51 protein-coding genes and 1 tRNA gene (1 of these 52 running past the window's edge) are annotated in these 57,671 nt (G+C 36.3%); 16 read left to right on the top strand and 36 right to left on the bottom strand.

The genetic code is table 11. From position 1 onward, the window contains the following. The 4 genes from JZO76_RS11360 to JZO76_RS11345 all read right to left on the bottom strand — a co-directional run. A protein-coding gene (locus JZO76_RS11360) for a CPBP family glutamic-type intramembrane protease (protein WP_206904488.1) crosses the window boundary here: on the bottom strand, positions 1–62 show its 5' end (the start). It extends 655 nt beyond the left edge of the window; 62 of the gene's 717 nt are visible here — the first part of the coding sequence; it begins with the start codon at positions 60–62; its stop codon lies off the left edge, out of view. A gap of 114 nt (positions 63–176) precedes the next feature. Further along, positions 177–1,811, bottom strand: a complete 1,635-nt coding sequence (locus tag JZO76_RS11355) for a glycoside hydrolase family 13 protein (RefSeq protein ID WP_206904487.1) — start codon at positions 1,809–1,811, stop codon at positions 177–179. After that, positions 1,808–3,433: a glycoside hydrolase family 13 protein gene (locus JZO76_RS11350; RefSeq protein ID WP_206904486.1), complete on the bottom strand. Its 1,626-nt coding sequence runs from the start codon at positions 3,431–3,433 to the stop codon at positions 1,808–1,810. The genes JZO76_RS11355 and JZO76_RS11350 overlap by 4 nt, the downstream gene beginning before the upstream one ends. Before the next feature lie 14 nt (positions 3,434–3,447). Then, a complete protein-coding gene (locus JZO76_RS11345; protein WP_206904485.1) occupies positions 3,448–5,205 on the bottom strand; it encodes a glycoside hydrolase family 13 protein in 1,758 nt (585 codons plus the stop codon). Between the two features lie 368 nt (positions 5,206–5,573). Here JZO76_RS11345 and JZO76_RS11340 point away from each other — a divergent pair, with 368 nt between their 5' ends. The 4 genes from JZO76_RS11340 to JZO76_RS11325 all read left to right on the top strand — a co-directional run bounded on the left by JZO76_RS11340 (position 5,574) and on the right by JZO76_RS11325 (position 10,162). Next, the gene (locus JZO76_RS11340; RefSeq protein WP_206904483.1) at positions 5,574–6,830 is read left to right on the top strand and encodes an extracellular solute-binding protein; all 1,257 of its coding nucleotides are present in this window, start codon (positions 5,574–5,576) and stop codon (positions 6,828–6,830) included. A 201-nt stretch (positions 6,831–7,031) separates the two neighbouring features. Beyond that, complete coding sequence (locus tag JZO76_RS11335; protein WP_206904482.1) at positions 7,032–8,381, top strand: carbohydrate ABC transporter permease; 1,350 nt, start codon at positions 7,032–7,034, stop codon at positions 8,379–8,381. Between the two features lie 3 nt (positions 8,382–8,384). Continuing rightward, positions 8,385–9,257 (top strand): sugar ABC transporter permease, encoded by an 873-nt coding sequence (locus JZO76_RS11330; RefSeq protein WP_206904480.1) that lies wholly within the window; start codon positions 8,385–8,387, stop codon positions 9,255–9,257. A 545-nt stretch (positions 9,258–9,802) separates the two neighbouring features. Next, positions 9,803–10,162, top strand: coding sequence for a YxeA family protein (locus JZO76_RS11325; protein WP_206904478.1), 360 nt, complete (start codon positions 9,803–9,805; stop codon positions 10,160–10,162). A gap of 269 nt (positions 10,163–10,431) precedes the next feature. Here JZO76_RS11325 and JZO76_RS11320 read toward each other — a convergent pair whose 3' ends face one another. After that, entirely contained in the window at positions 10,432–11,832 is a 1,401-nt protein-coding gene (locus tag JZO76_RS11320; RefSeq protein WP_206904475.1) for a C69 family dipeptidase, read from the bottom strand. A gap of 163 nt (positions 11,833–11,995) precedes the next feature. On the opposite strand from JZO76_RS11320, the gene JZO76_RS11315 reads away from it, so the two are divergent. After that, positions 11,996–12,328 carry a hypothetical protein gene (locus tag JZO76_RS11315; RefSeq protein ID WP_206904466.1) on the top strand — a complete coding sequence of 111 codons (333 nt, stop codon included), beginning with the start codon at positions 11,996–11,998 and terminating at the stop codon, positions 12,326–12,328. A gap of 82 nt (positions 12,329–12,410) precedes the next feature. On the opposite strand, the gene JZO76_RS11310 is transcribed toward JZO76_RS11315, so the two are convergent. The 5 genes from JZO76_RS11310 to fdrA all read right to left on the bottom strand — a co-directional run bounded on the left by JZO76_RS11310 (position 12,411) and on the right by fdrA (position 19,963). After that, positions 12,411–13,250, bottom strand: a complete 840-nt coding sequence (locus JZO76_RS11310) for a hypothetical protein (RefSeq protein ID WP_242595871.1) — start codon at positions 13,248–13,250, stop codon at positions 12,411–12,413. Between the two features lie 252 nt (positions 13,251–13,502). Next, positions 13,503–14,726, bottom strand: a complete 1,224-nt coding sequence (locus JZO76_RS11305) for a dicarboxylate/amino acid:cation symporter (RefSeq protein ID WP_206904464.1) — start codon at positions 14,724–14,726, stop codon at positions 13,503–13,505. 160 nt (positions 14,727–14,886) lie between these two features. Next, positions 14,887–16,125, bottom strand: a complete 1,239-nt coding sequence (locus tag JZO76_RS11300; RefSeq protein WP_206904462.1) for an MFS transporter — start codon at positions 16,123–16,125, stop codon at positions 14,887–14,889. A gap of 24 nt (positions 16,126–16,149) precedes the next feature. Further along, positions 16,150–16,965, bottom strand: a complete 816-nt coding sequence (locus tag JZO76_RS11295) for a DUF2877 domain-containing protein (protein ID WP_206904460.1) — start codon at positions 16,963–16,965, stop codon at positions 16,150–16,152. Beyond that, positions 16,955–19,963 carry a DUF1116 domain-containing protein gene (fdrA, locus tag JZO76_RS11290; RefSeq protein ID WP_206904458.1) on the bottom strand — a complete coding sequence of 1,003 codons (3,009 nt, stop codon included), beginning with the start codon at positions 19,961–19,963 and terminating at the stop codon, positions 16,955–16,957. The genes JZO76_RS11295 and fdrA overlap by 11 nt, the downstream gene beginning before the upstream one ends. Positions 19,964–20,173: 210 nt before the next feature. Between fdrA and JZO76_RS11285 the strand changes: the two genes are divergently transcribed. The 3 genes from JZO76_RS11285 to JZO76_RS11275 all read left to right on the top strand — a co-directional run bounded on the left by JZO76_RS11285 (position 20,174) and on the right by JZO76_RS11275 (position 23,312). After that, on the top strand, positions 20,174–21,769 hold the full coding sequence (locus tag JZO76_RS11285; protein WP_206904456.1) for a PucR family transcriptional regulator: 1,596 nt from the start codon (positions 20,174–20,176) through the stop codon (positions 21,767–21,769). Continuing rightward, positions 21,744–22,550: an alpha/beta hydrolase gene (locus JZO76_RS11280; RefSeq protein WP_206904454.1), complete on the top strand. Its 807-nt coding sequence runs from the start codon at positions 21,744–21,746 to the stop codon at positions 22,548–22,550. Before JZO76_RS11285 ends, JZO76_RS11280 begins: the two co-directional genes overlap by 26 nt. Before the next feature lie 102 nt (positions 22,551–22,652). Then, positions 22,653–23,312 carry a hypothetical protein gene (locus tag JZO76_RS11275; protein WP_206904451.1) on the top strand — a complete coding sequence of 220 codons (660 nt, stop codon included), beginning with the start codon at positions 22,653–22,655 and terminating at the stop codon, positions 23,310–23,312. A gap of 254 nt (positions 23,313–23,566) precedes the next feature. Here JZO76_RS11275 and JZO76_RS11270 read toward each other — a convergent pair whose 3' ends face one another. After that, entirely contained in the window at positions 23,567–23,746 is a 180-nt protein-coding gene (locus JZO76_RS11270; RefSeq protein WP_206904449.1) for a hypothetical protein, read from the bottom strand. Between the two features lie 251 nt (positions 23,747–23,997). After that, positions 23,998–24,792 carry an HAD family hydrolase gene (locus JZO76_RS11265; protein ID WP_206904435.1) on the bottom strand — a complete coding sequence of 265 codons (795 nt, stop codon included), beginning with the start codon at positions 24,790–24,792 and terminating at the stop codon, positions 23,998–24,000. Positions 24,793–25,055: 263 nt separating this feature from the next. Here JZO76_RS11265 and JZO76_RS11260 point away from each other — a divergent pair, with 263 nt between their 5' ends. From JZO76_RS11260 to JZO76_RS11245, 4 genes are all read left to right on the top strand, one after another. After that, positions 25,056–25,709 (top strand): ABC transporter ATP-binding protein, encoded by a 654-nt coding sequence (locus tag JZO76_RS11260; RefSeq protein ID WP_206904432.1) that lies wholly within the window; start codon positions 25,056–25,058, stop codon positions 25,707–25,709. Beyond that, positions 25,690–26,448: an ABC transporter permease gene (locus JZO76_RS11255; RefSeq protein ID WP_206904427.1), complete on the top strand. Its 759-nt coding sequence runs from the start codon at positions 25,690–25,692 to the stop codon at positions 26,446–26,448. The genes JZO76_RS11260 and JZO76_RS11255 overlap by 20 nt, the downstream gene beginning before the upstream one ends. Positions 26,449–26,479: 31 nt before the next feature. After that, positions 26,480–27,262, top strand: coding sequence for a pyrroline-5-carboxylate reductase (proC, locus tag JZO76_RS11250; protein ID WP_206904424.1), 783 nt, complete (start codon positions 26,480–26,482; stop codon positions 27,260–27,262). 314 nt (positions 27,263–27,576) lie between these two features. Beyond that, positions 27,577–27,897, top strand: a complete 321-nt coding sequence (locus tag JZO76_RS11245; RefSeq protein WP_206904422.1) for a DMT family transporter — start codon at positions 27,577–27,579, stop codon at positions 27,895–27,897. Between the two features lie 168 nt (positions 27,898–28,065). Here the strand turns inward: JZO76_RS11245 and JZO76_RS11240 are convergent, their stop codons facing one another. The 5 genes from JZO76_RS11240 to JZO76_RS11220 form a co-directional block, all read right to left on the bottom strand. Further along, positions 28,066–28,443, bottom strand: coding sequence for a DUF1634 domain-containing protein (locus JZO76_RS11240; protein WP_206904419.1), 378 nt, complete (start codon positions 28,441–28,443; stop codon positions 28,066–28,068). Continuing rightward, positions 28,440–29,288, bottom strand: a complete 849-nt coding sequence (locus JZO76_RS11235) for a sulfite exporter TauE/SafE family protein (protein WP_206904416.1) — start codon at positions 29,286–29,288, stop codon at positions 28,440–28,442. Before JZO76_RS11235 ends, JZO76_RS11240 begins: the two co-directional genes overlap by 4 nt. Before the next feature lie 308 nt (positions 29,289–29,596). Further along, positions 29,597–29,971, bottom strand: coding sequence for a pyridoxamine 5'-phosphate oxidase family protein (locus tag JZO76_RS11230; RefSeq protein WP_206904414.1), 375 nt, complete (start codon positions 29,969–29,971; stop codon positions 29,597–29,599). Between the two features lie 209 nt (positions 29,972–30,180). Then, the gene (locus JZO76_RS11225) at positions 30,181–30,354 is read right to left on the bottom strand and encodes a hypothetical protein (protein WP_206904404.1); all 174 of its coding nucleotides are present in this window, start codon (positions 30,352–30,354) and stop codon (positions 30,181–30,183) included. A gap of 272 nt (positions 30,355–30,626) precedes the next feature. Beyond that, on the bottom strand, positions 30,627–34,058 hold the full coding sequence (locus JZO76_RS11220) for an MSCRAMM family protein (protein WP_206904401.1): 3,432 nt from the start codon (positions 34,056–34,058) through the stop codon (positions 30,627–30,629). 656 nt (positions 34,059–34,714) lie between these two features. Here JZO76_RS11220 and JZO76_RS11215 point away from each other — a divergent pair. After that, positions 34,715–36,250: a helix-turn-helix domain-containing protein gene (locus JZO76_RS11215; RefSeq protein WP_206904398.1), complete on the top strand. Its 1,536-nt coding sequence runs from the start codon at positions 34,715–34,717 to the stop codon at positions 36,248–36,250. Between the two features lie 89 nt (positions 36,251–36,339). Here JZO76_RS11215 and JZO76_RS11210 read toward each other — a convergent pair. From JZO76_RS11210 to JZO76_RS11200, 3 genes are all read right to left on the bottom strand, one after another. After that, positions 36,340–36,412, bottom strand: a tRNA-Gln gene (locus tag JZO76_RS11210). Positions 36,413–36,480: 68 nt separating this feature from the next. After that, positions 36,481–37,437, bottom strand: coding sequence for a TMEM175 family protein (locus JZO76_RS11205; RefSeq protein WP_206904391.1), 957 nt, complete (start codon positions 37,435–37,437; stop codon positions 36,481–36,483). After that, the gene (locus JZO76_RS11200) at positions 37,438–37,860 is read right to left on the bottom strand and encodes a MarR family winged helix-turn-helix transcriptional regulator (RefSeq protein ID WP_206904388.1); all 423 of its coding nucleotides are present in this window, start codon (positions 37,858–37,860) and stop codon (positions 37,438–37,440) included. Positions 37,861–37,996: 136 nt separating this feature from the next. Between JZO76_RS11200 and JZO76_RS11195 the strand changes: the two genes are divergently transcribed. Beyond that, on the top strand, positions 37,997–39,787 hold the full coding sequence (locus JZO76_RS11195) for an ABC transporter ATP-binding protein (RefSeq protein ID WP_206904387.1): 1,791 nt from the start codon (positions 37,997–37,999) through the stop codon (positions 39,785–39,787). Positions 39,788–39,914: 127 nt separating this feature from the next. Here the strand turns inward: JZO76_RS11195 and JZO76_RS11190 are convergent, their stop codons facing one another. Next, complete coding sequence (locus JZO76_RS11190) at positions 39,915–40,346, bottom strand: MarR family winged helix-turn-helix transcriptional regulator (RefSeq protein ID WP_206904385.1); 432 nt, start codon at positions 40,344–40,346, stop codon at positions 39,915–39,917. Positions 40,347–40,508: 162 nt separating this feature from the next. On the opposite strand from JZO76_RS11190, the gene JZO76_RS11185 reads away from it, so the two are divergent. Next, positions 40,509–40,820: a DUF2316 family protein gene (locus JZO76_RS11185; RefSeq protein WP_206904383.1), complete on the top strand. Its 312-nt coding sequence runs from the start codon at positions 40,509–40,511 to the stop codon at positions 40,818–40,820. A gap of 139 nt (positions 40,821–40,959) precedes the next feature. On the opposite strand, the gene JZO76_RS11180 is transcribed toward JZO76_RS11185, so the two are convergent. From JZO76_RS11180 to JZO76_RS11135, 10 genes are all read right to left on the bottom strand, one after another. Next, positions 40,960–42,063 carry a hypothetical protein gene (locus JZO76_RS11180; protein ID WP_206904382.1) on the bottom strand — a complete coding sequence of 368 codons (1,104 nt, stop codon included), beginning with the start codon at positions 42,061–42,063 and terminating at the stop codon, positions 40,960–40,962. Between the two features lie 208 nt (positions 42,064–42,271). After that, positions 42,272–43,531 carry an NAD(P)H-dependent oxidoreductase gene (locus JZO76_RS11175; RefSeq protein WP_206904380.1) on the bottom strand — a complete coding sequence of 420 codons (1,260 nt, stop codon included), beginning with the start codon at positions 43,529–43,531 and terminating at the stop codon, positions 42,272–42,274. A 50-nt stretch (positions 43,532–43,581) separates the two neighbouring features. Then, on the bottom strand, positions 43,582–44,190 hold the full coding sequence (locus JZO76_RS11170) for an NADPH-dependent FMN reductase (protein WP_206904378.1): 609 nt from the start codon (positions 44,188–44,190) through the stop codon (positions 43,582–43,584). Positions 44,191–44,206: 16 nt separating this feature from the next. Continuing rightward, a complete protein-coding gene (locus tag JZO76_RS11165) occupies positions 44,207–45,100 on the bottom strand; it encodes an FAD:protein FMN transferase (protein WP_347401465.1) in 894 nt (297 codons plus the stop codon). Positions 45,101–45,150: 50 nt separating this feature from the next. Further along, a complete protein-coding gene (locus JZO76_RS11160; RefSeq protein ID WP_206904376.1) occupies positions 45,151–46,002 on the bottom strand; it encodes a helix-turn-helix domain-containing protein in 852 nt (283 codons plus the stop codon). Between the two features lie 326 nt (positions 46,003–46,328). After that, positions 46,329–47,984, bottom strand: coding sequence for a glycoside hydrolase family 13 protein (locus JZO76_RS11155; RefSeq protein ID WP_206904375.1), 1,656 nt, complete (start codon positions 47,982–47,984; stop codon positions 46,329–46,331). Positions 47,985–48,001: 17 nt separating this feature from the next. Next, positions 48,002–48,829 carry a PTS system mannose/fructose/sorbose family transporter subunit IID gene (locus tag JZO76_RS11150; protein ID WP_206904373.1) on the bottom strand — a complete coding sequence of 276 codons (828 nt, stop codon included), beginning with the start codon at positions 48,827–48,829 and terminating at the stop codon, positions 48,002–48,004. A 39-nt stretch (positions 48,830–48,868) separates the two neighbouring features. Then, positions 48,869–49,690, bottom strand: coding sequence for a PTS mannose/fructose/sorbose/N-acetylgalactosamine transporter subunit IIC (locus tag JZO76_RS11145; RefSeq protein ID WP_206904372.1), 822 nt, complete (start codon positions 49,688–49,690; stop codon positions 48,869–48,871). A 36-nt stretch (positions 49,691–49,726) separates the two neighbouring features. After that, positions 49,727–50,206: a PTS sugar transporter subunit IIB gene (locus JZO76_RS11140; RefSeq protein WP_206904370.1), complete on the bottom strand. Its 480-nt coding sequence runs from the start codon at positions 50,204–50,206 to the stop codon at positions 49,727–49,729. Positions 50,207–50,236: 30 nt separating this feature from the next. Further along, a complete protein-coding gene (locus tag JZO76_RS11135; protein WP_206904368.1) occupies positions 50,237–50,650 on the bottom strand; it encodes a PTS sugar transporter subunit IIA in 414 nt (137 codons plus the stop codon). Between the two features lie 359 nt (positions 50,651–51,009). On the opposite strand from JZO76_RS11135, the gene JZO76_RS11130 reads away from it, so the two are divergent. Next, positions 51,010–51,795: a PHP domain-containing protein gene (locus tag JZO76_RS11130; RefSeq protein ID WP_206904366.1), complete on the top strand. Its 786-nt coding sequence runs from the start codon at positions 51,010–51,012 to the stop codon at positions 51,793–51,795. A 93-nt stretch (positions 51,796–51,888) separates the two neighbouring features. Here the strand turns inward: JZO76_RS11130 and JZO76_RS11125 are convergent, their stop codons facing one another. The 5 genes from JZO76_RS11125 to JZO76_RS11105 form a co-directional block, all read right to left on the bottom strand. Continuing rightward, positions 51,889–54,432 (bottom strand): sigma 54-interacting transcriptional regulator, encoded by a 2,544-nt coding sequence (locus tag JZO76_RS11125; RefSeq protein WP_206904365.1) that lies wholly within the window; start codon positions 54,430–54,432, stop codon positions 51,889–51,891. A gap of 250 nt (positions 54,433–54,682) precedes the next feature. Next, positions 54,683–55,318: a nitroreductase family protein gene (locus JZO76_RS11120; RefSeq protein WP_206904361.1), complete on the bottom strand. Its 636-nt coding sequence runs from the start codon at positions 55,316–55,318 to the stop codon at positions 54,683–54,685. A 185-nt stretch (positions 55,319–55,503) separates the two neighbouring features. After that, positions 55,504–56,151 (bottom strand): HI_0552 family protein, encoded by a 648-nt coding sequence (locus JZO76_RS11115; RefSeq protein ID WP_206904358.1) that lies wholly within the window; start codon positions 56,149–56,151, stop codon positions 55,504–55,506. A 15-nt stretch (positions 56,152–56,166) separates the two neighbouring features. Next, entirely contained in the window at positions 56,167–56,907 is a 741-nt protein-coding gene (gene truA, locus JZO76_RS11110) for a tRNA pseudouridine(38-40) synthase TruA (RefSeq protein ID WP_206904355.1), read from the bottom strand. Between the two features lie 113 nt (positions 56,908–57,020). Beyond that, positions 57,021–57,530: a DinB family protein gene (locus JZO76_RS11105; RefSeq protein ID WP_206904352.1), complete on the bottom strand. Its 510-nt coding sequence runs from the start codon at positions 57,528–57,530 to the stop codon at positions 57,021–57,023. Between the last annotated feature and the right edge of the window lie 141 nt (positions 57,531–57,671).

Here is a 57,671-nt window from a genome sequence, read left to right as displayed (position 1 = left end):
AATAACTCCAAAGGCAAAACAATTAAACCAAATAAATCTTTTCTTCCCCATTTTTCTTTCACTCTCTTTTCCCTCTTCCACTGAATTTGGTAAGTTAAGTGTAGCAAATGTTCTAGTATTCGCAAAAAAGCGAGCCCCACTAAGGTCGGCTCGCTTTTTTGCTAGATTATAAATTATCAGCTATTTGATTGCTCTACGAATAACAAAGCATCGTAAGGAGCAAATGTCATTTCTTTTGTTAATTTTTTAGGGGCGGTTTTGTCGTTTGTAATATAGGACTGCCAATTTTTCTGCCAGATTTTTTTGGGCAACGTTAGTTTTCTAGTTTTTTGGCTGATATTGGTAATAATTAAAAACTGCTTTTCCCCTTTTCTTAAATATGCAAAAATATCAGGGTCATTTTGAGCCAATAATTCAAAGGTCCCAGTTGCAAAAGTCTCCTCTTGTCTACGTATTTGAATCAATTGCCGATAAAAATTCAAGACCGAGTCAGGATCTTCTTTTTCAGCTGCAACATTGATTTTGACATAATTGGGATTGACTTTCAGCCAAGGTGTACCTGTAGTAAAGCCAGCGTTTTTGCTATCATCCCATTGCATTGGGGTACGAGCATGATCACGACTCCAAGAAGTGGCAAGCTGTAATGCTTCTGCTTCACTTTTATTTTCAGCTAGCAGCCGATGATAAAAAGAAAGGGTATCTTTGGCATCCACTTCTGAAATTGTTTGAAATGGATAGTTTGTTGCGCCTAATTCTTGCCCTTGATAAATAAAAGGCGTTCCACGTAATAATAAATACATCATGGCTAAAGCTTTCGCTGATTTCTTGGTTTCGTTGCCTAAAATTGTGTTAAAGCGTGGATTGTCATGATTTTCAAGATATAGGGCATTCCAACCTTTTTTACCTAAATCTTTTTGCCAACGGGCGATAACTTTTTTAAAGCCTAATAAATCAATCCGTTCGCTTCCAGCAACGCCTTTTCGAACATTATGTTCCAATTCAAAAATCATATCCAAATAACCTTCTGAATCTGTCCAATTAACCGCTTTTTTACTGGAAACGCCACTGGCTTCTCCTACTGTCATCACATTGTATTCATTAAAAATTTGTTGTAAATCCTTCATATAATTGTCAATACCAGCTACATTCATGAAAGGTGCCCAGGGATTATCTTTAATTTTAAAATTCCAAGGTTCCTTTTGGATATGGCTGATGGCATCTAATCGAAATCCATCAATTCCCAGTTCTAACCACCAGCGAATCATTTGGTAAATTTCAGTACGCACAGCTTCATTTTTCCAATTTAAATCCGGTTGTTCTGGCGCAAATACGTGAAAATAAGCCTGACCACTTGGTTCATCGACCGTCCAAGTTGAACCGCCAAAAAAACTCTGCCAATTATTCGGCAAGTTAGCGGGCGTAGCATTCTGCCAGTGATAATAATTACGGTACGGATTTTCTTTACCTTTTTTTGCTTCCACAAACCACGGGTGCTGATCGCTGGTGTGATTGACTACTAAATCCAAAATAATTTTCAGATTTTCTTTGTGGCACGCCTCTAAAAGTTCCTTAAACTGTGCCATATCGCCATATTCGGCCGCGATGTCTTTATAATCAGAAATATCATAGCCATTATCTACATTGGGAGATTTGTACATGGGATTTAACCAAATAAAATCAACTCCCAGTTCCTTGAGATAGGGAATTTTGGCAATAATTCCTTTAATATCCCCAATGCCATCCCCATTACTATCATAAAAACTACGGGGATAAATTTGATACCCCACTGCATTTTGCCACCAATTGGTCATGATTTCACCACTTCCACGACAAAAGCATCCCAAGGCATAAGTACAACTTTTTCTAATTGACTTGGCGTAGGACCGTTGGATAAAATCAGTTCCTTAATTGCACCGTCGTAATGAAATTCATTTGCTTCACTAGCAAAGTTTGTCACAACAAGCCACGTTTTTTCTTTGAAGCTTCGTGTATAGGCAAAAACTTCAGGAGCTGTTTTTAATAGATGAAAATCCCCCCATACCACTAACGGGTTGTCTTTTCGTAATTGAATCAATTTTTGATACGTATAAAAAAGTGAATCTTTATCCGCTAATGCTTGGGTGACGTTTATTTTAGGATAATTCTCATTTACCCTAAGCCACGGTGTACCGGTCGTAAAACCAGCGTGTTGACTATCGTCCCATTGCATGGGTGTTCTGGCATTATCTCTTCCTTTAACATTGATGGCATTTATAATTTCAGCTGGTTTATATCCTTGCGCGAGTCGTTCATGATACATGTTAATACTTTCAATATCGTCAACTTCTTCAATGGCACTAACCAAATGATTGGTCATGCCAATTTCTTCTCCTTGATAAATATATGGCGTCCCTTTTAATAAGTGTAATAAAATCGCTAACAATTTACCGCTTTTAACACGATAATTTTTTTCGTCTCCCCAACGGGAAATAATGCGGGGTAAATCATGGTTGTTCCAAAATAGTGAGTTCCATCCTTCATCACCTAGTTCTGTTTGCCATTTGGCAAAAACTTCCTTCAATTGTGCCACTGCAAGGGGACGTAAATCCCATTTGCTTTTTTGGGGCTGTTCATCTAATGCGACATGTTCAAATTGAAAGACCATGCTTAACTCTTGGCGTTTAGGATTTGAGTATAATTTGGCAATTTCAGGTGTTGCTCCCCACGTTTCGCCGACGGTTAACAAATCGTGTTTACCAAAAGTTGCTTTGTTCATCTCTTGTAAATAGTCATGGAGTTTGGCACCATTGCCGGTAATCATCTTTTCTGGCACTTTGCCGATCAAATCAATGACATCCATACGAAAACCGCCAATTCCTTTTTCAATCCAAAAATTCATCATATCATAAACTGCCTGCCGCACTTTTTCATTGGCCCAATTTAAATCAGGTTGCTTTTTGGAGAATAAATGCAAGTAATACTGCCCACTTGCTTCATCAAATTCCCAAGCGCTGCCAGAAAATGTCGATCCCAATTCATTGGGCGCGCTGCCATCTGCTTTAGGATCGGCCCAAATATAATAATCGCGGTAGGTATTTTCCTTGCCTTTTTTGGCTTCAAGAAACCATTGATGCTCATCAGAAGTATGATTGACTACTAAGTCCATCACAATTTTGATGGAACGCTTTTTAGCTTCAGTAATTAGCCGCTCCATATCTTCCATTGTGCCAAATTCGGCCATAATCGCTTCATAATCTGAAATATCGTAGCCATTATCATCATTAGGAGATGCATAGACTGGGGATAACCAAATCGCACCAATTCCCAGTTTTTTTAAATAATCTAATTTTTCAATAATACCGCCAATATCGCCAATTCCATCACCATTGCTGTCTTTAAAACTGCGGGGATAAATTTGGTATACAACAACTTCTTGCCACCAGTGTTTTTCCATTTTTTTCACTCTTTCTAATCCTCTTTTGTAATGACAAAACCTTTAGGAGCTAATTTCAGATCGGCAGTAAAGCCATTAGCCAAAATAATTTCCCCTTTAATAGTTAGAGAGTTCGCATTTTCACCCAAATTGAAATAGCCGATAATTTTTTTATCAGCTAATTTGCGTTGAAGTACAATTTGCTGTTTAGCTAGATCAACATTTTCCCAAATCATTTGACCTTCTGATAGTATTTTTGCAAAGTCACGGCGAAATTTGACCAGTTTTTTGAAAAAGGCAAACATATCCAAGTCCTGATCTTCTTCTTGCCAAACCATACATTTACGACAATCTGGATCCATTTCTCCTGTCATGGCAAATTCATCGCCGTAATAAATACACGGTACTCCGGGTTGTAAATAAGTAAAAGCCTCTACTTGTTTCATTAAGTCTTTATCGTTTTTTGCCTCCGTTAAAATTCGCGGTGTATCGTGGGAATCTAAGACATTAAATTGCACTTGGTTGGTTTGTTGGCGATAAAGCATTAATTGCCGATTAATTTCCGATACCATTTTTTCTAACGTGATGTCTTTTTTAACAAAAGCACCGGAAATAGCATCTGTATATGCGTAGTTCATTACAGCGGTAAATTCATCACCATTAAGCCAACTTTGAGAAGAGTGCCAAATTTCACCTAAAATATAGAAATCATCTTTGGCTGCATCACACACTTGCCGAAATTCCCGCCAAAAAGTGTGATCGACTTCATTGGCGACATCCAAACGCCAAGCATCAATATCAAATTCTTTAATCCAATACGCTGCAATCTCCAAAAGATATTTTTTTACTTCTGGATTTGCTGTATTTAATTTTGGCATATGAGGAGTAAAAGCAAAAACATCATAGGTAATATCATAGGCATCTTCAAAATCTTTTCCTTCTTTATAGCTAGCTGGAAATTCATTAATGTGAAACCAATCAGCATATTTTGAAGCGGCACCATTTTGCAAAACATCTTGCCATTGTGGTGAAGTATCCCCCATATGATTAAAGACTGCATCTAACATTATTTTGATGCCCCGTTTATGACATTCCGCTACTAATTTTTTAAATAATTTTTTATCGCCAAAGTCTGGATCAATTTCAAAGTAATCGATCGTATCGTATTTGTGATTGGAATGGGCTTTAAAAATCGGACAAAAATAGAGACCGTTAATCCCAAGTTCGGTGAAATGGTCTAAGTGATCTAAAACGCCTTGTAAGTCGCCACCAAAGAAATCTTGACGATCAGGATCTTTTGAGCCCCACGGCAGCGTCCCTTTGGGATCATTACTTTTATCCCCGTTGGCAAATCGCTCTGGAAAAATTTGATACCATACTGTATTTTTTACCCACGCTGGTGCTTTAAAGCGATCAACTTCATGAAAATACGGCATTCTAAAATAGTTATTCGGCATCTTTAGGTATTCTTTTTCAGCTGGAAAACAGCCATGATCGCCATAAAAAATTTCACTATCATCTAAACCGACAACTTTAAAGCCATAAGCCATGCGCTTATATGGTTCACTCGTTGCTACCACCCAATAATCATGCAATTCAGTCGTTAAATATTTTTCCATTACTAATGGTTTTTGATACCACTTTTCTGCTTCTAAAGTATAGGTATCCCCATGAAGAAGTTCTACTTTTTTCACATCATTTTTGGCTGTTTTTAAGCGAATGTGCATGAGATCTTTTTGATATAAATAGGCAAACTCGCTATCTGGACGGTGATTAATTGCTGCTGTATTCATCAAATCGCACCCTTCTTTTTTGATTACTCACGATATTTTTCATGAGAAAAAGTTCATTTCGGCTTCATTATGACATATTAAAATTTGAATTTCAATGAAATTACCGCAAACGATTGCATTTATATTTTTTTGCTTCTTTGCAAGTGTTACTAAAATGACCGATTCTTATTTTCGTTCGCAAAATTAGTCTATATCGTTAATTGTTTTCGTTATATACGTAAAACTTTTATGGAACTTTCAATTTGTATCACGTGTTTTAAAAAAGTGAAAAAAATATTTCAAATAAATTGCTTGACTATTTCCGCAATCGGTTGCATAATACATTTTGTAAGCGAAATCATTTAAATAATTTTTGGGAGGAACAAGAAATGAAATCAAATTGGAAAAAGTTATTGATGGGTGGCGTAGTTTTAAGTTTATCTGCTATGACATTAGCAGCTTGTGGTTCAAGTGATTCAAAAGATGACAGCGCAGATAACTCATCCGCAAAATCTGAAGAAGTAAAAGGTGATTTAAAAGTATGGATTGATACTGAACATATTCCAGCTATTAAAGAAGCTGTTGCTGATTTCCAAAAAGAATATCCCGATGTAAAAGTAACCATTAAAGCCGGTCAATCTGCTGACGCTAAAGCAGATGTTTCAAAAGACCCAGAAAAAGCTGCTGATGTTTTCATGATGCCCCACGATCAAATTGGTCAAATGGCAGAAGCTGGTCTTTTGTATCCCGTTGGTAAAAAACAAGCAGAAGAAATTAAAGAAAATAATACCGAAGCAGCTGTTAACGGTGTTACTTGGAAAGATAAAATTTACGGCTACCCTTATGGTGTTGAATCACAAGTTCTTTACTATAACAAAGCAAAATTATCTGCAGATGATGTAAAAACTTGGGCAACGTTAACCCAAAAAGGTAAAATCGGGACAAACTTTGCTGAAGCAGGTGCTAACTACATCTTTGGTCCATTATTCATGAGTAACGGCAATGTTTTATATGGTGAAAATGGTGAAGACTTAAAAGGAACAAACTTCAATGATGAACAAGGTGTACAAGTTCTTGACTGGATCGCCAAACAAAAAGATAATGCCGGTGTCGTTCAAGCCAACGCATCTGCCTTATCAAACTTACAATCTGGTAAAACAGATGCTTTCCTTTCTGGTCCATGGTCTAAAAATGATGTGAAAAAAGCATTGGGTGATAACATGGCTGTTGCAGCTTACCCTACCATTGATTTTGGCAATGGTCCAAAACAAATGAAAGCTTTTTTAGGTGTTAAAGTTTACGGTGTTAACCAACAAACAAAAGCACCACTAGCAGCCATGGCATTAGCAAACTACCTAAGTGGTAAAGAAACACAACAAAAAGAATTCGAAGTAAACGGTGTAATTCCTGCTAACAAAGAATTACAAGAAGATAGCAAAGTTAAAGAAGATGCTGTCGCAAAAGCAGTTATGGAAATGGCTGACCCAGAACATTCTGTTGTAATGCCCAAATTACCAGAAATGGTTTCATTCTGGCCACCAATGGACGCTTTGATTAACGACACTTACAAAGGCAAAATCGCCGCTAGTGACTACCAAGCAAAATTGGATAAATTTGTTGCTGATACATCTAAGTCAGCAGAATAAATCGTTATTAGTTTGACGCAAGTGTAAAATTTAAGGCCGATCAAAAAATCCCTGCAGATTTTTTCGCTCGGCCTTTTTAGTTAAGAAAGCTTGGCAATGCAGCTAGCTTTCAAACACAACTGGGAGTTTTGTTCAATTCTCCTTGTTCAAAATTCCTCTTTTAAATACAAGCAGGAAAAACGAAAGTTAGGTGAAGACCACATGTTCAAAAAGAAAAACTATGAAACCCACATCACCTTTAGAGAGCTTTTTAAAAAAGGTGATTTGCCCACTAAATTATCTTTTTTCATTATGGGTGCTGCTAACCTGGCAAACAAACAAATTCCAAAAGGTCTTTTGTTTTTAGCCAGTGAAATTGGCTTTATTTATTGGCTTGTAACCAATGGTGCTCACGCCTTAGCGATGCTTCAAACCTTAGGCACAAAAAAACAAGGTTTGGTTTATAACGAAGATTTAGGAATTGAACTTTTACAAAAAGGCGATAATTCCATGTTGATTTTACTATTTGGGATTGCGGCTATTTTAGTCTGTGTTTTATTAATTATTTTATATGTTATCAACTTAAAAAGTGCACGTCACCTTTTTGAATTAAAACTATCTGGCGATAAAATTCCTTCAACTACTCAAGACTTACGCAGCTTATTAAACGAACGTTTCCATGTTACGTTAATGTCTGTCCCATTAATCGGTGTCTTGTTCTTTACCGTTTTACCGCTTTTATACATGATTTCCATCGCCTTTACGAACTACGATCATAATCACTTACCACCAAAAAGCTTATTTACTTGGGTTGGATTACAAAATTTTGGTAATGTCATTAGCGGTGATATGGCCGGAACCTTCTTCCCCGTCTTAGGCTGGACCTTAATTTGGGCCATCTTTGCAACTGTAACCAATTTCTTTTTTGGTATTATCTTAGCCTTATTAATTAACGCAAAAGGCATTAAATACAAAAAAATGTGGCGAACACTTTTTGTTATTACAATGGCTGTGCCGCAATTTGTCTCTTTACTTGTCATGCGTAATTTACTAAATGATGCGGGACCAATTAATGCCATCTTACAAAATTTAGGTTGGATTTCTAGCTCGATTCCTTTTTTAACAGATCCAATTTTAGCAAAAATTACCGTTATTGTTGTCAATATGTGGATCGGGATTCCAGTCACGATGTTAATTTCAACTGGGATTATCCAAAACTTGCCAACTGATCAAATTGAAGCTGCTGAAATTGATGGGGCGAATAAATTCCAAATTTTCCGTAACATCACTTTCCCACAAATCCTATTTGTCATGACACCAGCTTTAATCCAACAATTTATCGGCAATATCAATAACTTCAACGTTATCTATCTATTAACGCAAGGTGGTCCAACCAACTCTGACTTTTACGGCGCTGGTTCCACTGACCTTTTAGTTACTTGGCTTTATAACTTGACTGTCAATACGATGGACTATAATTTAGCCTCTGTTATCGGTATTTTGATCTTCATCTTATCAGCAGTCTTTAGTTTAATGGCCTACACGCGTACAAATTCATTTAAGGAGGCGTAAAAAATGGCGGTACAATCAAAAAGCAAAAGTTATCATAAAAAACAAAGAGCAACCCGCACGTTAATCTACGCCATTTTAACGATTATGGCAGTCTTTTGGCTCTTTCCTATTTTCTGGATTGTTCTTACGAGCTTTCGTTCAGAAGGGGGCGCATTTGTTCCTTATATCATCCCCAAAGAATTTACAATGGGAAATTATGCTACCCTTTTAAGTGATGCTTCAGGCAACTATCCTTTTGTCCGTTGGTTTTTAAACACACTTTTTGTTGCAGTTATTAGCTGTCTGCTTTCAACCTTCATTACAATTGCCATGGCTTATGCCTTATCGCGATTGCGTTTTAAACTACGGAAACCATTTTTAAAAGTGGCCTTAGTTTTAAATATGTTTCCTGGCTTTATGAGTATGATTGCGGTCTACTATATTTTAAAAGCAATGGATTTAACTCAAAGTTTGCTCGCTTTAATTTTGATCTACTCTTCAGGTGCTGCCTTAGGTTTTTATATTGCGAAGGGATTCTTTGATACCATTCCAATGGCCTTGGATGAATCTGCCATGATTGATGGTGCCAACAAATGGCAAATTTTTACTAAAATTACGCTTCCCCTTTCCAAGCCAATTATTGTCTACACTGCTTTAATGGCCTTTATGGCTCCGTGGATGGACTTTATCTTTGCCAAGATCATCATGGGCGACGATGTTAAAAACTACACCGTTGCGATCGGCTTATTCTCAATGATGAACAAAACAACTGCAAACTCTTTATTTATGTCTTTTACAGCCGGTTGTGTACTGATTGCAATTCCAATTACGATTTTATTTATCTTCATGCAAAAATATTATGTAGAAGGGATTACTTCTGGTTCTGTAAAAGGTTAATCAAAAAAATCCAAGCAAAATGCCTGCTGTACAATTATTTTCAAAACAATTGTACAGCAGGCGTTTTTATCTATTTTTTCAAATTTTTTCTTATCAAAAAATTCTCTAATTCAAAAAAAAATGAAGTAAAACGAAAATTACCTAAAAAAGAGGATATTGTCGCCTTTTATAATGAAGAAAATAACATTGTAGAACCTCTTGATTTTCCTATTTAGAATAATTATAATGCAATTTAGTCAAAACAGTTTAAAATGAGTAGTAGAAACAAGGATATTCCCCAATAACCTTAATTTCCCAATAGGCGGAAAACTATTCCCCATAGTTTCCGCCAAGCTATTTTTTTAGCTCCTTTAGCCGTATTACATAAGAAAATGGCATGACGCATTTTCTTGTAACAGATCACCTTAGCCTTTTAGAAGGCTATTTTTTTACTTATGAAAATCGGCTTATTGCAAAAATGTAAGTCTTTCGCAATAAAAAGCTATGGTACCTTTTTTAAAATCCGTTTAAGATAGTGTTATAAAGTAAACAGGATGGTGGAATACATGAAAAAACTATTAATCGGCTTAGTGGTTGTTATCGTCGCGGCCTTTGGATTATTTAAATTTATTGAAACAACAGAGATGGGTGGCGATACCTATTATGTTCAAGTGACAACAGATGGTAAACAAGTGACCTTAAAAGATGACAGCGGCCAAGAATATTTAGACTACGAATATCAATTAACCGGTTACGATGAAAATGGCAAAAGTAAAGAATTAACCTTTCGTGCCAACAAAGAACGCCCTTTGCGGAAAAATGCATACTTAAAAGTTACGTACAATACCAAAAAAGAAGGCGTGACTCAGTGGGAAGAAGTCGCTGAAAAAGCGGTACCCAAAAAAGCATTAACGCATTTAAATTAAATCGCTATAACCTCCTATGATTCCCAAATTTAGCATAACGCCACAAGTTCTATTCATAAAAAAATTTAGGAACCCTTGCACAAATTGCGTAAGGAAATAAAATAGTGACATGACTTTCAAATTTTATAGCCTTTAACAAAGTGATTAATCTCAAAGCAACTTCTTTTGCGATAAGCTGCTTTGAGATCAATTTTTATTGTAAAAAGGAGCTGGGACTATAAGTGGTCCCAGCTCCTTTTTGCTTAATTGGCTTTTACAACGTATTCCCATTAATCCCCTAAGTTAAAACGCAACTTCATTTGTGGTGCACCAAGCATTACCATTTGCCCAAGCAGTTTTGTTGTCAACTCTTTGGCTACTTTGGCATACTCTTCATTCACTGAAGCTAAATAATTTGAGCTATCTGCTTTGTTGACTGCATTTTGATCTGCCTTGTGTTGGATATGACGAAAAGCGGCAACACTATCTTGTACATAATCATCTCGTACATCTGAATATAAATTATAATTTGTATCCCCTAAAACGGCGATCACGCCACTTAACCAATACATATTATCCAAACTAAAATCTTCTTTTACTTCTTTATAAAAAGCTGGTGTATCTTCTACATTTGCATAAAATGGCACAACAGTGTTAAAGGTATTCGGACCAAAAGCCAACCAATGAATACCTGCAATTTCTTTTGGTACGTCATTACGCAATTGCAAAATGTGTACTTCTTGATTGCGGTTAATGCCGATGGGACGCAACTGGCTTTTTTGTGCTTTCGTACCGTCGCCATAACAATCATAGACTGTTTCTTCATAATGAGAACTTAACGCCCATTTGATATCTTCCACACTTATTAAACGATTGGCTTTACAAATAAATGGCAGATTTTGATCAAAGGGTGATTGTTCTATCTCTGGCGTGAAGAAGCGTTGCACATACCAAGCCCGCGGATTGTTGTATTGGTTATCTTTTACCGTTGCACTACCAAAGATGTGCCGTAAATTATAGCCAGTATAATCAGGATTTAAATGATAGTTGTGAATCAATTCTTTTAAATCTTTCGAACACAATGTATCGGGTGAATCAAAATCAAAGTCAGTAATATTCATCCGATTAGGTGCCACCACATAAGCATCATCTGGAATTTTAACAGCAGCCCAGTGATGTCCACCGATTGTTTCAAACCACCAAATTTCATCCTGATCAGAAAAGGCAATACCATTTGGTTCATACGTGCCGAATTCTTCTAACAATGCGCCTAAGCGTTTAACGCCTGCTTGGGCACTTTTAATATATGGCAAGACGATAGTCAGCATATCTTCTTCCCCAATACCGCCTGTCACATAAGGATCAACTCCTAAAATCCGAGAGTTGCTTGTAATTGTTTCAGTTGCTGACATGGCAACATTCGCGCTATTAATACCAGATTCTCCCCAAATACCGATTTTAGGTGAAACATCCGGCGTAGCAGTATAACGCAAGGGATTGTCAGGTAATTTTATTTCAACACCACTAATAACAGCTTTGTAATTTTGCACTTGTTCTTCTGGTTTTACTACAATAAAATTCTTAGGATTTAATGGCGCTTCTCCATCTTCGTTGCGGGCAATCATAGTAGAACCATCAATTGAAGCCTTTTTTCCTACCAAAATCGTCGTACATGCACTGTGATTGTTCATTTTTTTCATCCTTTCACTAATTAATTGACTTTTACTTATTCACTAATTAAAGTGTAGACCTTCTCTTCATTTTTGTGAAACAAAAACCTTGAAAATGATGAAAAGGTAATCTTTACCCCCATTTTCAAATAAAAGTTATAATAGAAAAAAAGGAGGAATTACCATGTCACTACTTGTTCCCACTAACATGATTGAAGTAACTGAAAAATTAGCCGACGACAAAAATCGAGGTATCGCAACGACTGAAGAAAAAATTATTTTGCAAGCCGTTTTAGACAATGCACAAGATATTTTAAACGGTGCACTTGAAGGACCTTATTGGAAAGTGAACTGGCAAAAAGAAGATGAAAGTCTGGTTATCTACGATATTATGAACAAAGAAGTCGGTACTGTCACGCCAGCAGGTAACAGCTTTAGTGAAGACTTTAAAAACAATGCTGCCCATGTTATTCGCAGCTTAGACGATCAAATTCAAAAGATTGTCAACAATGCCTAGTGAAAATCCAAGCAAATAATCTCATGAAAATAAAAAGATAGACCACGTTTACAGCCATGAAGCTGAGATGTGGTCCATCTTTTTATTTTTGCCAAACAAGAACACTGGCATCGTCACTTTGTTTAAAACGCGGATAGGTTAGCAATTTTGCATCTTCACCTTCTAACTTACGAAGGTGATCACATGCGGCTACCAAAGTTCCATAATCTTGAAAGTGACCTAACTGATGCGGTGTACATTCATTAAAGGTATCCACTAACCGATAAAAGCCATCACTGGTAATGACTATTTTTTCCAATTGGTCAGCTGGTACACTTTTTTGTGATAAGCGCGCAATGCCAATTGGGGACGGGTCTAAAATCGCATATCCGTTTGGTGTATTTTTTGTTTGTCGATTTTTTACCAAATCTTTTGTCACTGCCGCTTTTGCAGCCTCAATTGTTTCGCCTTTTTTTAATAGTTGATGAAAAGTTGAAACAATTCGTTGATCATTTTGCGGAACGGTCCGATCATAGAAAGTACGCATTTGTTGGTTTAAAAATGCAGTGATTGGTGAATCTCCCAACCAACTAAACTCCATTTCCGTGCCAATTTTACGATAACAACTAAATGTGGCACTCGGCCACAAATCAGGGGTTAACTTTCCTAATTCTTTGCGGTAATTTTGTGCAAAGCTGGTAACAGCCTGCATCAAAGCACGACTTGTTGCCATTTTTTCATTCGCCAAAAGTGTTATCAGTTGACCGCCGATAAAATGGCTAAAAACCTGTGCATCACTCATACCAGGTAAATAATTATCTCCTAGTCCACTGGCACCATCTAAAATAAAACCAAATGTATCATTGCCGTAGACAAAGTCTTCATTTTGTTTGTTGCCACGATCCGTATAAAAGAAAACAGACATTTCTTTTCTTCCCTTCAAAAAATAGTAAAAAAAGCTTCTTTACATATTTTTCTATAGTATCACAAGAACATTAAAAAACCAGTGGCGTAAAAAGGTAAATACAACCTATTTGTCCTCATAATAAAAAAAGGCTTGATAGAAGTGTTCAGCTTCAAGATCAAGTAGATATGATTCCAGCTCCTCAGTCGACTATTGCTAACAAAGTTATACCTTAAACGCCGTTTATTCAAAAAAAAGAGGTGGGACAAAAATTTTCTCCCACCTCCTAGACTAACTTTTTGTTTGATTGAAAATGCCATAGTCAATTTCATTGACAGACTTTGCTACTACAATCGCTGAATAAACATCTGAATTTACATTTAAAATCGTCCGAAGCATTCCCACAAACCATTCTACCCCAGCAAATATTGCAATACTTTCAATAGGTAGACCCATTTGAGGTACAATAATCGCCAGCGAAACAAGGCCTGCTCCTGGTACCACAGCATTTGCTAAGGAAACAAACGTTGCTGTTATCGCCAGATAAAACATTTTCTCAATCGAAAAATCCATTTGATACATTTGGGCAATTGTCATAACCGTAATCGCCATGTGCATTGCCGAACCATTACTGTTTAATGACATCCCCAAAGGTAAAACTAAATTGGTAATACGATTGCTTAACCCTAATTTATGCCGGGATTCATCCATCGCAATTGGTAGTGTAATCGCTGAAGACGTCGTCGCAAGCGCCATCACCGACATATTTTTCATATTCAAAACCAGCCGCCATGGATTTAACTTGCCATAAAGGGCGATTACGATTATCCATAAACCTAAAAACAGGAATGTACTTAAACCATAGACTAACAAATACTTCATTAGCGGCAATATAATCTTAATCCCCAACTCACTAATAGTAGAAGCAATTAGGGAAAAAATCCCGATTGGAGCAAAAATCATCACATAATAAATAATGTTAATAATGACTTCATTAAAATCTACAATAATCTGGAATAAGGATGATGTTGGTTTTTTTTGCATAAATTTACTGAGAGCTAAGCCAAAAAATAAAGCAAATACGATAATTTGAATAATAGAACCTTCTGCCAACGAAGCAAAAATATTTTTCGAGAAAAAGTCACTGATTGTTTGGCTTAAAGAAATTTCCTGCTCTTTAATCCCTTGACCTAAAGAGGCGGTCATATCCACACCATAGCCGGGGTTAAACAAAACTGCAATGAAAATACCCCAGCTAGCTGCCAATAGTGATGATACACCAAAAACTACAACCGTGCGAATACCTAAACTCGTTAACTCTTTTGGCTTAATGCTGCCAACTGCTTGAATAATTTGACCTAAAACCAAAACTGGTATTGCCATCTGCATCAACTTTAAGAAGATATCGCCAATAATTTTTAAGTAGTGGGCCCATTCTGGTATAAACAAACCAAATGCCAAACCTAAAACGACAGCAATCAATATTTGGGTGATCATGGAGAATTTTTTTGTCATTTTCCTCACCTCTATAACTGTAATGATCGCCCGCCATCTTTAGTTTTTCCCCGCAATCATAAGACGATAGCGCTGCGATTAAAATAATAGCTGTGGTAGTTGAAATTGTTTTTATAAATCAAAATCGTCTTATTTTAGCTCCGACCACAGCTATTAAAAACTATGCTTCTTCCTTTGTATCTTTTGCTAAAACCGCAAAAACGAGTAAACCAATCACTTGTAAAACACAAGCAAGATAAAAACCGATTTTCATAGAACCAACGGTGTCTGCTAAAAAGCCGGTAATATAAGGTGCTAAAATGGACCCAGACATTCCAATAAAGTTATACGCACTTAAAGTAGTCGACAAGGAACCTTTTGGTGCGTTTTTTGTCACGTAAGCTACAACGATTGGATCAAGAGCCAGTTTCCCAGTCAAACCGTATAAAATTAACACCGCAATTAGTAGTGTACGATTGGTTACAAACGCAATTGAAAAGACTGATAGAATGGCTAATGGCACTAGTAAATACACTAATTTTTTGGTACTGCCAGATTTATCGGCAATACGTGCAAAAATCAACGCTCCAGGAATTGACGCCCACGGTACTAATGAAGAAATAAAACCTACGCTCGTGCCAGCAAAACCGCGTTCAGCAATTAGAAAAGATGGCAACCAAGTAATAATAACAAAATTGGCATAAATGCTAGTGAAACATAAAATGAATGCAGCCAGTAAGTTTTTGTTGGAAATAATTGATTTAAAAGAAACTTTATTTTCAGTAGGATTTACTGCCACTTTTTTTGCTTCATCTTCTGGGCGAATAACCTTTTCTTTTAATAATGTGTAAAATAAAATGGCAACAATAATCGTCGGTACCGCCATAATGAAGAAAGGTTTACTCCAATGTTCCCCATTTTCCAACACCAATTTACTGGAAAGTAAGTAGCCACCTGAAGTCCCAAAGGCCATCCCACTGTTAATAATAGCCGTCCCTAATGTTAGTTTACTTTTAGGAATAGATTCTGTTGATAGAGCATATTGTGGACCATAATACGCACCTTGACCAATACCGGCCATTGCCCGAATAATTAAAAACATGACAAAGGTTGTTGCTAGACCACTAAAATACGTCATGACACCCATAATTAGAAAACCAATCGTAATCACTAATTTACGACCAATTTTATCGCCAATAACCCCAAATGGTACTTGTGCAATCGCATAGGTCAAAAAGAAAATAGAATTGGCTAACCCTAATTGGGTATTACTTAAACCAAAATTTTCACCAATAATTCCCATAATTGGATTGAAAATCGTTCGGGTGGCATACATTAAAATCCAGCCAACAAAAAACAAGGCGACAACTTTAATCCAATAATTATTGCTCACTTTTACTGCTTGTTTGGAAGATTCCATAGTCTTGCTCCTTTTTTCAAAAATTTAAGTATTTAAAACTGCAGTTATCCCAAGATAAATGCCATAACACATATCTTTTCCCGATGTGTGTCCAATTGACATAATATTTTGAATATCTTGAGCTAAATTTTCTTTGCGCTGTTTTTTTAAGTCTTGATACAATTGATAAATCAACGAGTTAACGTAACCTGTCTCACAACTTTTTATATAAGCCCAACTAATATCTGTCGTGCGTCCTTTTTGTTTAGCCAATTTAGCTACTAGATCTGTGGCGTAAGGTTTTCCTAAAATACGGGCAATAAAAGCATAAGCAACTAAAATATCATCCCCACTTGGGGTTAACCCTTGCCCACGACCAATTAGAAATTTAGTTACCGCCTCCCAATTTGCTTGTTCTGGCTGCAACAATTGATTTTTAACAGCTATAAAATTTACGTCTTTTTGGATACCAATTTTTTCTTCCAAATCGGCTGCTACTAAGAGCTGCTGCAAAAATTGCAGCGGCTCTTTTTCCAGATGTGTAGCAGACACTTTTAAAGAAACACTTGTGTAATCTATAAGAGGTAAGGTTTTAACTTGCATTTGATTATAAAAAACAATGCGGTCATTTTTTATTTTAACGGGATCTCCTTGTTTGACATAAGGTTTTAATGCTGCAAACATTTCTGTTGGAACAAACAAACCAAAGCAAGAGAGATATTCATGATAATTGGCCACATTAATTAAGGCTTCACCAACTTTGAGATTAAAAGAATGCTCAAAAACGCTGTGCACCGATCCAATTACGCCAAATTTTTCCAAAGGCAAGAGGTAATCACTAATAACAATTTTAGTCAACATGAATATCCCACACTTTAGCATAAGCCTCTAATGCTTTTTCAAAACAGCCTAAAGGTGCTCTAACTGTGCCGGCACCGACTTGTCCAACACCGGCTTTTTTATGCGCGATACCGGTATTAATAATTGGTGTAATTCCCGTTTCAACAACTTTGCGAATATCAATTCCCAAACAAGTACCTTTAAAATCCCAAGTTGGAATTGTCCAAGTCGGATTATGCGTTTGACAAATTTGCTCCATTTCATTGGAAATATCCAAAGCATCTTGAAAACCACCAGCGCCAACAAATCGTGTCACTCCTGGTGCGGCCACCATTGCCATCGCTCCAACCCCAACCGTTTCAGTAATAGCACTATCGCCGATATCGGGGTTACCATCTTCTTCTGTAAAACCGGTGAAGTATAATCCTTTTGGTGTATTAACCGGTGCTGTGTACCAATCATCACCGGTTTGAGCAATGCGAACACCAAAATCAACACCATTACGTGTCATGGTCGTGACAATTGTCCCTTTAGTATCTTTACGCGCAGTATCTACAATTGCTTTACCTGTCGCCATCATAATATTTAAGAAAAATTGATCCGTATCAGCTAAGAATTTAATGACGTCGTATTTTTCTTTTTCGTCCATTTGTAGTTTAACGATTAGTGGTGCTACCTCTTTTAGAAAATTAGCAGAAGCCGCAATATTTCGTTGGTGGAATTCATCTCCCATCGTAATGGAACGTGCAATTAAAACGTTTAGATTAATGCCTTCTTGAGTTTGTTTTAAGGCTTTAGCAATTGTTGGGCCCAAAATGTCTTTCATCCAATGCAGGCGATCGACCACTTCTTGTGAGTAAGCACCAAACCGCAATACTTTGCCGATACCTTCATTCATCGTACAGTATGCATTTGTACCATCTAAACGATTTTCAATAACAACCACCGGCATATTGCCAGAAGTAATCCCCCCCATTGGCCCGACTGCGTGAACATGATGGCATGGAATAAAACGAACTTCGCCATTTTCCAACATTTGTTTTGCCTGTGTTTCATCTTTGGCCCAGCCTTCAAATAAAGCCGCACCAATACATGATCCTTTCATCGGTCCAGTCATTTGCCCATAAGTAATCGGTGGACCGGCATGTAACAAGGTTTTTTGTGCTTCATTTAATTCTTGAATAACTTCTTTGGCTGGTCGTACATCAACTAAAAATGGTTGTGAATTCTTAATTTTTTCAATTACTTTGTCATTTTCAGCCTGTATTTCTGCTGCATGGTCTTCTAATGCACTTAAAATTTTAATCATTTTTTTATTACCACTTGCACGGGGACGCCAATTAAATTGAACCGATTTCCCCCCGTAATCTGTAATCGAATCGTTGAAGCTTTGCAGTCCCACATTAATAATTCGTGGCTTCGTGCTTAACAACTCCATGACGGCTTGACTTGCCTGGGGAATCGCAACTTTTTTACCTGAATAAGCTACGACTTCTTTATCTGCTTCAGAAATTGTGATGCCCTTTAATAATAATGCCAATTGCACAGCTTTCGCGTTACTTTCGGCGACATAAATGCCCGCTTCTTCTAAGCGTTTCACTGTTTCATCATAGTTTTGTGGATCTTTTCTCGTACCCACAACCGTTGCAACAAAATAAAGCGTACGTCCTTCATTTTGCGCTTTTGTTAATTCTTCTTTTATTGCTGGCAACAACGCGCCCGCCATATCTTCGTGTGCACCATAACCCAAAACAACATCAAATAAAATAATGCCAGTTTCTTTTTGCGCACCATATTCATGGATTTTTTGAATTCGCACTTCAGGATCAATCATCGGATGTGGCTTTCCTTGGGTATATATATCATCACCTAAGTCAATCACATCATAACCATTGGATTTCAAAATATAGCCTGCTTGCTTTATTAGCCCCTCCAAACCTAATGCTTCTGAAATCATCATGCCAGCTTCTGCTGCCAATGTCCCGCCAGAGTATAAACCTTTCACCACTTTATCAGTAGACAAGACAGGTACAGCTGGTTTTGCCATCGCTTCAAAATAATTTTTTTGGATTGGTTTTTCATTAGCTAAATCAATCGCAATTTTTGCGGTCTCTTCTAATGTATGTGCTAAATAAACTTTGCCTTCATGAGCGGTCGGTTTTTCTCCTAGAAAAATCGCGACAACTGGTTTTGAGACACTTTGTAACAATTGCACCACTTCATTGCGCACTTCTTTTGCAGGTGGCTTAGAGATTACGCAAATCACATCAGTCGGTTCGTGATTTTCTAAAGCCACAATGGCATCTTTTACCGTAGTTGCACCAACCTTATCACTTAAATCGCGACCGCCCGTTCCAATAGCGTGAACGACGCCATTTCCTAGCCGATCAATAATAGTTGTCACTTCTTGGATACCCGTACCAGAAGCACCCACAACACCGATATTCCCCGGCGAAACAACATTCGTAAATGCAATCGGGATACTAGATATAATCCCTGTACCACAATCTGGCCCCATCATAAGTAAGCCTTTTTCGTGGGCCAAATTCTTCAAACGCACCTCGTCTTCCAAAGAAACATTGTCAGTAAATGAAAAGACATGCAGACCTTCTTTTAACGCTTTTTCCATCTCAGGTGCGCCATATTCACCAGGAATACTAAACAACGCCATATTAGCATCTGGCAATTGTGTTAATGCTTCTTCCCAAGAAGTGGCCGCTTTATTTTCAGTCGTTTCACTTTTGGTGGATAAGTCATCTAAAAAAGCGTGAACAGCCGGTAGCACTTCTGCCATAATTTCTCCGTCTTCACTATCGACGACTATCATTAAGTCATTTGGTGAAGCACTTTGAGCTTGTGACGTTAACAGATTCGTATTTTGTAAAATATCTTTATTTGCATCTGTCCCCATCATAATTTGGCTCATGCTGACATTTGGTAAATCATTAATTTTATTTGTTAATAGCATGAGATTGATTGAGTCTTGATAATTATTTTTCAAAATCACCGTTTGTAACATACTATTCCTCCTTGTTTTCAAAAAAATCTCCTGAGAAATTTCACTTATTAAAACCAGTCAATTTAAATCAGCTGACGTCAAAACTGATGTTTATTTATTCCTGATTTTCTTTACACTCTTATTGTATTTTTTATTGATTGCGTTTACACTTGATAATATTCCAAAAATTTTACATATTTTTTATCCAAAAGCGTAAAAAAGGAGAATGAAATGAGAATATATGAATTGTTGCGGTTAGAAATATTTCAAAACAGTCAGTTGTTAACCGGAGAAATCGGTTTAGAAAATGAAATTGAATCGGTGATGATTTTAGAAGCGTTGGATATTGAGAAGTGGAGTCGAAAAAATCAGCTGATCTTAACTTCCCTTTATGCCTTTGAAAACATGGAACTAGCTGAAATTGAAGACTTTTTTCAAAAAATGCGGGGAATTGGCGTCAGCGGTATGGTGGTCAAAGTCGAACGCTTAATTAACCGCGTACCGGAATGGCTTTTATCGTTTTGTGGAAAATATCAACTTCCCTTAATTAAAGTAAAAAAAGATGTTACCTACGAACAAATTGTTTTGGCAATTTATCAGCCCATTTTGAATCATCAATCGCATGTTTTAAAAACATATTATGAAGTCCGACAACGTTTTAACCGATTGACCCGGAACTTTTCTTCTTATGAACAAATCATGACGGAGTTTTATCATATGATTCAAAAAGATTGTCTTTTACTCTTGCCAGAACAAAAATTGACGTTGCGCTTTGGGACGCTTCCTCACGAGTTAGTGGTCACCAAACGCGTCAAAATGCCAATTGGAGAATTTAGTAAAAACCACTATGAATTGTTAACTTTATTTTCCCATAGTGAGAGTAAAGAATATTTTGCTCTTGAAACCAATATCGCCAACAATTTTAGTAGCGAATGTACTCTTTTAGTTCACGAAGGTGAAGTTGGTCTAAAGGAAACCGATTTGATGATCATCGAAAACTTAATTGATGTTATTCAAGAAAAACTGCAAATGGATTTTCTGATTAAAAAAGACCGTTACACCCGCTTAAATAACTTAGCGGATGCCATTTTACAAAATACCCCTAACAATTTAGATGAAGTAAAAAGCCTGCTAAAAGAAGCTAAAATGGACTACTATCCTTACTATCAAGGCGTGGCCTTTGCCACAAAAGATTTACCAACAGAAGAAAAACGAATGCTACGAAATAAATTACGCAGTTTACGTACCCATACTTTATTTTTTGAACATCACAACTATTCGCTAGTTTTATATAATTTAAAAGATGAACAGCGCCGTCTATCAAAAGAAGAAATTCGCCGACAACTAGTTGATTCCTTACGTCAAAATTGTCATTTGGTAATTGCTACAAGTCCTATTAAACCAGTGGCAACAATCAAAGAAATTCTAATTGACTGCTTGGATATACTGCGTTTTAATCAAGAATATCTCATTGCAAACGTCGTAGATATTCAAGATTTGGGAATTTTTCGCTATTTTATTTCAGAAGAAAAACTCGCAGAAGTCGCTGATTTAATTTCCCCTGAACTCATTGACTTACAACTGCGACAACCAGAATTATTCAATACCCTGTTTACTTTTTTTAAAACCAATCGCAACTACAAACAAACCTCAGAAGTATTATTTTTACATGCAAAAACGATTCGTTACCGTATCGATCGCATTCAAGAACTTTTAGCTTTAGACTTGAACAATCCTTTGCAAACGATGAATATTGAAATCGCCACTTACTTATTACACTTAAAATTAAGGAGAAAAAAAATTGAAAAAACAAGTTACCTTAACTAGCGGCAGTAAAGCCACGATTTTTATGCCCTTAACCAAAATGGCCCCTCGCTATATCCTTTATTTTCACGGCGGTGGTCTAATTTTTGGCAGTAAAGCCGACTTGACCGAAAATTTGGCCCAAGTCTTTTTGCAACGAGGTTATACGATTATTAGCTTTGACTATTTACTAGCACCAAATAGTAGCCTAGCTGAAATCTTTGCCCAATTAAAACAAACTTGGCAAGAATTAGAAACAACAATTATTAAAGAGTCCCCTTTTAGTTTTTGTGGCCGTTCTGCGGGGAGCTATTTAATGCTGCTATTAACAACTTTTTTGCAAAAAGAAAACCGCACTTTGCCCCAGCAGTTAATAAATTTTTATGGCTATTATGATTTAACTTTTATTGACACACCGCGTAGTCTAAGTAGTGAGACCATTACTGAAGCTATGATCGAAGATATTGACCAAACGACACCCGTTTATGATGATCCTTTTATGAAACGCTATTTACTTTATTTATATGGTGTTTCCCACAACTTGTTAGCACAGTACTATGGCATTACAAAAGAAAATCAAAAACTGTTTACCTTAACGGAAGCTGATTTAACCAAACTGCCACCGATTTTCAGCACGGCTAGTGCAAACGACAATGAAGTGCCCTTTAGATACAGTAAGACCCTCGCAAAAAAAAGCGCTGACAGTAAATTTGTTCCTGTTTATTACCTGCCCCACGACTTTTTAAAAGAAGAAAATGAAGCTGTCACTGACGTTTTCCATCAGTTAACAGCTTGGCTCAACTAGCTTTAAAATGGCTCTTAATTCAGTAATCACAGTATCTTTGGTATACTGAATTTAGCACTTATTGCAACAGTTACTGTTGACACTTTTGTTGGAGGTCTGTTTATGAATATTAAAAAAATCCAACTGGGTTTACTGACTTTTGGACTTTTTGTCTTAGCATTTAACTTTTTTGAGCTGGTGACAAAAGCCCGAACAGATTCCCCAGTAGTCTTTGTAGAATGTCTTGCCGGGATTATTCTGATTTATTTACCGCAATTATGCCGTAAGTTTCTCCGCATTGAAATTCCAGCTATGATTGTTATCTTTTACTGGTTCTTTTTATTAATTTCAGTATTTTTAGGAACTTGTCTACACTTAATTGCCTATATCAGTTGGTGGGACAAATTACTCCACAGTATCAGCCCGATGGTTTTAACTGCCCTTGGCTATGGCATTGCTGCTATTGCGTTAAACAAGGCGCAAAGTAAAGATGTTTCCCCTTGGTTGTTTTTACTTTTTGGTTTTGCTTTTGCTGGTGTCTGCGGTGTTTTCTGGGAATTTTGGGAATTTCTTTGTGACACCATTGGCGATATGAATTTACAACGTTACCGGGCTAGTGGTGTTGATCTTGTTGGCCGCGCGGCTTTAATGGATACCATGGGCGATTTATTAACCAACACCATTGGTGCACTTATTATGGGTATCTTTGCTTTTACCCAATGTAGAGGCGATGCGAGCTACTTCGATAATTACCGCATCACCGTCTTGCCAAGAAAAAAATAATTTTTTGCTGTAAATAAAAATACTCAAAAGAATGAATCTAACCTTAATCACCGTGAGAAATCAAACTTTTGAGTATTTTTTTATTTCTGCTGGACTACAACTACATAAGCCCTTTTTTAATTATTTTCCGCTACACTCCAGATGAAAGTTTATAAAATTGAAAGTCTAGTTTTGTCTTTATGACGTAAAAATTAAGACAACCAAAGAGATCAAAACAAGCAAATTTCACCTTATTCTTTAAATAAAACTTTTACTTAAGCAGTCAGTGCAGCTTCCATCGTGGCAATTTTTGCTAAGGCCACCAGCCCGCAATCTAAAACTTCGACCGTTACAGTTCGCTCTAAAATACTAATAACTTTGACTGTTTTTCGTTCCTCATAACCAATCACATCTGCTTCATAAATCGCATTGATACACACTTCTTCTTTTTTCATGGGAACCACCTCAAACTCTCTTTTGGAAGGTTATACCATGTAAAATAACGCTTGTAAATAAAATTCACTGATTATTCAAATAATTTTTACATTACGGTAACAATCGCAAGTTTAATACTTCCCGATTTTTAAATAAAACAAGCTATTAAAATAAGCATGTAGGACAATTTTTCAAAATTTTAATCGGCGATAAAAAAAACCGCAATTTTTTAGGGACAAAAATTAGTCCCTCTTTTCTTTTTTTGTTATCGTCATTGTAGTTTTGCTAAAACAGAAGCCACACCATCTTCGTCATTTGTTTTGGTTACTTTGTCTGCGGCTTTTTTTACTGCAAGGGGCGCATTTGCCATCGCAATGCCAATACCAGCTGCTTTTAGCATAGGTAGATCATTGTAATTGTCTCCAAAGGCCATAATTTCTCTGCAAGTTATTTGATAATAAGCTGCAATCTTTCGTAGTGCTTCAGCTTTTGAAACCGCGCGATGCGTTATTTCTAAATAATTTTCTTTTGATAAATAAAGTGCACTAGTGGTTACTTGAGGTGTTAAAAATTCATAGGCTGCACTAATCTCAGCTTCACTTGCGATTAAAAGCAATTTATGGACCGGCACAGTTGCCGCTAAAGAAGCTAAATCTGCAACTTTTGGTGTTAATTGCGTAATTTTGCTTTCACCTTTGATGTGCTCATCGACTTTATTGACGTACCAGTTGTTTTCACTATAAAGATTAATTCCGATGTTAGGAAAATGAGCCGCTAATAACGTGAGGATCCGCATAACCTCATATTTTTCAAGGGGCTTGGTAAAAATAGTCGTAGCCTCTTTTAAAATCAAAGCTCCGTTAAAAGCCACAAGTGGCACATTTTCCAGTGCTAACTCACGACTAATTTGTTTCATTCCTTCTGGTGAACGAGCTGAAGCTAAAACAAAAGGAATGCCTTTGGCTGTTAATTTCTTGACTTCATTTTTTAAATTATTACTAATTTGGTGGTGAAAATTCAAAATTGTGCCATCTACATCACTCATTACGACTTTAATTGCTACCATTGATTACCCTCTCCTTTAAAACAACTTGCCAATTTTATTATAACGAACTTACACCAAAAGTCTGCTGACAACTTCACTTTGTAAAGCATCTGTTCTAAAAAGAGGGCTTGCAGGAATTCATGGCTGCTTAAAACATTTTTATTGTAATTTTTTGCCCACTTCTACATGATTGATAGCCTTTTTCATTTAAGTCCTGTCAATAGAATTTAACAACTAACTCATTTAAAATAAATAGTTGAATGATTAAAACTAAGGAGAATTTTATGTCATTATTACGTCTATCTGAGGTGGAATACACCGTTGAAAATCAAAAGATTATCGATCAAATCAGTTTCACTTTATCACAAGGAGAATTTTTAACTTTAACTGGGCCTTCCGGTGGTGGTAAAAGCACACTGCTCAAATTAATTGCGACGTTACTCACACCAACTGCTGGCACGATTTATTTTGAGGATAACAAGCAGTCTGATTATGAGATAGCTACTTATCGGCAACAAGTTTCCTACTGCTTTCAACAGCCAAGTCTTTTTGGAAAAACAGTTTACGATAACTTATCTTTTCCTGCCACTGTTCGTAATCAAGATTTCAATCATCAACGAGCCGAAGAATTGTTACAGCTTGTCGCCTTACCTCAGAACTACCTCGCCAAAAAAATCACTGAACTTTCCGGTGGTGAAAAACAACGGGTCGCCTTAATTCGTAATATTATGTTTTTACCTAAAGTTTTATTATTGGATGAGGTAACGGTCGGCTTAGATGAAAAAAGTAAAAGGATTGTCCACAATTTGATTGCAACACTTCAAAAAGAAAACATCACCATCATCCAAGTGACCCACGATCCAGCAGAAATTCACAGTGCCAGCAAAATATTGTGGTTAGAAAAGGGGAAAATCACCAATGAATCAATTAGCCGTTAATAATCAGTCATTAGTTTTAGCCTTTTTTTTGGTCTTAGTTGCAGTTGCCATTAGCTATAAGGAGCAATTGGGCTTAAGTCGCGATATTTTTTACAGTATATTACGGGCTGTTATTCAATTATTTATTGTCGGTTATCTTTTAAAATATTTATTTCAAGTCAATAATTTCTGGTTAACAACCTGCATGAGTTTTTTCATTGTTTTAAATGCTGCTTGGAATGCCCATAAACGTAACCCCAGCATTCATAAACATTTTCTTGATTCCCTTGTGGCAATTTTTATTAGCACTTATCTTACTATGGGCGTTTTAATTGCAACAGGGGCAATCAAATTCATTCCTTCGCAAATTATTCCAATTAGCGGTATGATAGCTAGTAACGCTATGATTGCGATTGGCTTATGTTATCGCAATTTGTACGCTAAGTTCCATGACCAAAGACAGCAGGTTTTAGAAAAACTTGCGCTTGGCGCTCCGGTAAAACTAGCCGCTTTACCGATTTTGCAAGAAAGTATTAAAACAGCGATGCAGCCGACTATTGACTCTGCCAAAACGGTGGGGTTAGTAAGCTTGCCGGGCATGATGTCGGGTCTGATTTTTGCCGGCGTTGATCCTGTACATGCGATCAAATATCAAATCATGGTAACTTTTATGTTACTTTCAACTACAAGCCTTGGTGCAATTATCGCCGGTTACAAAGCGTATAAAAATTATTTCAACCATGATTTACAACTTCGCTAAAATTTTTAATTGATTATGAGGAGGAATTTAGATGAAAATTGCGTTTTTTGGTGCGGGTCAAATTGGGAGTGCGCTAATTAAAGGGATGCTTCATGATGACAAGGTAGCCGCTTTAGATATTTACGTTAAAGCAGGTCACAGCCAAACCGCAGAAAATTTACAAAAGGAATTGGGTTTCACGCTGTTAACTGATTTATCTGATTTAACTGCCATGGATTTACTGATCATTGCGACCAATAATAGCAGTGTCCTACCCATTTTAAAATCGTTGCCCCAAACTGTATTAGCCAAGAATATTCCAATTGTTTCCGTAGCTGGTGGCGTAACTTTAAGTGACATGAAAGCAGTGCTTGGAACAGATTATCCTTTTGCTCACTGCATTCCGAACACCCCTGTTCAAGTTGGCGCAGGTGTTTTGGGAATAAGTTTTACAAAAAATATCAAACAAGAAGCGAAGGAATTTATTCTAAAAAGTTTAGCCCCACTCGGTTCTGTCTATGAGGTACCAGAAACTGACTTAGAAATTGTGGGTTCTATTGCTGGCTGCACGCCAGCTTTTGTTGCGATGTTCATTGAAAGTTTAGGCGATGCTGGGGTGCTTCATGGCTTAAAACGCGAGTTAGCTTATGAATTAGTGGAACAAATGTTGCAAGGAACAGCGAAGTTAGCCATAGAAAGTAAAATTCACCCTGCAGCACTAAAAGATGGCGTTACGTCACCAGGTGGTTCCACAATTCGCGGGGTAGCTGCTTTAGAAGCAAACAACTTTCGTCATGCTTTAATTGCCGCAATTGATGCAACAATGTCAGAATAGTGTCAGAAATCAGTAAGAATTTGCTCATTTGAGTGACACCAATTGACTTTTTGCCCCCTTGTGCTAAAATTTCAATCAAGCAAATCAATTATTCGCTGCTACCGGGCAGCTTAAAGAGGAAACCATTCCGTTAGGTCTTTGTAGGAATGGTGCCCTCTTTTTTTATTTTGTCTTGCTGATCAGAGGACCTTTATATTGAGGCAACATTTTTGAAACTGACACTATTTTTCAAAAATTCATTGTCCCTAGTTTAAGGTATCCTTTTACAAAAAGTAGGACACCATTTGCTAAAAATATTTAGGAGGCGCATTAAAATGGCGTGGATTTATTTAGGGTTAGCAGGTATTTTAGAAGTCTTTTGGTCAACGATGATGAAAGCGAGTGAAGGTTTTGCCAAGCTGGACTATTCGATTTATACAATTTTAGGGATGATCGCCAGTTTTTTATTTTTATCAAAAGCTATTAAGGTGTTGCCAATGAGTCTTTCTTATCCAGTTTGGACAGGAATTGGCGCTGTTGGCTCCATCATCGTCGGTGTGGTTTTTTTCCATGATAAATTAGCACCTTTAACTTGGTTATTCGTAGCGTTATTGCTGGTGGGAATTATTGGGATCAAAGTCACTAGTGGGCATTAAAAAAACTTTGCATCCTCATGTTGTTACCTACTACAAGACCAAAATTTCAATTGAAACACGGAGTAAATAAATTTTATTATGAAAATAAAAATGGACCCATAAACTGACACCACTAGCCTAGTAGCCAATGCTATTTTACTGTGTCATTTATGCGGTCCAAATTTTTTACTATTTTCTTTCGACAAAGCCCGTAAAAATACCAATCAATAAGATAATTAAAACTATTATGGTAATGGTGACATATAAATAGTCCTTTTCTTTCAAAAAAGCATAGATTGAAACCACTACCCGGAGGACTGGTGTTAAGATTAGACAAAAAATTCCAGCCATAATATAGGCCCCGGGTTTTAAGGCCCATAATCCAGTCAAAATTAAGGTCAACGTATTGGGTGTTTCGTTTAATTTATAGCCAGTCCCACCTTTTGTTAAAAGTAAAACTAAACCAAAAAAGATGATCGCAGCCGAAACAATTACCCCAATGCGTAAAATTTTCCCAATTGCAAACTCGACTGCTTGAATTTCTTTTTGCTCATTACTTGTCCTCATCCAATATTCACCCCAAATCCGCGTAAGACCATTTGTAGTCCCATTAAAACCAAGACGGGAATAAAGATGAAACGAATCCATTTTGGTTGCAAGTGCTGCATAATGCGAGAACCTAGCAGTGCTCCAGCTAGAACCCCTAATGAAAGTGGTGCTGCAACCTCTGGAATAATCGTGCCGTTGAAAAAATAGACCATTGCCGATGCCGCCGCAGTTACTCCCATCATCAAATTACTCGTAGCACTGGAGGGTTTTAAAGGCATCTTCATAATCGTATCCATTGCGGTTACTTTAAAAACGCCACTACCAATACCAAGTAAACCAGAAGCCAAACCAGCTGCTAACATCATGGCAAACCCCGCTGGTACTTTTTCAACTTGATAGTCGACTTTCTGCTGGGTCGTTTTTTCAAAGTAAGAGCCATTGAGTTTCAATTTTTCAGCCAATGGATCAGAAGTTACCGCAATCTTTTCTGTCTTTTTATTTACTAATTTTTGAATCATATTTACTGCTGAAAATAATAAAAAACCACCAAACAAAACAAAAAGAAATTGGGGTGCCACTATACTTGCTAAAATTGCCCCGACAATCGCTCCAATCGTTGTTGCAATTTCCAAAAACATTGCAATTCGCAAATTGAGCATATCGTCTTTCAAATAGGCAATCGTCGCCCCAGAACTTGTCGCAATCACACTAATAATGCTAGCTGCAATAGCATATTTGATATCCAGACCAATGACTAAAGTCAAAAATGGCGTCAAAATAATGCCACCACCAATGCCCAAGACAGCGCCTAAAATACCACCTAATGCACCGCCGAATAATAATAAAATTGTTTGTAAAATCATTATCTCACCTCCATTTTATTGTAGCCCAAAGAAAATGCAAAAGCGACGCAAAACAATCTGCAACAATAAGAAAATCCTTCAACCTTGCTACATAAGACCAAAATTTATTAAAAGGGCTTTTCATTTTCGTAGCTGCTTGCTTATTTCTTAGCAGAGAGTTTGAAAAGTTCGGGTAACGCAAAAGCAGTCAAATTACCGTTTTCCCTTGTAAAAAAAATATACGTGTAACAGCTAAAAAACGCTTGTAGTGCTAATAGAATTCATTAGTACTACAAGCGCTATCTAGTGATATAGAAATGCTAAAATCTTTAAATTTTTTGCGTGACTTTTTCAACTGTAATTTCTAATACTCGGGATAAAAATGGCAAGTCGGCTTTCATTTGATCATAAATGGGACCTTCTGTAATAAAACTTGCACGACCAAGAATATGAAAACCCGCGCCAGCCCCGACTGTTCCTTCAACTTCCTTACTACCTAGTGTGACAAGCACTTGATTATTCTTTTTTACATCTGCTTCAGTTGAATGCATACCTGCGGCTGGAATATATAATTTATCATCAATTACATGGATATAACTGTTCCACGTGTTCACTGCATGAAAGCCTGGTGCTTGTTGGCTGGAGGTAATAATAGTAACGGCACCTTCATGATTTAAAACTTCAAGTAATTTTTCATTTAACACTTTAAGGACTTCCCTTCATCTAAAAACTACTTTTAAAATCTAACACCAATTAAGAAAAAACCGAAATAATTCGTCTTTTATTTCGTCATTTATTTTCGTTGCGAATTTTCCTATTGAAGATTTATTTTCATAGGGTAACTGCACTTGCAATTGGTTAAGATTTGGAACAATTTTTTGTAACTAAAAACTTTGGCCACTTTTTTTGACCTTCACTTTAAATTGGACGTTTTTTCATTGGGATAATTTTCAAACTGTCTTTTGTGCAGCTTGACTGTTTGCGTTTCAATGGCCGCTGCTGCATCTTTTTCACCAAATATCCAAAATAACGGTAATAACACGAAAAACATCGTTAAAATACATAAAATCTTTGAATTTTTTCTCATCTTTATTCCTCCTAATTTTTGCAGTCACGAATTAAATCGCCTTCGTTTGTTTTTGCTAATGCATTTTACAGGTTCAGACTCATCCAGTTGGAATCAGCGTTTCTAACACTTAATCTGGCCTATCGATGGAATGGGGAGCTGCTGGTATTTCAGCAGTTTCTTGGTAGTTTTGTATTTGCGGCTCTTTTTTCTGGTAAGCCATTTAGGATCTTGGGGCACTTTACCAGAAACGAAAGGAAAAGGGCTGCTAGAAAAAAATAATCGTCTTTCCATTAAGATGCATCTTTTTGCCTTATTTTTAGTTGGTAACAACAACCTAAAATGCCCGCAACAAAAATAGCGCCTAGTCCTAGTAACTGGAATGGGTGATGCCCATTTCCTCCGGTGTTAGGTAGTGACCCTCGGGCTTGGTTTTTGATTATTAGCGCGATAAAATTATTTGTATCCCCTGTTGCGCTGTTATCAGAGGTGTAGTCCCAATCCTTATTGTTATAAGTAACAGATATTTCACCATTATTTGCCACTTTGATTATAAAATCATAGTTTAAAGGAAGATAACCAGCTAACGGGGCAACTTCTCGTAAGTGATAGGTTTTACCTGCTGTTAATAAGCCGGTAAAGGTCAGCTTCCCATGCGCATCTGTCGACTTTGTACTAATTTCTTGTGTCCCTGTTTCATCAAATAGTGTAAAGACTACGCCGGTTAACGTTTTTTCCGTAGCGGCATCTTTTTTTACCAGGGTTAAATCGAATTTTTTTAAATGATTTTGGACTTTTGGTAAATTCACCTTGATTGTATCCTTAGTTTTATCAACTGTTGCCCCTTTTAAAGAGTAGGTAATTTCTCCGGTGTCAGTAATTTTTAGTGTTCCAATCGCGTCGCTAATTTTTTCGTAGCCTGCTGGAGCTTGTTCTTCAATTAGTTTATAACTTCCAGTAGGACAATTTTCTAACACATATTTACCCGCTTCTTTTGTGGCTACAAAAGGGTACTCCTGTTTTGTAGCCTGATTTACCAATTTAAATACTGCACCTGAAAGTGCCTGTGCGTTGCTGTCAATTTTTTCTAAGAAAATTTGAATTGGTTTTAACTTATTTGTGATTTGATTATTGCTTATTCCTGTTGCTGTCATTTCCCCGGTAGTTGTAATGGTCACTTGACGCGGTTCCATTGTTTGAAAACCGGTGGGCGTTTTGGTTTCCTTTAGCCAATATTGACCCGGTATCACGTTTTCAAATTGTAATTTTCCAGTTTTATCCGTTGCTTTGGTTATATATTTAGCAGTGCTAACTGTCTTATCTGTAAATAAGCCAAATTCCGCGCCATCAAGTGCCACATTTCCTTCGGCTATTTTTGTCAACGTTACATTGACCGTGGCCTCTTTTAAGCGCGTTTGTACTTTATTGGTGAGCTTTTCTTCCATATCGCTTTCTGCCGCATAAACAAACTTTACTTTTGCGCTATTGGTCATCACAGCGCTGCTTGTTTCATCTGATTTGTCAACGACACTTGCTTTGACCCGTAAGCTGAAGTCCCGACCTTTAAAGGCATTTTCAGCTGCCTTTTTATGAATGTTCATGGTATTTTCTTTCGAGATAGTTACTGTTAATTCTCTATTTTTGGCATTATATGCTATCTCCTCTTCAGATAGTTCAAGTATTTGCCCATCTAAATTATAAAGTGTCAGCACATCTTGTAGTGCACCTTTAATTGTGACCCCTATTGGTAGGGTATCTGTAATAACATAACTTTCTGGCATCAAAATTGACTCCGTATACAGATTAATTGTTTCTTGATTAATGAAATAATAATGTTCGCTATTTGGCTCCACAAAACGTGCCGTTTTTGGCGGTACCCCAGCTGCTAATGCTCCAGTTTCTGCATTGTGTTGTATTTGACGATAGTTTTTAGGTAAATCCCACGGTAATATATTTTTTACATCGTAACTATCTAAGTCATTCCAATAACGTTGCTCAAATCCTGAGCTTGCGCCAGTTGGTTCATTCCAAGCATCGCCTTTTTTATATTGCTTTATCGGTTGAACCGTTTTGGTGGGTGCTTTTTGTTGCACTTTTTTTACTTGACTACTTGCAAAAGTATTCCAAGCCCGGCCTTGGGTAGAGCCCATAGTAAAGCTTTGTTTTGTTCCAGTTAAGGCAAAAGAAACGGCAGCTAAATTAAAGTTTGCCGCTCCTAAATGGTCATCAAACTTTCCACCTGTATCTGCAGTAGCATAATATTTTCCGCCTTCATTTTGGCTTAATAATGAATCTGCCACAAGTTGCCCGGCTTTTTTATTCCTTAGTCCGGCAAACTCGTGTATTGCGATATTTTCCGCATCTTTTGAAGGGTGGAGATTTCCTTTTCCATAGCCGTTTAAAGAAGCAAAAGTAAAGACAGAATTATCATTTTTTTCAAAATTAACAAGTTTTGCAGTATCGCCTTTTACAAAGAACTCAAAATCAATATCAAAGCCTTGGACAAAACTGTATAAAACACCAGAAAAAAGATTGTTAGAAAACTCCAGCCAGGGATAGAGCGAATCGTTATTATCCCATTTCAACCAATCTGGCCCTGCCCCAATTTGAATATTGGAAATTGTAACTTTAGCTCCTACTGGCTTTAAGTCACTGTTACTATCGAGATAAAAACCGACTTCACTAAAATTTAGCTCAATAACTTCATCGACCTTTTTATTTTTAGTGTCGGTGTATTGCAAAATACTGCCTGTGCCATTTTTTTTAATTTGTTTTTTAACGGCCTCAATTGGATAGGCAATTACACTAGAACCTGAGCCTTTAGAAAATTGTGCATAACGATTATTCGTTTTTATTGCATCTTGATAATAACTGTAATCATTTTTTTCACCAGTCTGTTGGGTACCATTAGGTTTAGAGACTGTTTTTACCCCAGCTGTCCAGATACCATCCCCATTTTCTTTTGCCGCAGATTTTACGGTGACATTTGCCAACACATCAGGAGAGATGATTAAGTCTTTTGCCGTTACAGCAGCACGTGTAGTTCTTTTTGCCAGTTGATCTGTTGGGCGTGTTTCATTGGTTTTAACTGAGTTTATTTTATTCTCTTCTTTTGAATCGTTTATTACGGATTGTTTATTTTGGTCTGATTTATTAAGAGAATTTGTTTGTGTTTGACTCATTGTCAAAATTTTTTCCTCAGCGTCTTTGCCAGTGAAAACATCGGGAACAATTCTTACTGTGGGGTATTTTTCTGTATCAACTGTGAGGGCATTTTTTTTTAAAGCATTCTGTAAAGTAGCTGTTTCAAGACAATCTTGTCGATCTGCTTGGATATAAAGCCTTAATCGTGTTTGTGTTTTTGGTGTCGTTACAAACAAAGTTCCTTCATTTTTGGCTGTAAAACTGGTTTCTTGAAGCCACTGCCTCTCATTTTGCCAATTACTAGCTGGTGCAGCTTCTCCATTTACAAAATTGAATTTTAATTTATACGGTGTCACTTCATCAGTAGTTTTTTCGTAGTGAATCTGCCAGATAATCCTCTGATCTTCGCTTTGTGCTTTAGCCTGAACTTTTACTATCTCATTTTCCATAATGAGGTATTCTTTATTTGCAAGCGGCAGTGTAATAGCAGCGGCAGTTTGGGCAAATCCTGTACATAATTGGATAATAAAAGGGGCGATTACTGTTAGAAGTACTGCAAGCGCGATTCCTTTTTTCTTCATTTCACACCTATCCCTTCTAAAATTTGGATAATTTTTTATAAAGCTTCAATCGATAACCAACCACAGGCTGAAGCTTTTCTAGACAAAATTATTGCTCTACGTCCACATCATAACAAATCTATTTTTAACGTCAAATTAACCATTTTCTAATTTTATAACTGAAAATTACTGCACTTTTTTATTTATTTTAGGCAAAAAGCTATAGCAGCAACAAAAACTAAAAAGCAAATGTTATCTCAACTTTTAAATAACAATAAAATATCAATTTTTTCTGTACTTTTTGTCAAAATTGACAAACCTTAATTTTTCGCCCTTTTTGCTAAAATAAGTTTTTTAGCTCTGTTATGAAAAAAATGAACTGTAACACAAAAAAAGACATATTAGCCAGATGTCTTTTTTTGTGATTCGTTTTCTATTTTATTAAGAAGAACAGCCATCCTGTTTGCAACTATTCCAATTGACTAACAAAAAATAGCTTGCGTAGAAGATTGAAATCCTAAAGTGTGCGTCGCTTCCAGCCAAAGGCAATCTCACGATAAATATACTCATTTTTGGTTATTTTTTAATCATCCGTAAAAAAGATTAGACATTTTTTCTCTTTACATTTGTTAAACTAAAGAAAATTAGCAGATCCATTGCCACAAGGAGAATAAAATATGGTCATAAATGAACTATTTTCAATAGTTTTAGATAAAATTAGTAGCGAAAAAAGAGATTTATTACACCATATAAATAATCAGCGAGGCCCTCACTTTTCCATTAATCAACTAAGTATTGAATTAAATATGAACTATAAAAAAGCAGCGCAACTAGTTTTAGAACTGGAAGAAGATTTTCTTGCTTTAGGCTGGGGATCCCTTGTTCCTGAAAAAGGGATTGTCATTTGGAAAAAAGATAATAGTAAAGAAACGGCATATCTCCGCTTTTTAGTTCAAAAGTCGTTGGGGTATCAGATTTTAAAAGCCATCTTACTAACTCCTGAAAAAACCTTGCCGCAATTTTGCCAAGAACATTTTATTAGTCAGTCAACTTTATTAAGGAGAATTCGTCCACTATCTCTTTACTTAAAAAAATATGATGTTTGGCTAAACGCCGGCCAAATGACCATTACTAGTAGCGATGAAGAAAACGTCCAGGCTGTGTTTTTCAAGCTATTGGGGGTTGGCGCTTTTGGTGCAGACTTATTTGCAGCAGACATTTCCCTTGAAGAAGAATTACGTGTATTGGATAAGTTAGCACATCAGGGTGCTAGCTTATTAAATGAATGGGTCGGCTTATCTTGTTTATTAATCGCGCGCCTACGCCTTAAAAATCACCACCCACTACCAAAACCTAGCTGTCCACCACCATTATTTTTAGCTAAAGCCAAGATTTTAGAAGATTATTTCGCCAATTTCAGCTGTGATGCAGCAGAAATTGAAAATGCAGCTTGTTCATTATATTTCAAACTATTCACCAACCACTATTTATCTGAAAATGATTGGCGGATAAAAAAAGTTACCCAACAATTTACTGATTTTTTGGCAAGAGGAATTCCCACGGCAACTATCAGCCAAGATTTCATCGTGAAACTACAAAAAGACTATTTTTATCAACCCTTGACTAAAAGTGAAGCAACAGTCTTACAATGCAATATCTTTCTAATTTTTTATTTATTGGAATCACCAGCATTGCTTGCGGCTACCCGCTTACAAACTATGTTACCAACTGTAGTCACACAAAAAGACAACTATCAAGAATTGGTAACCTTCTGTCAGCTCTTTTTATGTGAGTATGAATATTATTTAGAAAAAACATTACTGTCAGCCCAGCAAGTCAAAGACTTACCTTATTTTTTAGCAGAATCTGTTTACCCTTACGTGGAAAAAAAGCACTATCAAATCGAGCTTTTTGTCGGTATTCAACCTTTACCGAATTACTATATGATGACCAGTTTGACAAATTTTCTTAATCAAATCAAATTTGTCAGCTATGAAATCTATCAAGAAAATACAAACTATGATTTTTATATCGGGGTGACCAAAGATCACTTTACTGCTGATAAAGAGATTTATCTCTTAGCTTTACAGCATCACGCATATCAAGGAGAATTATTCCAACACCTGCTTGATGCGCTACAAAAAAAAGCGCAAAATCCTTTTTCTTTTGCCCCTACTACTCTGAAGAAGCAATCTAGTTTGTCATTAACATAAAAAGTGCTGTAGCAACTAGTTGCCACAGCACTTTTTATAAATAAACGGTATTTTCATAAGTCGTTGAACAATTTGTTATAGCTTTTTTATTGGGATAGCAGGGTTCGAACCTGCAATTGCTTGATTCAGAGTCAAGTGCCTTACCAGTTTGGCTATATCCCATTTATGCAACATAAAAAGGATAACGCCAAACTTTTTTCTTTTCAATTATTTTGTCTTACATTTATGCGCTATTTTTTAGACAGTGTTTTTTTGCTACTTGGCTGAAATTTCGGGTGATTGCGGTTGAACGGGCGTTGTTCCAAGTGATTTTCGCGCTCTTGCAGTCGCGATTTTTGCATTTGTAGTCGGTTAATCTCTTGTTGCAAGTGTTCTTGTTCATGAGTAGAAGCGGTTTTCATAGCTTTTTGTCGCATCGCAATTTCTTGATCCACTTTTCCCAGCCACTCTTTCATAATATCTTCCCATTGTTGACCATCTTTTTCATTGGGATCTTTTAAAGAGTCGCGTAATAATTTCGAATACCGTTTCATTGAACTGCCCCAAATTTGATTACGATCAGCAAAATAATCAGCTTGTTCTGTTTGGTCTAATGTATCAACAAAACGATCTTCCTCGCGATCAATCATATTTTGTAAAAAGGCTAAAATTGGCAATGCCAAATAGATAACTAAGGCAACATGGACCTGAAATAAGCCAATTACTAAAATAATTAGGCGGGCAATAAAACTCAGCATATCTTGGCGATTTAATTCATCTACGCGGCGTTTTTGTAAATTTATTTCCGTTATTGACTGCTTCGTCAATGCCGTAACCAAGCGGCGCATCAATACTGTCACAATTAAAGTTAGAATACCGTAAATCAAAACTGTCTGCTGTGTTGTATCTTCAATTAAAATCCGCGTCGCTGCTGGGACCAAAGACAAGAAAAATAGCAAGAGCAGATAAACCACCAAGCTCTTGTTTTTAACTTGTTCAATTCGATTAAAAGCATACGCCGTTTGAAACCATAAATTCGCTACAAAACAAAAACTAATAAAATAAATGCCCACAGCAGATAATAACGTTTGCCAGACAATATCACCGCTACTGGCATACTTAATTGGAATTTCCAACACCATGATCGTCAAAATAATTGCGATAATAGCATCGCTAAAAACAAGTACCCGTTCTTTTAGATTGCTCATTTATTCTGCCTCCAAGCGCGTGGTCAATTTATTTAAGATGTGATGCAGTTGCTCTTTTTCTACACTAGATAACGTCGCAAATAAATCTTGTCCCAAATGCTTTTGTTCATCTTGAATTGATGAAATGTAGCTTTTACCCTCTGCAGTTAGAAAATAATTGGTTATGCGGCGATCCGCTTCATTTTGCTTTTTAATTAAATATCCTTTTTGGCTCAATTTTTTCAATAGTTCACTTAATGACGCGGGTCTGATATGCATCATTTCAGCTAATTCTTTTTGCGAATGCCCTTCATGTCTAGCCAAAATCCGTAATAATCGGTTCTGACCAAAGGAAAATTCCTCTTTCTTTGTTTTATGTTTTAGGCGTCGTCGCATCAAACGATTCAAACGCTGAAATTCTTCAAATAAAACTTCTTCTTTCATCAAAACACATCCTTTATTGTTCTAATTTTACGCAATGATTTTTCTTCCGTCAAATAGTTAGGTGCCTATCTATTTACAAATTTCAAAAAAGGTAGTATAATAATTAGGTACCTAACTAATAAACGGAGGGGATTTAATGGCTCGAATGCGCTTTGACTTTGACCAAACAAAAAAACCTGAATTGACACTTAGTTTCATCCGTCGAATCCTCAATTATTTCAAACCACATACCTTAAAACTTATCCTGGTAATTCTTTTAATTTTTGCTACTTCCACGCTGGGACTTGTGCCATCACTTTTACTACAAAAAATAGTCGACGTAGCTTTGCCAAAACACAATTTACCGCAATTAGGCATTCTCGTGGGCCTTTCAATTTCGGCTACGATTTTATTGAACCTTTTACAAGTTGCCCAAGGTTATTTAAGTACTTGGATTGCCAAAAATATTACGCTGACGATGAAAAACAATTTATACCGTCACCTTTCCTTTTTACCTCAAAGTTTTTTTACCACGGTAAAAGAAGGGGAAATCTTGACACGCTTAACCAGTGATGTCGACGGCATTCAACAAGTGTTTCAAACGACTTTTATCAATGCACTAAGCAGTATTTTCATTTTAGCAACGACTCTTTTTGCGTTATTTTCTATGAATCCAATTTTAGCAGTTGTTGCGCTTGTCACCGTTCCATTATTCATCTTGCCAACTCGTAAAGTCGGCAAAAGAAGATGGCAAATTGCTGCTGCTAGTCAAAGTGCCTTAAGCAAACTAAATCAACATACCCAAGAAACCTTAAGCACTAGTGGCAGTACGCTAATGAAGCTTTTTACAAAAGAAGATGAAGCTTTTAGTACCTTTGATGAAATCAACCAAGAAGTTACTGCTTTACAAATTAGAGAATCTTTAGCTGGGCGTTGGTTTCGCATGGCGATGTCTGTCTTAATGGCGATTGGGCCGATGTTGATTTATTTAGTTGGTGGTTTTTTACTGACCAAAGGAAAATTAACTATTGGCGGCATTATCACCTTTGCTTCACTTTTAGGTAGACTTTATAATCCGGTTACCCAGCTTTCCAATATCCAAGTTGATTTAATGCGTTCTTTTGCCTTATTTGAACGAATTTTTGAGTATATGGACATTACGCCAACAATCCAAAATACCCCGCAAGCAAAAGATCTGACCATTAGTCGTGGTGAAGTATTATTTACCGCTGTCGATTTTCGTTATGAAGAAAATGAAGTTTTAAACAATATTAACTTACAAATTCTTCCTGGTGAAACTTTAGCTTTAGTTGGTCCTTCTGGTGCGGGAAAATCAACTTTAACTCACCTGCTCACACGTCTTTACGATCCGACAAGTGGGACTGTTACCATTGATAATCAAAATATTAAAGACGTAACTTTCACCAGTCTAAGACAAAATATCGGTGTAGTCAGTCAAGAGACCTTTCTTTTTAACGGCTCAATTTACGATAACTTACTTTATGCCAATGAAAATGCAAGCAAAGCAGAAGTAATTGCAGCTACTAAAGCGGCTTATATTCACGACTTCATTATGACGTTGCCAAATGGTTATGATACTGTCGTTGGTAATCGCGGCATTAAGCTTTCTGGTGGGGAAAAGCAACGGATTGCAATTGCTCGCATCATTCTAAAAAATCCTCAAATTTTAATTTTGGACGAAGCAACTTCTGCTTTAGATGCTATTTCTGAATATTATGTACAAAAAGCGATGGATAACCTTATGCAAAATCGGACAAGTATTGTGATTGCCCACCGTCTTTCCACTATTGCTAATGCCGATCAGATTGCGGTTATGGAACATGGGCAAATCATTGAACAAGGTGAACACAATAAACTTATGTCAAAAGATGGCTTATATGCTAAGCTTTATCAAACACAATTTAAAAATACTGAAGCGGCTGCTTAAAACAATAAACGAGACAGAAAACAGTAGCACAGCTTTTAAAGCAACCTACTTTTTGGTGGTTCAAAAAATAGAGCTATTTCCTTAGTTACGTTGGAAATAGCTCTATTTTTATTTATCATTTACTAGCTTAAGATTTTTCCTTACTGAATACGCTCGCAACTTTAGGTAACACTTGATTTAGTGAATCAATTTCTTTGGCTGTCAATTCTAATTCTACTAAAGCATTTAACTGGGCAAAAATCTGCTCTACTTCGCCAATTACTCTTTCACCAGCAGCAGTTAAGAATAATTGCTTTTGGCGTTCATTTTCAACTGGAATTTTTCGTTTGATAAAATCAGCTTTTTCTAAACTTTTCAAAATATTCGTTACTGTAGCATTGGGTTTTTCCAAATATCCAGCCAAATTTTTTTGAATCGTACCGGGATGCTGCGCAATATAATTTAAACTTCGTGCTTGGATTGGATTAAGCTCAAGGTATTTTAATGACTGTGCGACAAAGTTTTGTTGTAAGTTGCTAATTTGATAGATTTTTTCTGAAATGGAATCTGATTTTAACATATTATCACTCCCTGCAGTCAGTCTAATGGAAAATAGTTAAATTTACAACTTTTCCATTGACAACTATAGAAGGAAAGCGTATATTAGCCGTTGTAAAAGTTGTAATTACAACTTTTTATTTAAAAAAATTGAAATGATCCATTTGCATAAGGAGTGAATAGCATGTCATTAACTACCCAACAAACAATTGATACGATTGCACAACTACAAGAAAATATGCGTCGTGCTTCTTTAAGTCCTACCTTAATTGCTGAAGATTTTAACGTCTCTCCTGCAAAAATTGAACGGATATTGCACTTAGAGCAATCGGCACTTGAAGATCCTTGGATTCTAAAAGTTTATTTAGAAGAAAAATTAACACAACAAGGTATTGTCGGTGTTCCCTTTACCGCCCTTGTTGGAGATTATCATCAGTACTGGTTTTTAAATAGTCACAAAATAGACAAAATGAAACTTAGTCGGGGCGACTATTAATCTAGCAACGCTATTTTTCTATAAAAAGCTAAAACAATCGATCGCTGTTTTTCCTTATGAAAAATCTATACTTTCATTATCGCCTAAAAAAGTGCGCCAAAAACATCCACTGTTTTTGGCGCACTTTTACATTTTTTGCTTAAAAATTATAAGCTGCCATTGGTAACAAGATATTTCCCGCCACCGTAAATATGGCGACCATCCAAAAAATATGGCGGCCAAAAAAAGCAGCAAAATCATCATCGTGATAGTAAGAACGCTGTCGATTAATGGTGATGACAGCAAAGGACGAAAACAAAATAACAATGATGCCAAAAATATTAACAAATTCCAATAAGCCCGTGTGTAGTGCATCGGGAACCAAATTTGCTCCAACTAAAATATTACTTACAGTACCAAATAATGCACTTGGAATCATCCCCAATGGATCTACATTATGGTACGTACAAATGAATAAAACAATTAAGACCCAACCTAAAGTCCCCACCAGAGCAATAAAACATTTGATATATAACCCAATATTTTCACGGTTTAATTCAATTGCCGTTAAAAATTCAGTGACTGTGTAATTTCCATTTGCCTCTGGGTCAGCTTTATTATTTTGATACTCTTGCACAAAAAGATTGGTGTCAAAACGTTTGACCGAAAACCCAGAAATATTAATATTCTCATTAATCGATGAATTTTTACGATCCGCCTGTAATACGATATTTTCAATTGGACTTTTAGGTTCTAAATAAAAGCGAATTTGATAAGAGCCTAAGGGAAATCGCGTCGTCCAAAAAGTTTTCGTGACGACAGCATTTACACGTGCCAATTGATAATTCGTTTTTCCAACGCGACTTTCTTTTAAAATTTCTTGTGACTTAATTTGGCCATTATATATTTCGTAATGGTCCAACATATTCAAATCATGGTGATCATCCCATTTAAACCAGACCTGAAATGTGACATTGAAATTGGAATTACGAATACTAATTTCATTAATGTTCTCAACATAGACACCCGTACTGACTGAAATCGCATCTTTTGCTTGTTTTTGCTGCGATGTTGTTAATTGTTCTTTTTCATGTAAATACTGGGTCCAGTATTTGTTTTCTGACTGTTTATCGCTATATAAATAAAACGTCGTATAGCCAATATAGCCAATAAAAACTATTGATAGCCCCAATAACCAAAACCATAATAACTTCTTTTGTTGTTGATTAAATTTTCGATAATGTGTCAACCACTTTTTCAACATTCAATCCCCCCTTATATCTTTTGAAGCCAATAACCATAACCAAAATTAACCGCTAACATTTCAATAAATTAATTTTATCACAATATATAAAAAAACTACTGTAATAATGGTAACCTTGAAAAAAATCATTTGTTTTAACCTACAAAAAAACACTAAAAACCAGATTGCGAATCTAGTCTTTAGTGTTTTTTAGTATCGTTTGTTTTTACTAATCCTTTTTAGAAGCGCTAGAGATACCATCAACTGCAGGTGTTGGTGTTACAGCACTTACTGCAGACGCTGCGTCTTTTTTAGAAGCACTGGAGACGCCGTCAACTGCAGGTGTTTCTTTTTTTTTAGAAGCACTAGTTACGCCGTCGACATCGCCAACTAATTTTTGCCCCGTTTGTTGCAAGTACCATTCGACAATTGGCTTAAAGTCTAAAATATATTCATTAATTCCCATATAATTGCCTTGTTTATCATGCATAGCTTGATAATTATGAACAATATATTTTTCAGGCATTTGTTTTGGAACGTGTACGCGAACGACATCGGTGGCACCTGAGCGCAATTGTTGAATTACCCATTCGACATTCTGATAAGCTTTTTCTGGATGACATTTTGCCAATGGATTTCCCACTTGGCCTGGCACGCGCGGCGCTAACATCTCATTAGCGGGCTTTGTTTGGTTATAATATAAAAATTGATTGTTGCTATCGGCATAGGTTAATTCCATCGGCATCGAATCTAAGAAATAATTCAATTGATCCACGGTTAAAAGTCCCCGGTCTAATTTAACATAATCACGACCTACTGCAGGTTCAACGATTGCTGTCGCTTGTTCCAACCAGTCATCTGCCCACATATCGGCACCTTCAATTGTTGTGTCAATTTTACCAGTTGCATATAAATCTTCTGGTTCTGCTTTGGGCTTAGGATTTAATAAAGCCGTGACATTGACAAATTGAATAAATTTTTCCAATGTGCTCCCAAGAAAATCAATTGTTCCTTGATCTTTCAAATTATCATTTTCATCAAAAGCATTTTTTACTTTTCCCAATAAGAATTCATTTCCTGGCATAACAATCGCATTAACACCAGGCGCATCTAATATTTGACGTAAATGGAGTTGTGCCCGGGAAGAACCTTGGTCATAATAAGAAGCTCCCACGATCATAACCGGTTTATTTTCAAGGGGATGAATTTTAAAAGATAACCATTCAAGCACACTTTTTAAAGCAGCCGGAATAGTATGGTTGTGTTCTGGAGTTGCGATAATTACACCATCTGCCATTTTAATTTTGTGATTTAATTTTTGAATAGCTGGACTATTTGTTGCATCCTGGCTTTGATTAAATAAGGGAACATCGGTGATTTCCAACAACTCAAAGTCAAATAAATGACCAAATTTTTTACCAATAAATTTTAACAAAAGACGGTTATAAGAAAGATCTGCATTTGATCCGACAATACCGACGATTTTCATAGCAAAGACTCCTTTATGCTTGTAAATAGTTAAACTAAAATAACCCTGCTTTAGATGTTATCCCAAGAAAAATTTTCAGCTGCTTGTTGATTTACTGCGTGACTGTTTTGCAATTGTTTGGTAATCGTGACAAAAACAGTGAAATCCTGAAATAGGCCTGCGAGTTTTTCTTGTTGTTTTTCATCATTTAGATTGCCCGCTTCATCAAAAGCCGCTAAAGAATGGCTCAATAAAAATTCTGAACTAGGCATAATTCGCGCTTTTAATTCTGGTGCATCCAAAATTTGACGTAAATGGGCTTGCGCTCTAGAAGAACCTAACGTCCCATAAGAAGCACCCGTAATCATAACAGGCTTATCAACAAAAGGATAAATACCGTAAGATAACCAGCTTAAAGCATTCATTAACGCTGCTGGTACTGCATGATCATATTCAGGTGTGCTAATGATTACGCCATCGCTTTTGTTGATCTTTTCAGCAATAGCCTGCACACTTTCTGGTATTTTTTTGTCTGCCGGTTTATTAAAAAGAGGAAGATTATTAATTTCTACTAATTCAATTTCTGCTTCAGCCGCAAATTTTTTTTGCATGTAGGCCAACAATGCACGATTTGTTGATTCCTTTGAATTGGTACCCACAAGTCCGATAAATTTATACATTTGAAAAATCCTTTCTCTACATTAAATCTCTAATTCCATCAGATAAGATGACCTCATCTGTTGTGATGATAATTCCTTCAATACCTGAAGTACGGTTTAAAGTACGTATGATTTCAGCAGTTGGTAGTCCAAATAAGTGGGTAGTCCAAATCTCACCGTCTACTGATTTTTTTGATACAATGGTTAAACTAAGAACCTCCGTTTTGACAGGATAGCCAGTCTTTGGATCAATAATATGGTGATATCTTTTATTTTCCTTGATTAGACTACGCTCATAAATTCCCGAAGTAACTACGGATTGATTGGTTACCTTTAAAATCAGACGCGTTTGATTCCTATCTTTGCTAGGGTCTTGCACACCAATGCGCCATAGTCCATCTTCATGTTGTCTTGCTGTGCCAAAAACGACCACGTTGCCACCTAAATTAATTAATGCGCCTGTGACATTTTCTTCTTTTAAATAAGCCACCAATAAATCAGCAATAAAACCTTTAGCTAATGCCCCTAGATCTAACAGCATGCCTTTTTCTGTTAAAAAAGCAGTCTGATTTTGATCATCTAATTGAATATTATGGGGGTTAGTTTTAGCTAATAAGCCTTTAATCACTTCATCTGAAGGTACTTTAGCATCACTAAAACCGATGCGCCACGTTTGAATTAAAGGGCCAATGGCAATATTTAGCTGCTCACTTGTAAGACTATTTTCTTTTCCTAACTTGATTAATTCATATAATTCTGGCTGAAGGACAACTTTTTTTATGCCGGCATTGTGATTTAGGACCATTAGTTCAGAAGTAGGATCATTGGCGCTAAACCGCTTTTCATAAAGCTTTAATCGTTTTTCCAACTCATCCAAAATTTTTTCTGCTTCTTGGTGATCAACAAGAAGATCAATGACTGTACCCATCATATAAAGCTGTCTTGTTGCCAAAGTATTCACCTCTTCATTTTTTGACCAACTTAACTTTTTTTGACTGCTTGTGTTAGCTGGGCAATCGTTTTTTGTGCAATTTCGTTGCGATTAATTTTGGCATACGCATTAGCGTCTGCAAGCCGTTCTAAAATCTCGCCTTGGGGCATTTTAAGTTTCATGGCATTGCAGGCTAACTGTGTAGCCACTCTTGCCAAATAGAAGGTGACGTGATTATCTGAACAAATGGAAAGCGCATATTCCAATAACGTATTGCTAACTTGATACTCTGCAATTTCACTGTAAAAAACACCACACTGGTATAAAATATGCAACACGCGCCAGGTTTCTTCTATGGATTTAACTGGATAGTCATAAATCTTACGCAACACTTTATCAAAATAGACTTCCCCTTTTACTTTTTCACCAGCCTCACTGTAAACTAGTCCCATGCCCGTATAAGCCAATAGCTGATAGAGCGTATCTTCTTCCAATAGCAACTGATTAAAAGCAAATAAAACCTCGACGGCTGCTGCTTTTTGATAGTACAAAAGAAAACCTGACAAATAATGGTAGCGCATCTTCAACTCAGGAGTATCCAGCTCACTTGTTAAAATATTGGCTAGCAAATTTTGTGCCTTTTGATATTCCATTGTAATCAATAAAAATTCGATTTCATCAAAGGTGGCAACAAGCGTTGTATGTTTCACACCGATTTTGGGAAATAACGCTCCAATTGGAAAGTCTAGCCGTTCACAGAGCTTTATGAGAATTTTCAAACTTGGCACTTGGCCATTGTTTTCAAAACGACTTAAAGTTGCTTGTGTACATATGCCTTGCGCCAATTCGATTTGTGAGAAGCCAGCTTTTTTTCGTGCCGCAATAAATTTTTCAATCTGCATTAACTCCCTCCTTTTTTAAATTGTGCTTATTTTCACATTATTAATGATACCGCTTTACATCTGCATACTACGCCGCCATATTGGTAAAGTCAAAGTCGATATATAATATTTTATATAATTTTTTTGACAAATATTACATATTAGATACATTATTGAAAGATGCAATGTTTCTAGCTATTCCTTTTTACGACAAACATTAAAATGTAGTCTTTAACTTCATTTTCCTGACAAAAAAACTTCTCAAACAGTGACTGAAAAATTTCTTACTTTCTAAAATCGGTTAGTAAGGAAGAAATTTATCCATCATAATTTGAGAAGTTATTTATTTAAGCTTCAACAATATACGCTTCATAAGGCTGTAAATAGTCTGAAACCAGCTGATTTTTTTGATTGCTAAGAATCACTTGTGCTTTTTGATCACTGGCTGCAAATGGATTTTCGATTGTATTTTCACTTAAATTCGCCACAATCCGCCATTGTTTTTGGTTATCTTTGCGCAAATAGGCAAAGATCTGTTCATCTGTTGGCAATAATAATTCGTAGGTTCCTTCTTTTAAAATCGTTTCATTGTGCCGCAATGCAATCAATTTTTGATAATAACGATAAATAGAATGATCACTTTTTAAATCATTGGCTACATTGATTTTAGAATAAGCAGGATTCAACTTAAACCAAGGCACACCTTTAGTAAAGCCAGCATTTTTTTCCGCTGTCCACTGCATTGGTGTTCGTGCATTATCACGACTAACTTTGTGAGCTGCTTGTAGGAAATCCTCATGGGAAATAGTTTGCTGCTGTTTTACATAGTAATCATAATTTCCTAATAGCTCAATATCTTCATAATCTGTAATTTCAAAATCAGCATTCGTCATGCCAATCTCTTCTCCTTGATAAATAAAAGGTGTCCCTTGTAAGCCATGTAAGACTGTCGCAAAGGCCGTTGCACATTCGTAGCGGTGATTTGTATCATTACCCCAACGTGAGATTACTCTGGCGCGATCATGATTTTCAAAGTAAAGCGCATTCCACCCTTTGTCTTTTAATTCATGCTGCCAGTTGCTTAAAATTTCTTTCAATGCAACTAAATCTCGTTTTTTTAAAACCCATCGACCATTGACATCTCCTTTTTTACGATCGATATGCATATGTTCAAAAGTAAAAATCATATCCAATTCTTCTCGCTTAGGATCAACTAATGTGTAGGCATCATGTGCTTTAGCTGCTGGAGATTCGCCCACACTCATCATATCAAAAGGTGCTAAGACCGCTTGGTTCAATTCATGAATAAACTCGTGCATGCGGGGACCATTTTGTTGATTTTCTGTTGTATTGCTCCGGGGGTTATCGGGAAATTGCCAATCTTTTGAAATGGAAGTAATCACATCCATCCGCCATCCATCTACCCCTTTGGCTTTCCAAAAGCGCATCATATCGTAGATGTATTCTCTGACAAAAGGATTTTCCCAATTTAAATCCGGTTGTTCTTTCGCATAATAATGTAAATAATACTGCTTTCTACGCTCATCAAAAGTCCATGCCGAGCCACCAAAACTTGAGCCCCAATTATTAGGGGGCGAACCATCGGGCTTAGCATCTTGCCAGATATAAAAATCGGAAAAGAAATTGTCTTTTGACTTGCGACTTTCTTGAAACCATAAATGTTGATCCGAAGTATGATTGGCAACAAAGTCCATAATAATCTTTAGCCCTTTGTCATGGGCTGCTGCAATTAAGGCATACAAGTCTTCATTGTCTCCGAAAATCGGATCAATTTTTCGATAATCAGCAATATCGTAGCCATTATCAATTTGCGGGGATAAATACACCGGACTTAACCACAACGCATCGACACCTAAATCGACTAAATAGGGTAATTTTTCGATGATTCCTTTTAAATCACCAATGCCATCATCATTACTGTCGTAAAAACTTTTGGGATAAATTTGATAAATGACGGCTTCTTTCCACCAATCACTACGCATGCTCTTTCCCCTTTCTTTTATACAATTCCAAGTAATGACAAAGCAATGGCTGCAATAATGATGCCAAAAATTAGAACATTAATCGAAACATTTTTCTTCTTTAATAGATAAAAACAAAATAAGGTAACTGCTAAAGGTAGTAAACCAATAAAAATTTGATCGAGCATTTCTTGGGATTTTAAAATCGTTTTGCCACCCATTACCATTTTCCATTTCAAATCAAGTTTTACCATTTGGCTCGTCATTGCACCTACCATTGTTAATCCAACAATGGTTGCAGCTTTTGTTAAAATATTAATCAGACCATTTTCGTATAAATCTGAAATGTAAGCCGATCCTAGTGTGTAACCCAATTGCCCCCCATACCAACGAATAAGTTGAACGGGCAAATTAAACAAAAGTAAAAAGATAATCGGAGCCAAGACATTACCTGATTGCGCTAATCCGACTGCAACACCTGCCGCAATTACTCGCAAAACGCCCCAGAAAACCGAGTCGCCAATACCAGCTAATGGGCCCATTAAAGATGTTTTAATCGCATTGATGGAATCTTGATTAAAATCTGTCTTTTCACTATTTTCTTTTTCCATTGAAGCACTTAGCCCCATGATAAAAGGTACCATGGCCACATTTGTATTAAAATAAGACATTTGACGTACCATTGCAGCTTTTTTATCTTCTTGTTTTTTATAAAAGCGATTGATAAAAGGTAACATCGCATATTCAAAGCCTGAAGCTCCTTGTTTTGCTGGCGTAACAGCAGAATACAAGGTGAATGAGCGCCAGTACATTTGGCGTAATAATTTCTTTTCTTCTGGTGAAACATTTTGATTAAATCGAGACATCGTTTTTCCTCCTCATTTTTTACGATTAACTAATCTTTCCTAACTAAAGAAATCATCATTTTCAATCTCTTCTGTTGTTTCATTTGTCGCTGCTAGCGTAGGTTTTTGTTGGATTTGCTGTTCCATTTTCTTCAATTGGAAATCCCGTTGTCCAATCGTTACGGCAATAATTACCCCTAAAACTGCTACTGCAATCAATGGAATCTTGAAATATGCGACAATCAAAAAGCCTAAGAAGTAAAATGCGGAAACATTATTGTCCCATAAAATTTTCATTAACATCGCCATTCCGACTGCAGGTAGTAAATTACCAGCGACAGATAAACCATTAATAATCACATCCGGAATCATTTCCAAGACATTTTGCGTAGCTTTTGAGCCAAATAAGATGGCAAAAAATGGAATTAATGAATAGATCGCCCATTGCAATGCCCATAGTCCAAAATGCAAGCGGATAATTCCTCTTTCATTAGCTTCTTCAGCCATTTTGTCAAAGCGACTAGCAAAAGGCCCTACCACTGCTACATATAATAACGTCTTTACTTGTAATCCGATGATCCCTAATGGAATCGCGATTGGCAATGCAACTTCCACGCCACCACCCAAATTGATGGCAAATGCTGCAGCTAAAGCCGTTGCAAGACCAGGTTCGGCTGAACTTGCGCCCCCAATATTAACGACTCCCATAAAAATAGTTTCTAAAGAGGCTCCGATCAATAAACCTGTTTGAATATCACCAAGCAATAACCCTACTAAAGGTCCAATGACAATAGGACGCCCCAACATAGTAAAACCTAATAATTCCTGGCCGCCGACTGTTAAAAAGACGACTAATGCCACTACAATTGCTTCATATAACATAATTTTTCGCTCCTTTTATTTACGTGGATTCAACAATTACTTGATAAAGTCTTTGGCCAACTCTTTTTTATCAGATGGTAAATTTTGTAGTGCAGTTTCTGGATACAGTTCAACTAAAGTAGCTAAGCTTGTAAGTTCTGCTGGTGTTAACATAACAAATTGTGTCAAAGTCTTCTTCTCACCGATTACAGCTTTTCCGACGTTGCCGATATTCACATAGGCGATATTAGGCAGTTTATCTGCAAGTATAACAGCGTCATTAACGGTTTTAACCAAAACCAACAACTTCATTTTTTCTGCCCGTGGATCTTGCAGTAGATCAATTGCACCTTGAAGTGTTTTTATAATTACTTTGATCCCACTTGGTACCGCCATTTTTAAAGCCATTTGCTGTGTTTCATTGCCAGCTGTTTCATCATTGGCAACGACAATCCCATCAATATTTAACTCACGGGACCATACCATTGCAATTTGGCCGTGGATTAAGCGTTCGTCTACTCGTAAAGTTTTAATCATTTTATTTCTCTCCTTTTTCTTTAACACTTTTTAAGCAAAAAAATCATTTTCAGTCGTATTTTTGGCAAGTTTGACTTGTTGCATCCCTGCTTGTGCTTTGGTAATCATTTCTTGAATAAATTCATCACTAATCGCTTCTGTTGCTAAAATTACTTCTAATAAAAGTGGCACGTTAAAACCAGCAACAACAAAAATATTTTCTTCTGTTGTTTTAGTTGCAAATTTTTGATTAACGCTCCCTCCATAAATATCCGTAAAAACAATAACTTCATCTGCTGGGGTAACACGGGCAAAAAAATTATCAATCTGAGTGTCTAAATCCGCTTGTCCTTGTGTATAAGCCGAAATATAGGTAATATCTTGTTTCTTACCAACAAATAATTCCAATGTGGATTGAATTCCTTGGGCTAAATTGCCATGAGTGGCAATTACTACTTTTTTCATTTACTTTGCTCCTCTCTTCATTTGACACTTTACTACTAGCAAGTTGTGTGCCAACTCCAAAAAAACGGCTTAAATCAAGCTTTTAATGGGCATAAAAAAGAAGTGCTTAAAATAAAATAAGCACTTCTTTTTTGATTAATTTGAATTTTAGCAATGTTTACCAGGCCCATACACTAAAATAAAAGGACTTTTTTGATTCCCAGCTTTAAGCGCTGTTTCCCACGTAACTTAGCTTTTTACTTTCAAAACTTCTTGCTGCAATCCTTTTACTAAAAATTTCGACTAACTTGGCGTTTTTTTAATAAAGTTATGCTATCTTAATTAAAAAAGCGGATATAGTAGCCAATAGGAGGCCTGCCATGAATTATTACGATCAACATCTTCATACTTTTTTGTCTTTTGATTCTGAAGAACGGTTTGAAAATTATCTTGTTCAACAGCCCGCAACTTTTGTGGCCACCGATCATTTTGATTTAAAAAATCCAGCTCATGCATTTCAAGATGATATTCCAGATTACGAAGAACTTTTAAGGCAACAGCAAAAATTTATAAGCCAGCCTACAACTTTTCTAAAAGGGATTGAAATTGGTGTGGTTCCTGGTCAAGAAAGTAAAATTTACGATTACCTCGCTACGTATCCCTATGATTTACAATTGGTAAGTATCCATCAAAACGGACAATTCGACTATATGGACGATATCGTTTTAACCAAAGATAAATACACCATTATGGATGAATACTTTCAGCAAATGGAACGCGTAACCGAAGATTTTAAAGCTGGTCACATCCTAACTCACTTTGAATACGGCTTACGACGTTTAGACGTGACTTCCCATGAAGTTGCAACTCGTTATGAAGAGCAATTAACGCGAATCTTTAAAAATATAATCGCAAAAAACTGGGGCTTAGAATTAAACGCAAAAAGTTTTGCCAAATACCAAAATGCTCAACTATATGAATATGCAGTCCCCTTGTATCAAAATCTAGGTGGTAAGCTTTTCACTTTAGGTTCTGATGCCCATATTGCGTCAGATTTTCGTAACCAATTTAGTCAAATGGGAGCAATGCTAAAAAAATTCGGTGTCACTGAACTTGCGCTATTTCAAAATAAGGAAATCAAATTGGTGCCGATTCCTGAAAGCTAACTAAACAAAAATTTCTTTAATTACGCGAAAAACGTCTTAAATTAGCCTGCAAAACTCAATTTGCAGCCCTTTATTTAAGACGTTTTTTTCAAGTTAGATATAATATTTTAATAGTTCATACATTAAGGAGAGCTCATAATCATCAATGACAATATTGTACTTCATTTCCAGCGGATGGAAAATATTTTTTGAAATCGAGAAAAACTCTTGTTTGGTTTTATCCAGTTGTTCTTCTGCTTGGACACTGACGGACTCTTCCCGTGAAGAAATCATCATCCGCTCAATCATTAAAGCAATGTGCATGTATAAATTCAACTTCACTTTTGCATCAAAGACAATGGTGAAGAAATCTTGATACTTTGCTACAACGCCTTGTACTTCACCTAAAACAACCTTCGGATTTAAAAATTGCAGTCGACTACTAATTCCTTCAATAGTGAAAAACTCCAATAACCCTTCAATTAAATTGGCAATTGTTTTTTCCTTTTCACCTGTTGCTAATAACAATTCTTTTAAGCGTTTAGTTCCACTGGCCTCCATAATATCGTAAATATTTAAAATTGGAATTTGATAATCATATGGTAAATCTGTGGTGGTGATAATAAAATCTGTCTTTTCAAAATACCCCATATCATGGGAAGCAAGTGAATTTTTTAAATCTCGATAGTCCATGGTAATGATTTCTTTTTCCATTTGCAAACGATCCAACATGATCTGCTTAATTTCTTCACTTAATCCGACACCTGACATACACGAAACGATGATATTTTTATTTTGAGAGATTCCTTCGTAATACTGAATATGAATCATTTCGTGATACGTATTGGCCCGCTCAGCAATTTCTCTAAAACTTTTTTGTTGTTGAACTTGTAGCGCTACATCTAAAACAAGGGGTGTTGATAAATTGTTAATCACTAATAAATCAGAATCCAAGTACTGTTTAATTTGTTTATACATTTGACTTAAAGAACCCATATCAAAAAGCAAAATAACTGGTAATTTTCTTTGATTTAACTTCGCAATATACTGCTGCACTTTCTGGCTAATTTCAGGCATACTGCTATCTAAGGGCATATCAAAAGCTGCAAAAATAAAATTTCCCACTAAGCCATTTACCACCCCTTGAATACTTGAAGCTGTACTTTTTCCGTGGGAGATTAATATGCACAAGGTTTTAACCTCTTCAATTTTTTCTATCGCAGCATAGTCTAATAGAAAAAGCGCCATACCACTAACAAGTGCGATTTGCTCGTTGCTTGCATTGTTTTTTAAAGGTGAAAATAGCTGTTGAAATAAATAAAAAGCCCGCGGATATTGTTCTTTTATCTTCTGTAGCCAAGCTTTTTGCTCTCTAAGTGGCACCGGTGGCACATTAGCTAAAAAGAAAGCGCAAGAATTTAAAATCTCTTTTGGTATCAGCTCTTTGACTCCATATTTTTCCCATAATAAGGAGATTAAAGTATCATTTAGCACTTGTCTATAGCTTGTCACTTGTAAACTAACATTATCACCCGGTGCTTTTTTTAAATGTTTTGCAACAATAAATTGGCCATCAAGAAAACTTTCGCTTTCGGGTAATTCTGCCAAAATTGCGGTGACAATTTCTTTTGCCACGCTGTTTTGATTGGTGATTTTATCGGTGGGTAAAAAAGTTACCGCTGGTTTTTTGTCTCCAATAATTAAGTCATTCCCAGCTTGTTTTGCATAGGCTTTGGCGCAAAGAAGTTTGATTTGATTGTTCAACGAACCCAAATTCCCAGCCTGAGGCGTTTTTAGTAATTCCATAATCAAACTATTATTCACGCTAATTTTTCTATTCATTTTTTTAGCTTCTGTAATAAATGCATGTTGGATTAATGCCATTCGTTCTTCTGAGGGCCTTGCAATAAAATTGGGGATTGTAACGGTCATTGGCACTCGTCTTCTAAAAGTTAACAGTAACATATCGTCCAATGATTCTGTCGTTGCAAAAAGAAAACGAACCTTTACTTGTCGTACTTCTTTACTACCAAGTGGACTATAGGTTCCTTTATCTAATAAAGTAAATAATTTTTCTTGATTTTCTTTAGGTAGGCGATGAATTTCATCTAAAAACAAAAATCCCCCGTCAGCTGCTGCCACAAGTCCTGCCGTATCTTCTGTCGCTCCGGTAAAAGCGCCTTTTTTAAAACCAAACAAGACTGAAGAAAGTAATTCTGGATTATTGGCATAGTCAGCACAATTCAAAGAAATAAGTTGCGCTTCAGAAGAAATTACACTTTTTGCCTTAGCATATTCATAAATCAAATGCGCTAAATAGCTTTTACCAACCCCAGATTCACCGGTTATAATCAAAGGAAAACCATTTGGTGGATATTTGACAGCCGCTTTACAGGCATCAATCACTTTTTTTAACGAACCTTCGCCACCAATAAATGCGCGAAATGGATCTTTAATTTTTTTAAGACGCCAATACACCGGCTTTGTCCCAAATTTTTCTACCAATTCTTCTTTTAACAGTTGGGATAAATAATGGCTAACTACACCTCTGGTTAACCCATTTTCATCGGCAATCTGTTGCGTTGTCAGATCCTTTTTACCATCATCTTCTAAGTGCTTAATCGAATTAAGCACTTCATATCTTGCTTTTGTGGCCATTCTTTTCACCCTTATTTTTATCTGATTAAAAACAGAATCAATTGTTTAAGTTTTACTTTGAAATCATTATACCACGGAAGTAAACGAATCCAAGCCAAGCTAAGCTATTTTACCGCACCATTTAGATAAAGCAATTTTGTCAGTTATTTCTTTAGGCTGCTTCATTTTAAGCTAGAAAAATCTGCTTATGAAAAAAAGACCTAAACCAAAAACAATACAAACTTTTGGTTTAGGTCTTTTATTTTGTGGCTTATTTGAAAGTTGTCAATTTATCAGCAGAGAGTCTAACTGACTGGTAACCTGACTCTGCCGCTTTACCAATAGAGAGAATTAACACTGGTAAATAGCGCTCTTTTTCTAAATCAAAAGTTTCCGCTAAGTTTTCTGCTTCAAAACCACCAATTGCATTGGTATCATAGCCATGGGCTCGCGCCACTAGCATTAATTGCATTGCTGCAAGACTAGCATCTCGCAAAATGACATTATCCATTTCATTCAAAGATAGATTTTGATAATGAGGAATGATGGTAGCTAATTGGCGATCATGAACTTCTTGCGGCATCAGCCCCGCATTTAATGCTGCCCCATATATTTCTTTACCGTATTCATAATTTTTACGGTCACCAAAAATTAAGATCATTGCAGCAGAAGTATCATTTTGCAATTGATTAAAGCGAATAAAAGGGCGTAGCTGTTCTTTTCCTTCATTTGTATCCACAACAACGTAGCGCCAAGGCTGCAAATTAACTGAAGAAGGTGCACGATTTGCTTCATCTAACATAGTCAACATTTCTTCTCGACTGATTTTTACATTTTCATCATACCGTCGAATCGATTTGCGGTTTAAAACAATATCCTGAAAGTCATTATTTATGAATGCTGTCATTTTCTTACTTCCTTTTATTTAAAATTAAAGTGCTAAACTAACTGCTAAAATATACTTGATTCAAATTTTTTTGGCAAGATTAAAGCTTACACTTTACTTGAATCATTACTTTTATACGACAAAATTTTTTTCATAAAAAAAGCGGCAGCATCTTCCAATGCCACCTGCTGTATTTTCGTTTTTTATTAACCTAATGCTTGATATAACGGCATTAATTCTTTTAAAGTTGCTACGGTCTTATCTTCAATTTGAGGGTATTTTGCTTTCATTAAAAGTTTCCCGATTTGAAAAGTTTTTCCTGCTAGCTTTGCTTGAAATTCTGTTTGTAACTTTTCACTAGCCAAGTAATCTTTCAAAGCCAGATGATCATCTAGTTCATGTTCTACTTGAGGCCAAATATAATAGTCTGTAATATCGATCTTTTGACTCCAGATAGCAATTTCTTGTAATAAATCGTTATAGGCCGCAACACTTCCGGACCGTTCAGAACTTTTGTAATGTTGAAACATGAGATAAATCTGATACTGCTTTTTATTTAATAGTACCGCTAGACAGGCGTTTTCTCTTTGACGTGATTCACTACGATAGGCACACCAAAAGTGGTTACGTAAATTCCAACCATTGGTCCAGCTTTCTATTTTGGGCTTTGTAATACCAAAGTCTTTGGGCAAATTAGTAGCAACTGTTAAATTCAGTTCTTTCCATTTTTGCCAATGTTTTTTATATTCGTACTTGATCTCTTCAAGCTCGGCAACTGAATATGTTACCTTTAAGTGTTTGAATGTATAATTATCTCTAGCTAAAACCTCAAAATCCGCAATATCTAATTGCATTTTTTATCCCTCTTATCATTCATAAAAAACTTCATCTAAAAATAGCCCTGCGGCTGGAACTGTTTCTCCTGCATCTTGGCGAATTTTATTTGCCAAAACCTCATCAATAATATTAATATCTAATTTACCCATACCAATTTCCAACAAAGTACCCGTTAAAATTCGTATCATCTTATGCAAAAAACCGTTACCTATAAATGTAAAGTGCAACATGGCACCATTTTTTTCAATTCGAATCTCTTCAATCTTGCGAACCGTCGATTTCTTTGTCTTTTTTAAAGCAGAAAATCCAATAAAGTCATGGGTTCCGAGCAACTTTTCAGCAGCTTTCTCCATTTTTTCTAAATTTAGCTCTTGGGGTACATAAAAACTATGATGCCGGTAAAAAGCCGTCGGAATTACATCGTTCCAAACATAGTAACTATACTGTTTACCACTGGCATTGTAACGAGCATGAAATCGTTCACTCATTTCCGTTACATCTTTAATAACAATATCGTTAGGTAAATAACGGTTCAAAAAATTAAGCATCTCAAGTGGCGACAATTCAGATTCAGTTTTAAAATTTGCTACTTGCCCTCTGGCATGTGTCCCTGCATCTGTTCGACCAGAACCAATAATTTCAATTTTTTCTCCAGTCATTTGGAATAAAACACTTTCGATTTTCCCTTGAATTGTTTTATCCGAGCTTCCAAGCCGCTGCCAACCCAGATAACGTCTTCCATCATACTCAATCGTCAATTTAATATTTTTCATTTTATGACTCCTTTTTTAACTTGTTGTCTATTCTACCAAATAAGCCATTGAAAAAGTTAGCGTACCAAAGAAAAAACAGGGCTAAAAAATTCTCCCTGTAATTTCTAATTTTTTTATTTTCCAATCACTAATCTTCTAGTGTAAACTGCCTGTCCAGAGTGCATTATTGCATCATCTATTGCAGAGACAATTCGAACTTGTCGGGTTACTGGCGGATTCCAATTTGTATCTACGATATCTTGCAGACTTTCTTCATTAATTGATTGTAAATAAGCGACTGTAAAATCAACACTTGCAGCAAGATAATTCAGTAATAACGCCTTATCCTTTACAACAACTTTTGCAGCTTCTTGCGGCGTATGATGCCAATCCTCTGTATCATCAGGTAGTGAAAGATTAAACTGCTCGCCAAAACCCTTTTTAAACCATAAAGCTTGTGAATTATTTAAATCCGAAATCTGAAAATCTAATTCTCGAGCAGTATGCCAAGTTAACCAAGTCACAGATTTAATTAATGGCGCTGGCATTTTATTAGCCTCAGCTACATTCATTTGTTCTAATGTATCTTCAAACCGTTCCTTTGCTCTTAACAATGTCTCAATGGATAATTCAGTAATTTGCACAGTTTTCCCCTCCGTTTATAAGTTTTTAATTTATCTATGTTGTTTATTCTAACACGTTTCCTATAAATTACAGGTGTATTAAATCTATGTATAAAAAAAAGACAGCAACTACGCTGTCTCAAAAACTCCGGCAGTAGGACT

The sequence above is a fragment of the Candidatus Enterococcus myersii genome (assembly GCF_017316025.1).
In the GTDB taxonomy this organism is placed as follows: domain Bacteria; phylum Bacillota; class Bacilli; order Lactobacillales; family Enterococcaceae; genus Enterococcus_C; species Enterococcus_C montenegrensis.
This window is presented reverse-complemented; position numbering and strand designations above follow the sequence as displayed.

Coding starts and splice junctions, on each gene's coding strand:
- JZO76_RS11355 (WP_206904487.1), bottom strand. CDS start 1,811: ATGACCAATTGGTGGCAAAATGCAGTGGGGTATCAAATTTATCCCCGT.
- JZO76_RS11135 (WP_206904368.1), bottom strand. CDS start 50,650: ATGAAAAAAGTAGTAATTGCCACTCATGGCAATTTAGCCCAAGGAATT.
- JZO76_RS11170 (WP_206904378.1), bottom strand. CDS start 44,190: ATGTATAAATTTATCGGACTTGTGGGTACCAATTCAAAGGAATCAACA.
- JZO76_RS11300 (WP_206904462.1), bottom strand. CDS start 16,125: ATGGAATCTTCCAAACAAGCAGTAAAAGTGAGCAATAATTATTGGATT.
- proC (WP_206904424.1), top strand. CDS start 26,480: ATGAAAATTGCGTTTTTTGGTGCGGGTCAAATTGGGAGTGCGCTAATT.
- JZO76_RS11335 (WP_206904482.1), top strand. CDS start 7,032: ATGTTCAAAAAGAAAAACTATGAAACCCACATCACCTTTAGAGAGCTT.
- JZO76_RS11275 (WP_206904451.1), top strand. CDS start 22,653: ATGAATATTAAAAAAATCCAACTGGGTTTACTGACTTTTGGACTTTTT.
- JZO76_RS11215 (WP_206904398.1), top strand. CDS start 34,715: ATGGTCATAAATGAACTATTTTCAATAGTTTTAGATAAAATTAGTAGC.
- JZO76_RS11225 (WP_206904404.1), bottom strand. CDS start 30,354: ATGAGAAAAAATTCAAAGATTTTATGTATTTTAACGATGTTTTTCGTG.
- JZO76_RS11305 (WP_206904464.1), bottom strand. CDS start 14,726: ATGACAAAAAAATTCTCCATGATCACCCAAATATTGATTGCTGTCGTT.
- truA (WP_206904355.1), bottom strand. CDS start 56,907: ATGAAAAATATTAAATTGACGATTGAGTATGATGGAAGACGTTATCTG.
- JZO76_RS11150 (WP_206904373.1), bottom strand. CDS start 48,829: ATGTCTCGATTTAATCAAAATGTTTCACCAGAAGAAAAGAAATTATTA.
- JZO76_RS11295 (WP_206904460.1), bottom strand. CDS start 16,965: ATGTTGACTAAAATTGTTATTAGTGATTACCTCTTGCCTTTGGAAAAA.
- JZO76_RS11160 (WP_206904376.1), bottom strand. CDS start 46,002: ATGCAGATTGAAAAATTTATTGCGGCACGAAAAAAAGCTGGCTTCTCA.
- JZO76_RS11115 (WP_206904358.1), bottom strand. CDS start 56,151: ATGCAATTAGATATTGCGGATTTTGAGGTTTTAGCTAGAGATAATTAT.
- JZO76_RS11195 (WP_206904387.1), top strand. CDS start 37,997: ATGGCTCGAATGCGCTTTGACTTTGACCAAACAAAAAAACCTGAATTG.
- JZO76_RS11320 (WP_206904475.1), bottom strand. CDS start 11,832: ATGAACAATCACAGTGCATGTACGACGATTTTGGTAGGAAAAAAGGCT.
- JZO76_RS11270 (WP_206904449.1), bottom strand. CDS start 23,746: ATGAAAAAAGAAGAAGTGTGTATCAATGCGATTTATGAAGCAGATGTG.
- JZO76_RS11180 (WP_206904382.1), bottom strand. CDS start 42,063: ATGTTGAAAAAGTGGTTGACACATTATCGAAAATTTAATCAACAACAA.
- JZO76_RS11265 (WP_206904435.1), bottom strand. CDS start 24,792: ATGGTAGCAATTAAAGTCGTAATGAGTGATGTAGATGGCACAATTTTG.
- JZO76_RS11285 (WP_206904456.1), top strand. CDS start 20,174: ATGAGAATATATGAATTGTTGCGGTTAGAAATATTTCAAAACAGTCAG.
- JZO76_RS11175 (WP_206904380.1), bottom strand. CDS start 43,531: ATGAAAATCGTCGGTATTGTCGGATCAAATGCAGATCTTTCTTATAAC.
- JZO76_RS11155 (WP_206904375.1), bottom strand. CDS start 47,984: ATGCGTAGTGATTGGTGGAAAGAAGCCGTCATTTATCAAATTTATCCC.
- JZO76_RS11260 (WP_206904432.1), top strand. CDS start 25,056: ATGTCATTATTACGTCTATCTGAGGTGGAATACACCGTTGAAAATCAA.
- JZO76_RS11185 (WP_206904383.1), top strand. CDS start 40,509: ATGTCATTAACTACCCAACAAACAATTGATACGATTGCACAACTACAA.
- JZO76_RS11125 (WP_206904365.1), bottom strand. CDS start 54,432: ATGGCCACAAAAGCAAGATATGAAGTGCTTAATTCGATTAAGCACTTA.
- JZO76_RS11130 (WP_206904366.1), top strand. CDS start 51,010: ATGAATTATTACGATCAACATCTTCATACTTTTTTGTCTTTTGATTCT.
- JZO76_RS11315 (WP_206904466.1), top strand. CDS start 11,996: ATGTCACTACTTGTTCCCACTAACATGATTGAAGTAACTGAAAAATTA.
- JZO76_RS11345 (WP_206904485.1), bottom strand. CDS start 5,205: ATGAATACAGCAGCAATTAATCACCGTCCAGATAGCGAGTTTGCCTAT.
- JZO76_RS11255 (WP_206904427.1), top strand. CDS start 25,690: ATGAATCAATTAGCCGTTAATAATCAGTCATTAGTTTTAGCCTTTTTT.
- fdrA (WP_206904458.1), bottom strand. CDS start 19,963: ATGTTACAAACGGTGATTTTGAAAAATAATTATCAAGACTCAATCAAT.
- JZO76_RS11245 (WP_206904422.1), top strand. CDS start 27,577: ATGGCGTGGATTTATTTAGGGTTAGCAGGTATTTTAGAAGTCTTTTGG.
- JZO76_RS11190 (WP_206904385.1), bottom strand. CDS start 40,346: ATGTTAAAATCAGATTCCATTTCAGAAAAAATCTATCAAATTAGCAAC.
- JZO76_RS11325 (WP_206904478.1), top strand. CDS start 9,803: ATGAAAAAACTATTAATCGGCTTAGTGGTTGTTATCGTCGCGGCCTTT.
- JZO76_RS11340 (WP_206904483.1), top strand. CDS start 5,574: ATGAAATCAAATTGGAAAAAGTTATTGATGGGTGGCGTAGTTTTAAGT.
- JZO76_RS11350 (WP_206904486.1), bottom strand. CDS start 3,433: ATGGAAAAACACTGGTGGCAAGAAGTTGTTGTATACCAAATTTATCCC.
- JZO76_RS11205 (WP_206904391.1), bottom strand. CDS start 37,437: ATGAGCAATCTAAAAGAACGGGTACTTGTTTTTAGCGATGCTATTATC.
- JZO76_RS11235 (WP_206904416.1), bottom strand. CDS start 29,288: ATGATTTTACAAACAATTTTATTATTATTCGGCGGTGCATTAGGTGGT.
- JZO76_RS11120 (WP_206904361.1), bottom strand. CDS start 55,318: ATGACAGCATTCATAAATAATGACTTTCAGGATATTGTTTTAAACCGC.
- JZO76_RS11140 (WP_206904370.1), bottom strand. CDS start 50,206: ATGATTAAAACTTTACGAGTAGACGAACGCTTAATCCACGGCCAAATT.
- JZO76_RS11145 (WP_206904372.1), bottom strand. CDS start 49,690: ATGTTATATGAAGCAATTGTAGTGGCATTAGTCGTCTTTTTAACAGTC.
- JZO76_RS11240 (WP_206904419.1), bottom strand. CDS start 28,443: ATGAGGACAAGTAATGAGCAAAAAGAAATTCAAGCAGTCGAGTTTGCA.
- JZO76_RS11220 (WP_206904401.1), bottom strand. CDS start 34,058: ATGAAGAAAAAAGGAATCGCGCTTGCAGTACTTCTAACAGTAATCGCC.
- JZO76_RS11165 (WP_347401465.1), bottom strand. CDS start 45,100: ATGATGGGTACAGTCATTGATCTTCTTGTTGATCACCAAGAAGCAGAA.
- JZO76_RS11330 (WP_206904480.1), top strand. CDS start 8,385: ATGGCGGTACAATCAAAAAGCAAAAGTTATCATAAAAAACAAAGAGCA.
- JZO76_RS11200 (WP_206904388.1), bottom strand. CDS start 37,860: ATGAAAGAAGAAGTTTTATTTGAAGAATTTCAGCGTTTGAATCGTTTG.